Below are 55,984 nucleotides of genomic sequence, written 5' to 3'. Positions count from 1 at the left end.
TCAGCGACGACTTCTCGTTCTCCATCCTCTTCTCGACCGGCGCCGGCGGTGCGACCGACTTCCACGGCGGCCGGGCCGAGATGGCGGGCTACCTCGCCCAGCGCCAGGTGGGCGTCCGCACCCACCACCTGCTCACGGCGGGCACCGTCGGCCGGGACGAGCTGTTCCTCGGCGAGGTGCGGCGCTCCGGGGTGCCGGAGGCGACGTTCGTGGCCGGCGCGCGGCTGGACGAGACCGGCCGGCTGCGGCGGCTGATGATCGGGCGCTCGCCCGAGGTGCTGTTCACCTGAGATGCCCGAGGAGGCGCGATGTACAACCTGGTCCTGCTGGCCGCCCGGCCGCCCGAGTGGACGCACGAGCGGTTCATCACCTGGTGGCGCGGCGAGCACGCCGAACTCGCCCTGGCCCTGCCCGGCCTGCGGTCCTGGCGGCACACCGACATCGACACGGCCCTCGAACCGCGCTCCGAGGGCTGGGACGGGGTCTCCGTCCTGTGCTTCGACACCGCCGAGGACCTGCGCGGGGCACTGGACAGCCCCGAGTGGGCGGCCGCGGTCGCCCAGGTCGGCGACATGAGGGGCCGGAGGATCGCCGTCATGGGCGGCGAGCTGGAGATGTACCCGGGCTGAGCGCGCCCGCCGGAGCCGGACAGCCACCACCACCTTTCGCGCGACGAGGCGAGGAAGCAGCGGATGCGACAGACAGTGCGGGAGTTCCAGCGACGCGCGGAGAAGGCCGACTTCACAGCCGTCGTCGACGACACGGGCCGGCACGGCGCGCGCCGCCTGCTGGCGCACGCGGCCGAACTGGCCGGCGCCATGGCACCGGACGGCTCGCCCGGCGGGACCGTCCTGCTCCAGGCGGACAACTCCTGGCGCACCGTCGCCGCCACCCTCGCCGTGGGAATGACCGGTGGCGTCCTGGCCCTGGTCAACCGGCACACGACCCGGGCCGAGTTCGCGGCGGCCCTGGAGGACATCCGCCCCGACACCGTCGTCGCCGAGCCGTCCGCGGCCGGGGGATGGCAGGCGCGGGAGGGAATGCGGGGTGCGCGGACGGCCGGGGTGCTCGACGGCTGGCAGGCGCTCGTCGGCCAGGGCCCGCGCGAGGTCTCCCGCTGGTCCGGCGGCGCGCTCATCGGCCTCACGTCCGGCTCGACCGGCCGGCCCAAAGGAGTGGTCCAGTCCGAGACTGCCCTGCGCTACGCGTGCGCCCGCACCGCGGAGATCAACGGGCTGCGCGACGGCGACGCGGTGGCCGCCGTCGTGCCCCTCTCCTCGACCGCCGCCTACTGCTTCGGCGTGGCCATGGCGCTGATGCTCGGCGGCCCACTGGTCCTGAGCGGCCGCTGGGACCGCGAGGAGGCACTGGCGCGGATGTCCGCGAACGACGTCCGATGGACCATGTGCGTGCCGACCATGGCCCTGCAGATGGGCTCGGCGGCCGCCGGATCACGGGTCCTCGAAGGCGTCCGCTCCATCACGGTCGGCGGTGGTCCCATGGACCGCGGCGCCCTCGCCCGTGCCGAACGCTCGCTCGGGACCCGGATCCTGCGCGTCTTCGGCATGTCCGAATGCCTCGGGCACACCTCCCCACGGCCCGACGACCCGGAGGAGATCCGGCTGGGCCGCGACGGACGCCCGTTCCCCGGGACCGAGTTGCGCGCGGTAGCCGCCGACGGCACCGTCCTCGGCCCGGGCACGACCGGCCGGGCCGAGGTCCGCGGTCCTTCCCTGTTCGTGGGGTACGCCCGCGACGGCCGGGTCGAACCGCCGGACCTCACCCCGGACGGCTTCTTCCCCACCGGGGACCTGCTGGTCACCGGCGACGACGGGACGGTCACCGTCATGGGCCGGGAGAAGGACGTCATCATCCGGGGCGGCCGCAACCTCGACATCACCGAGATCGAACGCGCCGTCGCCGCCCACCCGGGTGTCGCCCGAGCGTGTGTGGTGCCGGTGCCGGACCCGCTGCTCGGCGAGCGGGCGGCCGTGCTCGTGGTCCCGGAGGACGGCCACGACGGCATCGGTCTCGACGACATCACCGCACACCTCGACCGCACCGGCCTGTCCAAGGCCAAGTGGCCCGAGTTCGCCTTCACCGTGGCCGAGTTGCCCCAGACCACGGTGGGCAAGCTCGACCGCCCCGGAGCCCGCAGGCTCGCACACGAACTGCACACCCGGCCCGCCCCGGAGCCGGTCCCGCAACCGCACCGGGAACCTCACCAGCAAGGAGACGCATGACCTCCCCCACGACCCGCACCCCTCGCTTCGACCGCGGCCGGTGGGCGGAGGCCGGCGCCGAGACCGTACGGCCCGGCGTCCACCGCATCCCGCTGCCGCTGCCGGACGACGGACTGCGCGCGGTCAACGTGTACGCGCTGGAAGGCCTGGCGGAGGGGCTGGTCCTGGTCGACGGGGGCTGGTCGATCCCCGAGTCTCTCCAGGCACTTGAGGACGCGCTCGCGGACCTGGGCCACGACCTCGGCGAGATCAGCCACATCCTGGTCACCCACATCCACCGCGACCACTACACGCAGGCCGTCGCCCTGCGCAGGCTGCTCGGCTCCCGGGTCTACCTGGGCTCGGGCGAGCGCCGGGGCCTGGAACTGCTCGGATCGCTCCGTACGACGCAGCCGGCCGGTTCGCTGGAGACGCTGGCCCGGGCCGGTGCGGGCGAACTCGCCGAACGGGTGGCCGCGATGGACCACGGCGACTTCGACCCGGACGTCTGGGAGGCCCCGGACCGCTGGCTGGAGGCGGAGGAACTCCGTTTCGGCGACACGAGGCTGCAGGTCGTCCCGACCCCGGGCCACACCCGGGGGCACGTCGTCTACCTCGACCCCGCCCGGGGCCTGCTGTTCTCCGGGGACCACGTCCTGCCGCACATCACCCCGTCCATCGGCTTCGAACTCGGCCCGTCTCGGCTGCCGTTGGGGGACTACCTCGACTCGCTGCGCAGGATGACGGCGCTCGCGGACGCCCGGCTGCTGCCGGCGCACGGCCCGGTGGGCGACAGTGTGCACGCCCGGGTCGGCGAGTTGCTGGCCCATCACGACGACCGGCTCGCCCAGACCCGGGCCGTCCTCGGCGACCGCACGCTCGACGCCCACGCAGTGGCCGGAGAGCTGGGGTGGACCCGGCGCAAGATCGCCTTCGCCGAGCTGAACGCCTTCAACCAGATGCTCGCGGTCAACGAGACCGCGGCCCACCTCGACGTGCTGGCGGCCCGCGGTCACGTCCGCCGCACACGGTCGGCCGACGGCGTCGACCACTACACCGCGCACCCTCGCATCGACGCCGGAGAACAGGCCGGGTGAAGTCAACCGCGGTTCGGCGGCGCCGCAGAGGGACGCGGGGAACCGCGCGACCAGCCACTACGGCACCGCGGACGCCGGACGACCCGACGGGGCACTGCCGGCGGAGCGCTCAGCGCGCCGTCCAGCCTCCGTCGACGTACAGCTCCGAGCCGGTCATGAAGCTCGCGTCGTCGGAGGCCAGGAACGCCACGGCCGCCGCGACCTCCTCGGGGGTGCCGAGCCGGCCGAGCGGGGTGCCCTCGAGCATCGCGGCCAACCGCGGTGTGCCCCGCCACAGTTCACGGGACCGGGGCGTCTCGATGAAGCCGGGGTGCAGGGAGTTGACCCGGACGCCGCGCCGCGCCCAGTGCAGCGCGGCGTTCTTCGTCATGAGCCGTACGGCGCCCTTGGCCGCGTGGTACGAGAACTGGGAGCCGAAGCCGCCGACCGTACCGAAGATCGACGCGACGTTGACGACCGAGCCGCCGCCGGACCGTTCGATGGCCGCGCCGGCGTGCTTCATGCCGAGCCAGACACCGGTCTGGGTGACCGCGACCACCTGGTCCCAGGACTCCCGGGTCTCCGTCTCGACGGTGCGCATCGCGGCGATGCCGGCGTTGTTCACCAGTACGGACAGGGAGCCGAGCCGGCCGGTCACCCGGTCCACGACGGCCTCCCAGGCCGACTCGTCGGTCACGTCCAGGGCAAGCCCGACGGAGCCGCCGCCGGCCTCCCCGGCGAGCTTCTCGCAGCGCTCCGCGTCGACGTCCGTCACCACCACGGTGGCACCTTCGGCCGCGAACCGCCGTACGACGGCGTCGCCGATGCCTCCGGTCGCGCCGGTCACCAGGGCCACCCGGCCGGCCAGCCTCGTCTCCATCACGCCCGTCCTTCCTCAGTCCCTGACACCGCGCCAGGCCAGCGCGCCGCCGTCGATCACGCAGGCGGCGCCCGTGATGAACGCCGCGTTCCCCGAGGCGAGGAAGCAGGCGAGCCGGGCCACCTCCTCCGGCCGCCCCAGCCGGTCCACCAACTGCGGGGCCAGCAGCGCCCGTTCCGTGGCCGCGCGATCCTCGGCCGCGGCGAAGTGGTCCTGCGTCAGCCGGGTGTCGATGACGCCGGGGCAGAGGCAGTTGCAGCGCACCGGGGCCAGGTCGACCGCGGTGACCTTGGTCAGGTGGATGACACCGGCCTTGGTGACGCCGTAGGCGGGGCAGTCGGGGAAGCCGACCAGGCCGGAGACCGAGGCGGTGTTGACGATGGCCGGGCCACGTGTGGAGCGGCGCAGATGGGGTGCCGCGAACTTGGTCGTCAGCCAGACGGCCTTGAGATTGACCTCGTAGACGACGTCCCAGACCTCCTCGGGGAGCGAGGCGACACCGTGGTCCTGGCCGGCCGTGAACGCGGTGTCGATCACTCCGGCGTTGTTGACCAGCACGTCGAGGCCGCCGAAGCGCTCGGCACACCGCGTCACCATGGCCTCGATGTCGTCACGCGCCCGCAGGTCGCACCCGATCGCCTCGGCCTTCGCCCCCTCGGCCCGCACCATCGCGGCGGTCTCGCCGGCGGCCGCCTCGTCGAGGTCGGCGACGGCCACGGCCGACGCGCCCTGCCGGGCCAGCTCCACCGCGACGGCCCGGCCGATGCCCCCGCCGGCGCCGGTGACGAGAGCGATCCTCTCCACGAGGGAACCATCCATCGTCCGCTCCCTTCCGCCCGCGACAGCTCCTGAACTGAACCAACTTCAGTTCATGCCGGGAGTCTAGGTTCCCGCGGGGGAGAGCGACAAGGGGTGGACCGCCGTCGAGGCGCCTCAGGGCCGGTAGACCATCCCGGGCTCGGGCTTGGCGGGGGCGAGCAGTTGCGACACCGTGACGACGGTGTAGCCACGCTCCTCGAGTGCGCTGAGAATGCCGGGGACGGCGGGCACGGTCCCCTTGTGCAGGTCGTGCAGCAGGATGATGCCGTCGCGGTGGGTCTGGTCGAGCACCCGCTTGGTGATCAGGGCCGAGTCGGTCGTCTCGTAGTCCTTGGCCGTGACGCTCCACAGCACCTGCGCCAGACCCAGCTCCCGGCAGATCTTCTCCACCTTGCGGTTGGTGCGGCCCTCCGGCGGACGCATCAGGACGGGCCGGGTTCCAGTGATCTTCTCGATGGCGTCCTGGGTCCGGGTCAGCTCCGCACGGGCGCCGGCCTCGTCGAGGTCCGTCAGTCTCGGGTGGGTCCAGGTGTGGTTGCCGATCTCGTGCCCCTCCTCCGCGATCCGCCGCAGGATGTCGGGGTACTTCGAGATGTGGCCCCTGCCCTGCACGAAGAACGTGGCGTGCAGGTGCCGCTGCTTGAGGATGTCCAGCAGCTTGGGGGTCGTCGCGCTGGGACCGCCGTCGAAGCTGAGGGCCACACACTTCGCCTTGCGGCAGTCGACGCCTCCGGTCACCGATCCCGATGCCTTGGCCCGGGCGGCGCGCGGCGAGGTGTGGTCGTAGGTCGTCACCGTCAGGGCCAGGGTCACGGCGACGGCCACGACGGCGGCCGCCGCCGTCGCGACGGCGATGAGTATGCGGGACCGTCTGGTACGTGCGTTGAAAAGCATACGAGTCCTTTCTTCGGTGGAGGCGCGGGGTTACCGCGTGTGGGTGAGGGCGGGCCGCGCGGAGAGGTCCCGCGGGCGCATGTCGAGCGTCAGGCGGTGTCTCAGACGGCGTCCGAGCCGACGCTCCACCAGCCTGTGGACCAGCAGGGAGAGCCCCAGCATGCAGACGACGGACAGCGCCGTCGCAGGCAGCGGCCCCAGCCACGGGAACGCCCGGACCAGGCCCTTGGCCAGGGGGATCCCGAGGCTCTGGTGGACGAGGTAGAAGGGGTAGGTGAGCGCCCCCGCGGTGACCGGCCAGCGCCATCGCAGTCCGGTGAGCGGGCCGATTCCGGCGAGGGCCAGCAGCCCGAGGCAGCCGGTGAGCACGGCCGCGCAGACGGCCCAGGAGGGCCGGCTCTCGCCGGGAGGTACGGCGGCGTGGTCGGCCACCCTGAGTTCGAGCACGGTGAGTTGGTAGCACCAGGCGAAACCGAGCAGCAGCCAGAGCAGAAGACTCTGTCCGAATCTGTGCATGAGGTAGAGCACGATCCCGGCGACGAACAGGCCGGTGTACCGGGTCAGGACGAACTCGTCGAGCAGGGGTGAGTGGAGTTCACGGGCGAGGACACCGGCCAGGAGCCAGGCTCCGCAGAAGGCCACCACCCGCCGGTAGGAGAGGCCGAAGACGAGGAGCACGGCCATCAGCAGGTAGAAGCGTGCCTCCACCCAGAGGGTCCAGCTGACCCCGTCGACCGGATCGAGTCCCAGTGGCCCGGGGGCCATGGTCAGGTTCCCCAGGACCGTTCGCGGGTCGATGCGCGTGGCGGCGGGCCACCGGCCCAGCCGTGAGACCAGGACGAGCAGGACGACCAGGAGCACCGCGCACCAGTAGGCCGGGAAGAGCCGTGAGACGCGGGAGACGGTGAACTGCGCCGGGGTCCGTCCCCAGCAGCTCATGCAGATCACGAAGCCGCTGATGAGGAAGAAGAACTCGACGCCGAGCCAGCCGTAGGCGCTGATCCCGTGCAGGAGCGGGGCGGAGTCCCGTAGCTCGGTTCTGCCCCAGAAGTGCGGCGTGGGCGTGCCCAGGAAGTGGTACGCGGCGACCATCAGCGCTGCCACCAGGCGAAGCCCGTCGATCGCGACGAGGCGTGACGGCCCGCTGTGGGTTTCGGGGGAGGGCATGTCGGAACCGGTCCGGGTCAGCAGACGGCGGGCAGCGAGCGGCCGGCGCATATGGCGGCGCGGCTGGGGCGCGCTTTCTTCGGCGACCTGGTGCGGGCGGGCATGGCGAAGCGACCTCCGTACAGGAAAGGAAAGAGGGGAAGGGGAGCAGAGGGGAAGAGGGGGGAGGGGAGACCGGGTGGGGCGGCGGTGCGGCGGCGACGTCAGACGCGGCGGCGCAGGAGCAGCACCGTGACGACCGTGAGCAGGACGGCCAGGCCGCCGAGGACCGCGGTGTCGGTCCACTGGAAGGTCCAGTAGTCACCGGCCGGGTTGGCCTCGTAGAAGCGGGCCACGTATCCGTGTGCCGTCATGCACTCCTTGAGCCGGGCACCCGACGGGTAGGCGCAGTTGAACACGGAGTCGTGGCGGCCGGAGGCCGTGATCAGGCCGTAGTCGCCGGTCGACCACTTCTCGCCCATCGGAGCCTTGGGGGTGCTGCCGGCGCTGACGTAGGTGTGCGGCGGCACGAGGAGCCGGGTCCAGTGGGTCCACTCCAGCAGGAGTGCCGTCGTCCCCGTCACCAGCAGGGTCAGGCCCATGGCTGCCAGGACCCGGCGGGCCAGCAGGCCCAGCAGTGTGCCGGCTGCCAGGCCGAACAGGGCGGCCGCGACGACCCGGGGGCCCGAGCCGCTCAGTGCCGTGGTGTCGTACCAGAACAGGCCGTAGCTGCGGTCGGCGGCCGGCCGCCACCACCAGGCGAACACTCCGGCGAGCAGGCCGGAGAGGGCGGTGGTGGTCACCGCGGCCAGCGCGAACCGGGAGGCGAACCACTGACCGCGGCTCGGGCCCTGGGCGAGGACCAGGCGATGGGTGCCCAGTTCCCGGTCGCGGCCCAGCAGCGGGGCGCCCCAGAAGACGCCGATGACGACGGGCAGGACGATGTTCAGCGCGCCGAGGTACTTCAGCGGCTCCACGTCCAGCAGCAGTGGCAGGCCGGTGTCGGACCGTGTGCAGTACAGCGGCCCGGTGGCGCAGTGGTCGAACAGCCCGCTGTGCAGGGCGTCCAGCATGTCCGAGCGGTAGTACGCGGCGATCGCCGCGGTGAGGAGCAGGGCGGCCGCGCCGATGCCGGCGGCGACGCGCTGCTGGCGCCAGGCGAGCCAGAGGGAGCCTTTCACGCCGCCGCCTCCGTCCGCACGCCGACGGCGGGCCGGCCTGGCTCGTCCCCGGTCTGGAGGTAGCCGATCAGGATGTCCTCCAGCCGGGGCCGTGCGGCGTGCCAGTCGCCGCGCAGTGGTCCGTGTCGCCGCACCAGGGCGGTCACCTGCCGGCCGGCGGTACGGCGGTGTACGACGGTGTGCTGTGCGGCCAGGGCGTCGGCCCGGTCGGCGGGGCCGGTCAGTACGGCGTGGCTCTCGCGCAGCGTGTCGGTGTCCTCGCTCAGCTCGGCGCGGCCGTCGCGCAGCACCAGCACCCAGTCGCAGGTCTCCTCCAGTTCCGGCAGGACGTGCGAGGAGAGCACGATGCTCGTGCCGCGCTCGGCGGCATCGGCCATCAGCTCCGCCATGATCTCGCCGCGTGCCACGGGATCGAGGTCGGCCAACGGCTCGTCGAGCAGCAGGAGTTCGGGACGCTTGCCGAGAGCCAGGGCGAGCGCGACGCGGGTGCGCCGGCCGGGCGAGAGTTCACCGACGCGGGCGTGGAGCGGGATGCCGCCCTCGCGGACGATCCGCTCGGCGGCCGTCCGGTCCCACGAGAAGTTCAGCTTCTCGCCCATCAGCAGAGTGTCCGCCACGGTGAAACGGGGGTAGAGCGGCTTGTCCTGGGTGAGCAGGGCGACCCGGGTGCGGGCCTCGGTGGTGCCGGGCGCGGCGCCCAGCACCCGCAGGTCCCCGGAGCCGGCTCGCAGCAGGCCGCCGGCCAGGTGCAGCAGGGTGCTCTTGCCGGCGCCGTTGCGTCCGACGAGGGCCGCTATGCGACCGCCGGGTACGGTGAACTCGCAGTCCCGCAGGGCCCAGCCGCCCCGCCTTCGGTACCGGAATCCGAGTCCCGTGGCGCGCAGCGCGGCCGGCGCGTCAGGCCCGGTCATGCGTCCTCCTTCCTGCGTTCCCGGTCGCCCGGGGGTGGCTGTCGTGTTCGTTGTCGTGGGCGTCCAGGGCCGCCGTGACCATGGCGAGGACATCGGCCCGTTCCAGGCCTTCGGCCCGGGCGCGTGCCACCCAGCCGGTGACCTCCCGGCGCAGCGGCGAGTCGTCCTCCGCGCCGGGCCGGGCGAGTGAGCGCGTCACGAAGGTTCCGAGGCCGCGGCGCAGTTCTACCAGGCCGGTCTGCTCCAGGTCGCGGTAGGCCCGGAGCACGGTGTTGGGGTTGATGGCGGTCGCCGCCACCACCTCCTTGGCCGTGGGCAGCTTGTCCCCGACCTTGAGGAAGCCCATCCGGAGCGCTCGTTCGGTCTGCTCGACGATCTGCACATAGGCCGGTACGCCGCTGCCGCGGTCGATCCGGTAGTCGATCACGTCGTCTTCCTCGGTTCCACCATGCTTGTGCTAATGAATTAATGGAAGCATGGTGGATGTCCGGTCGCGCTGTCAAACGTCTGTGAGCCCGTGAGCGGGGACGGGGTGCCGCTGGGGCCCTGCCGGCCGGGTGGGGCGCGAGGGGAATCAGGCGGTGCCGGGCTCCTCGTACGGGATGCGGTTCAGGTGCAGCACCTCGCCCAGGGTGCCCCATTCGTCGCCGCCGAGCTTGGTCAGGGGGCGCAGCAACTCGCTGCTGGGGCGGCCGCCGGCGAGGTAGTCCTCGTCGACCGCGGCATGGAGCACCCGGCCGAAGACGAGGGTGCAGTTGCCCATCCGCAGGGTGGTGTGGGAACGGCACTCCAGAGCCACGTGCGCGGCTGCCACCCTGGGCGGGCGCACGCTCCGGCTGGCCTCGCGCTCGATGCCTGCGGTGTCGAACTCGCTCACCGAGCGCGGGAAGTCGACGGCCGTGGCGTTGATCAGTTGCAGGAGCGGTTCGGACGAGAAGTTGACGACGAACTCCCCGGTCTCCTCGACGTTCCGCAGCGAGTCCTTCCGGCCGATCGAGGTGAACTGGACGATCGGGGGATCGGTGCTGGCGATGCTGAAGAAGGAGTGCGGGGCCAGGTTGTCGGTCCTTCCGTCGGGTGTGACGGTGGAGACCCAGGCGATCGGCCGGGGAATCACGACCGATGTCAGAAACCTGTAGAAGTCCGTGCTGCTCATCGCCTCAGGGTCGTATTCCACACGCATGGACCGAGTATCGGACCGGCATACCTGAGCCTTCCGCAGCCCGCCGGGTGTGTCGTGCGTGCCGGCTCACCGTGCGTCTGCCGGGCTGGCTCAAGCCGCTCGCCTGCCCGCGGGCGTCGGCGTCCGCGCGCTGGACGGGATCACCTACTTCCACCACGACGGACCGACCACCGGCGTCGTGGTGCTGTCCACCTGGATCGCGCTCTGCGTGGCGGGTCTGTTCCTGCTGGACCGGATCGCCGCATCGGCCGGGATCGTGCACGCCGCGAGATCGTGAGGCCGCCGTGTCACACCTTCTGGCCCTGCCCTGTCTAAGGGGTGTCGAACAACCAACAGAGGGTCTGATGCGCGAAATTGTGATCGTCGGTGGCGGCTACGCAGGCTTCTACGCCGCATGGGGCCTGGAGAAGAGGCTCAGTGCGGCGGAGGCGCGGGTGACGGTGGTCGACCCCCGCCCCTACATGACGTACCAACCGTTTCTTCCAGAGGTGACGGCCGGATCGGTCGAGGCCCGGCACGCCGCCGTGTCGCTCCGGCGGCACCTGCGGCGCGCCCGGCTGATCGCGGGAACCGTGACCTCGATCCGCCACGCGGACCGGACGGTCACGGTACGGCCCGTCAACGGAGCGGACTACGAACTGCGTTACGACACCCTCGTCGTGACCGCCGGTGCCGTGACCCGCACCTTCCCCGTCCCGGGGCTCGCCCAGCACGCGATCGGTCTGAAGCACGTCGAAGAGGCGGTGGCCATCCGCGACCGGCTGATGACCGCGTTCGACCAGGCGGCCTCCCTGCCTCCCGGCCCCGAGCGGCGACGGCTGCTGACCGTCACGTTCGTGGGTGGCGGGTTCTCCGGAGTCGAGGGCTTCGGGGAACTGCTGTCGCTCGCGACGGCGATGCTCAAGTCGTACCCGGAGCTGAGCGCCGACGAACTCTCCTTCCACCTGGTCGAGGCCCGGGGCCGCATCCTGCCCGAGGTGGGGGACAAGCCGGGCGCCTGGGTGGTGCGCTCTCTGGAGCGCCGTGGCGCACACGTCCACCTCGACACACAGGTCCGCTCCCTCGCCGACGGCCGGGTGGTGCTCTCCGACGGGGAGGAGTTCGATTCCGCGCTGGTCGTGTGGACCGCCGGCAACGCCTCCAACCCGGTCGTGCACAACCACTCGGATCTCCCGATCGACGAACGGGGCCTGCTCGTGGTCCGCCCCGACCTGCGCGTGGGCACCGGCGGCGAACTCGTCCCGGACGCCTGGGCGGCCGGTGACGACGCGGCCGTACCCGACCTGGCCTCCACGGTGCCGGGGGCTCACACGGTGCCGAACGCCCAGCACGCCGTACGGCAGGGCAGACGCCTCGCGAAGAACATCGTCGCCGACCTGCGCGGGCGACGCATCAGGAACTACCGCCACAGCAGTCTGGGAGTGGTGGCCACCCTCGGGCTGGGACGGGGCGTCTTCCAGTACAAGCGGATCGTCATCAAGGGACTTCCCGCCTGGCTGATGCACCGCGGCTACCACGTCCTGGCCGTGCCCTCGTGGGAACGCAAGATCCGCGTCCTCACCGTCTGGCTCACGGCCGCGGTCTTCGGCCGGGACCTCGTCTCCCTCGCCTCCGTCCAGCATCCACGGGACGCCTTCGTCACGAGCGGCGATCCGCAGCGCCCCGGCGACCCCGGCGAGAGCCCGACGAGTCACCGCACGGCCGCCTGACGCGGAGCACGCCATGAACACGAGCAAGGAGGCCGCGCGCGGCCTGACCGACATCGAGACCTTCCTGTACCGGCACGCTCATCTGGAGGCGGCGCGGCGGCGCGTCGCCCACTTCACCACGCGGGTGCCCGGACTGACCCGGGAGCAAAAGGCGGACATCGAGGGCTGGTACCTCAGGGAACAGACCTACGTCGCACGCATGGTGACGGAACACATCGCGGCGAACGTCAGCGAGGCGCAGCAGCGGCACCGCGACCGCTTCACGCGCTGGCTGCGAGGAACGCTCACCGCGATGATCCTGGTCAGCGTGGCCATGACCCTGTGCTTCGCCGTGCTCCTGAAGTCGCTGGGCTGAAGTCGCTGAGCCGAGCCGCCGGAAACGCCGCCTCCGGCCCGCGGTGCCCCTGCCGGTGGGCCGGCCCGGTCGGCATCACCAGATCATGCGATGCGCCCCGTGCGTGCACCGGGCCACTCCGGCTGTTCGGACCCGCCCTGACGCGGTGCCCGCGGGCCGCGCGATCAGCTGCCCGTGCCGGTACCGGCCGAATCACTCGATCATGCGATGCGTGCAGGCATCGCCGTGACCCAGTCTGGCCTTGTTCGCGAAGAATGCACTCATCACCTGAGCAGAGTCCTGATGTGAGCCGAGGGGCGGACCGCGAGACCGCGATGCCCCCGCCTGACCGCCGTCGCTCCGGCAACAGCCCACGGCACTCCCATGGGCCGGTTCCGCCGGCGCGGCGGGGCCGCTCCGGATCTCTGGTTCAGCTGCGATTGGACCACAGGATCATGTACCTCAAGCCGTCCCCTACCACGAGTGACCTCGACGAGGCCGTCTCCGACTTCGTGCAGTACCGGGCGCGCCTCTTCGGGATCGCCTACCGCGTGCTCGGCAGCGTGGCCGAGGCCGAGGACGTGGTCCAGGAGGTGTGGCTGCGCTGGCAGAAGACCGACCGCTCCGTGGTGGTGAGCCCCGGGGCCTTCCTCTCCAGTGCGACGACCCGTCTGGCCATCAACGTGGCGCAGTCGGCGCGGGTGCGCCGGGAGACCTACATCGGGCCGTGGCTGCCGGAGCCCGTCGACACCAGTTGTGACCCGGAGGTGGGCGCACAGCGGGCGGAGGCTCTGGAGTTGGCCCTGTTGCTCGTGCTGGAGAAGCTGAGCCCCACCGAGCGGGCCGCGTACGTCCTGCGCGAGGCGTTCGACTACTCCTACCCGGAGATTGCCGAGATCCTCCAGCTCAGCGTCGTCAACGTCCGACAGATCGTGAGCCGTTCGCGCAAGCGCCTGGCGGGCGAGCCGCGCGGGAGTGTGGACGCGCTGGAGCATCGACGCCTTCTGGACGCCTTCGTCTCGGCGGCGCGCACCGGTGATGTGGCCTCGCTGGAAGCCGTCCTCGCCCCTGACGTCGTCAGCCTGTCCGACGGCAACGGTATCCGGGGGGCCGCCCGGATACCCGTGGTGGGCCGTGCGCGTGTGGCCAACCTGGCCACGGCCACGCCGCGGTTCTGGCAGGGGACGGACCCGCGACCGGTCCAGGCCAACGGCCGTACGGGCGTGATGATCTACCGCGACGGTTCCCCCACCACGATCCTGACGATCGCTGCTTCTAGGGACGGCATCCATAGGGTGATGTGGTTGTTCAACCCCAGCAAGATCGCCGCGTTCCTGGACTCCGGCGCCCGGGCAACTGCGCCCGGCCTCGCGCCGGTTGACGGGTGAGCCGCACCCCCGGTCTCCTCAGCCGGACTCGACCGTCGCGGTGCGGTACATCTCGGCCGCGGTGACGGGTGACGGAGACGGGGACGCCGAGCTCGGCGGCGACCGCCGTGATCGCGCTCCCGCCGACCGCGAGGTCGGCCTGGCCGGCGTCGGTGAAGTACGGCGCGATGAACGTCTCGTAGTGTGCTCGGGCCTCTTGCGCGGTCTGTCCGCCCAGGAAGGTGCGGATGTGCCGCAGCGCGGTGCCGGGGTCGTCGCGGATCACCCACAGGGCACGGCGGTGCGCCCGTACGACGACCTGGACCGCGGGGTCGTCGGGCGGGACGTGGGTGGGGTCCACGGCCATGCCCACGGTGGGGATCCGGAAGCGGGTCGCCGACCCAGGCGAGGAGCTGCCAGCCGTGCTCGGCGGCCACCGCCTCCGGCGCCATGGTGCTCCCCACGCAGGCGGCGTCGATGCTGCCCTCGCGCAGCCCGCGCAGGTCCAGGCCGTAGTCGCCGGGCGCACGGACGGCGGTGCTCCGTGCGCGCCGGACGGCGGGTGCGTCAGTACATCGTCATTCCGCCGTTGACCACGGCGGTGGTGCCGGTCATGAAGGAGTTGTCCTCACCGGTGTAGAAGGCGATCGCCTGGGCGACGTCGGCCGGACGCGCCAGGCGGCCCAGCGGGGTGGCGGCCACCTGCCGCCGCTTGACCGCGTCGTCGGTCACGCCGGCCATCCGGGTGTCCTCCACCGCACCGGGCGCGACCACGTTGACCGTGATGTGGTGCGGACCCAGTTCCTGGGCGAGATAGCGGGCCAGCGCTTCCAGCGCGGCCTTGGCCGTCCCGAGCGCGACCATGCCCGCCCGGGGGCGGCGGCTGAGGCCGGTACCGAGGAAGACGATGCGTCCCCAGTCCTGTTCGGTCATGTGCGGCAGGACCGCCTTGGTGACCGCGAACGCCGCGTGCATCTCGGCGTCGAGCTTGCCGCCCAGCTCCTCCCACGTCATGTCCTGGAACGACCTGACCGCGTACGGGACGAGCGCGTTGTGGACGAGTACGTCGACGCCGCCCCACGCCGCCCGGACCTGCTCGACCATGTCCCCGACCGCCGCCGCCTCCCGCACGTCGGCCTGCACGGCCATGGCCTGTCCGCCGGCGCCCTCGATGCCGGCCACGATCTCCTTGGCCGCTTGGGCACTGCTGAGGTAGTTGACCACCACGCGCATCCCCCGTGCGGCCAGGAGCCGTGCGGTGGTCGCCCCGATTCCGCTGCTGGCGCCCGTCACCAACGCCACCCTGCCGGGTGTCCCGGTCATGAGCCCGCCTCCTTCACGTCGTCTCGTCGTCTCGTCGTCGCGGGCCGTGGGAAGGGCCGCGCGGGGTCACCGGTCGTCGATGGCTCTCGAACCCCGCGCCGGCAGCGGCATCGCACCGTCCTGGTCCGCGGTGGCGAGCCCGATGAGCAGCAGGGCGATGTCGTCCGTCCTGGGGGCGGTCCATCGTGCGTGGTCGATCAGGGCCGTGGCGAGCCCCTCCATCGGCTGGAACCGGGCCCGGGCGAGCTGGGTGGCGAGTCCGGACATGGCGTCGTCCAGGTCGACCCCGGGCGTCTCGACGAGTCCGTCGGTGTACAGGGCGAGGACGGTGCCGGGTGTCAGCGGGATCTCGGTGACGGGATAGTCCGTGTCGGGGTCGATGCCGAGCAGCAGCCCGGGCGGCAGGGAAAGTACCTCGGCGTGTCCGTCCGGGCGGCGCAGGACCGGCGGGGGGTGCCCGGCGGTGGCCAGGACGGCACGGTTGCGCGCGAGGTCGAGATGCGCGTAGAGACAGCTGACGAAGCGGCCCGCGTCCAGGTCGACCAGCTGACGGTTCGCCTGCGTGAGAGCCTGCGCCGGCGTGGTTCCGGTGGCGGCGTGGGAGCGGAGGGACGGGCGGATCCGGCCCATGAGCGCGGCGGCGGTGACGTTGTGGCCCTGGACGTCGCCGATGAACGCGGCCGCGGTGGTGTCGTCCACCCGGACCAGGTCGTAGAAGTCGCCGCCGATGTCCATGCCACGGGCGGCGGGCAGGTAGCGGGCGGCCGCGTCCAGGCCCGGGACGTCGGGCAGCGAGTCGGGGAGCAGGGCGGCTTGCAGGGTCTGCGCGAGCTCCTTGCTGGCGTCGTACAGGCGGGCGCGTTCCAGTGCCTGTGCGACGAGTCCCGCGAGTGCGGTGAAGACGACCCGTTCCTGCTCGGAGAAGGTGTGCGGGCGGTCGAAGGCGAACACGCACGAGCCCACCGGGCGCCCGGAGGTGATCAGCGGCAGAAAGACCCAGGCGTGCAGGTTCTCCTGCCGGACGGCGGGCGGGTAGGCGCGGGACAGTTCCTCGAACGTGGCGAAGAAGGCGGGCCGGCCGGTGGCGAGGACCCGCACCGGGGGCGCCAGGCAGGTCAGCGGTGCTCCGTCGAACAGTTCCAGGAGCCCGGGGTCGTATCCACGACGGCCGATGACACGCATTCTGCCGTCCTCCGCCGCGAGCAGGGCCACGGTACGGGCGCCGAAGGCCGGCAGCATCTCCTCGGTGATCAGATCGACCACGTCGCGCACGCCCACGGCCTCCGAGAGGGCGGCGGCCAGGTGGAGCACCTGGTAGACCTCGCCCAGGGGGATCGACTCGCCCAGGAACCTCCCCGCCCGTGCGGGCCCGGCCGGTGCGGCCGGACCCGGGCCGGCCGGCGAGATGCGCAGGCTCACCCCGGATGCGTCCGGGTAGAGCTGGAAGGCGAGCCAGTGGTCCGGCGGGCGCAGGGCGGTGAAATAGGCGGGCCTGCGGCTGACCAGCGCGCCGCGGAAGCATTCCTTGAGCGGCGAGTCCGCGCACCAGGGCAAGGAGCGCCAGGGGCGGGTGCCGGTCAGGTCGCGGACGCTGCCGCCCAGCAAGGTCGCGGCGGTGGCGCTGACGTAGGTGAACGTGCCCTCGAGGTCGAGCGAGCAGTTGCCCTCCGGCAGCCGTTCGACGAGGTCCGCCGCGGCCGGCGCCCCGGCCGGATCCCGGCTGCGGGCCGGAGGCCGCGGCAGGGTGCGCGGTGCCGGTCCCGGACGTACGGCGTCGCCGGTGCCGACGGCGTCGTGCAGGAACCGTCCCAGGCGGCGACAGGCGGCGGCAACCCGGTCGGGTCCCGGACCGGCGGCCCCGGCGATGTCGGTCCCGGGCCACAGGAGCAGCAGCGTGCCCCAGGCCGTGGTGCCGGTGACGATCGGTGCCGCCGCTGCCGCGCAGTGGTAGGGAAGTGCGATCGCCGTACGCGGATAGCGCCGGGCGAACTCCTCCGGATCGCTCAGCCAGACCAGCCGTCGCCGGCGCAGCGCCTCCGCAACCGCCACGGGGCTCGACAGCGCCACTCGGGACCAGGGCGTCAGATACTCCGCCGGCAGCCCCGCGGTCACCTCCAGCCGCAGTGTCTGCCCGTCGGGCGCCAGCAGGAAGACCGCACCCGCGAGCACCCCCGTGTCGCGCACGGCGGACTCCAGCAGCCGGTCCAGCTCCGCCCGGCGCGCCGGCCCGGTGGCAGCCGGGGACGGACGAGGCCCGTAGCGCGGTACCGCGCCGTCTTCCCGCATGGCGCACATAACAGCACCGTACGTCCGCACCGGCCGGCCCCGCGCGGGAGAGCCGCCGGCCCCCCTTTCGCCGCAGTGGCTCCTGTCACAGATCAAAGTGCCGCCCTGTCAATGGTCTGAAAAGCGACAAGTGGGGGCGCAATCGCGCTCAAGTCCGAGACCGGAACCGACAACGGCGACGAAGCCCGGCGTACCGAAGGTGCCTGCCTCGCCGTCACCTATCCGAGGACGACGATTCGATGATCAGCACAGACACAGCGGTACCCCGTACACAGCCGAGCATCCGTGAGCCCTCGGAGTCGGCGATCGCGATGCTCGACGAGCAGGGGACGGTGGTCGGATGGACGCGGGCCGCCGAGCGGCTGGTCGGGTACTCCGCCGCCGACATGGTGGGCCGGTCGGCCTCGGCCGTTCTGCCGTACCCCGAAGAAGCGCCGACGACCGCCGAGTTCGTCGGCCGGTGCCTCGCCCGGCGCGGCTGGTCGGGCACGACGACGGTACGGCACAGGGACGGGCACGGGCTCGACGTGAGCCTGCGGGTCTCGATGCTGTCGGGGCACGGCGAAACGGTCCGGTGGCTCGTCTCCGTGACCGACATCGGGGAGGCCTCCGGGGAGACGACGAACGAACTGGTGCGGGAGTCGCTGCTCGCCCGCGTCCCCATGGGCATCGTCGTGCGGGACCCGCACCTGCGGTGCACCTGGGTGAACGACACGATGGAGAGCCACGACGGCATCCCCCGCGACCGCCGGCTCGGACGGCGGTTCAGCGACGTGCGGCCGGGGGCCGAGGCCGAAGCACTCGAAGAGGCGATGCGGGAGGTGATGCGGGGCGGGCCCGCGCAGGTCCACGACCACCGGACGTGGCTGCCGTCGAGCCCGCACCGGGAGCACACGTACGCGGCTTCGGTCTTCTGCCTCCAGGACGCCGACGGCCAGGTGCTGGGGGTGTGCGTCATCAGCGTCGACCTCAGCGGGAGCCGGCGGGCGCGCGATCGCCTGGCCATCCTCAGCGAGGGCAGTACCCGCCTCGGCAGCAGTCTGGACGTGATGCGCACCAGCCAGGAACTGGCCGACCTGGCCGTGCCGCTGCTCGCCGACTACGTCGCCGTGGACCTCGAACAGTCGGTCCCGTTCGGCGAAGGGCCCCCGGTCCACATCGGCGCCTCGGGCCGGCGCCTCCCGGTCTTCCGGCGCGCCGGTCTGGCGTCGATCCGCCAGGGGGTCCCGGAGTCCCCGTGGGCGCACGGCGAGGTGGTCCCCTGGCCGCCCGCCTCACCCTTCACCGAGGTCCTGCGCACCGGGACGTCCCACCTGGAGCCGGTCCTGGACACCGCTGCGGGCACCTGGATCGACCAGGACCCGGCGCGGGCGCGGACGATCCACGAGAACGGCACCCACTCCCTGATGCTCATCCCCATCCGTGCACGGCGCGTCCTGCTGGGCATGGTGCTGTTCATCCGCACCTCGGCCCCGGGGCCGTTCCAGGAGGTCGACGTGCTCCTCGCCGAGGAACTCGTCAGCCGCGCCGCGCTGGCCCTGGACAACGCGCGCCAGTACGCCCGCGAGCACACCGCCGCCCTCGCCCTCCAGCGGAACCTGCTCCCGCACCGTCTGAAAGGGGGCGCGGCGGTCGACACGGCGTCGCGTTACCTCCCCGCCGACATGGATCACGGCGTCGGGGGCGACTGGTTCGACGTGATCCCGCTGTCCGGCGCGCGCGTGGCCCTCGTCGTCGGCGATGTGGTCGGACACGGGATCAACGCCGCCGCGACCATGGGCCGGCTCCGCACCGCCGTACGCACCCTCGCCGACATGGAGTTGCCCCCCGACGAACTGCTCACCCACCTCGACGACACGGTCCGGCGGCTGGCCGAGGACGACGCCGACGCTCCGGAGCAGTACTCCCCGGCCGTGGGCGCCACCTGCCTGTACGCGGTGTACGACCCGGTCACCCGCAGGTGCACCATGGCGCGGGCCGGGCACCCGCCGCCCGCGGTCATCGACCCGCAGGGGCGGGTCGCTTTCCCCGACCTGCCCACCGGAACCCCGCTGGGCATGGGCCTGGGCGTCCCCTACGAGGCGGCGGAGCTGGAACTGCCCGAGGGAAGTCTCCTCGGCCTGTACACCGACGGCCTCGTCGAGACCCGCGAACACGACATCGACGTGGGAATGCGCCGCCTCGGCAGCGCCCTGGCACAACCCGGCCGCTCCCTGGAAGAACTCTGCAGCAGCGCGATGGAGACCTTCCCGGGGCAGGCACCCCCCGACGACCGCACGCTGCTCCTCGTCCGCACCCGTACGCTCGACCCCGCCCAGGTGGCCTCCTGGACGCTGCCCAGCGACCAGACCGCCGCCCGCAGCGCCCGGCACCTGGCCGCCCGTCAGCTGACCGAATGGGGCCTGGGGGACGTCGCGGACGCCACGAAGCTGATCGTCAGCGAACTGGTCACCAACGCCGTCCGCCACGGCACCGGTCAGATCACTTTGCGCCTGATCCGGCACCAGGTCCTGACCTGCGAAGTGTTCGACTCCAGCGCCTGCGCCCCACGTCTGCGCAGCGCATGCACCCATGACGAGAACGGCCGCGGCCTCTTCCTGGTCGCCCAGCTGTCCCGCAGATGGGGTTTCCGCACCGTGCCGGGCGGCAAAGTGGTCTGGGCCGAGGAGGACCTGGCCCCCGCATCGTCAGACCCACGGGAGCCCGGGGTGCCACCTGTAGTCGCGGAGCGGCCCGTCCTCGTCTCCGCGACGGCGGGCTCCGGTGACGTCGCGGGACGCCGGCCGTTGCCGTGGTAGTGCGTACGCCGCGTCGCGCGCTCCTGGTTTGTGAGGGCCGCCGACAGGATGCAGGGTGGATCGTGGAGCAGCAGTGCCGGACCATCCGTTCCGGGCCGGCCTACGGAGGTGCAGCAATGTCGGCACAGGACTCGGCGACCGAGAGCGCCGCACAGGACAGCGAGTACGGTCCCAGGATGCTGGCGGACGTCAGGCCGCCCTTCGTTCCCGAGGGTGCTTCGGGCATGACCGTCCTCGTCGAGTGGCCGCCGGGCGACCCCGGGACACCTCCGCACCGTCACTCGGGGCCGTGTTTCGGCTACGTCCTCGAAGGCGCGGTCCGGTGGGAGCTCGAAGGCGAGCCGGAACGTGTGATCAAGGCAGGTGACACGTTCTGGGAGCCGGGCGGTGAGGTGATCCACTACCAGAACGGCAACGCCTCCTCGGAGGAGCCGGCCAAATACATCGTGTTCATGATGTGCGCGCCGGGCCAGCCGATGCTCACCCTGGTCGACGACGAGGAACTGGAGAAGCGGGCCCACCTGCGCGCCCCGCGCCCCGCGGAGTGATCCGCCGGCTCACGACGAGGGTCGCGGCCGGCGAGGCGGGGGACCGGCGTTGAGGGCACCTGTGGCCTGCGGCATGCTTGCCCCATGCGCGGCACAGACCCCACGGGCCACCTGGACCCCGGGCGTGGGAACCAGGCCGGGACCGGGCTGCGCCTGCGGGGCCGGGACCGTGAGATCGCGGCCGTCCGCGAGGCTCTGGTGGCGGTGCGCGGCGGACGGGGCGCCTGCGTCGTCGTGGAAGGCGCGCCCGGCGTCGGCAAGAGCCGGCTCCTCGCGGAGCTGGACGAGCGGGCCCGGCGCTGCGGGTTCGACGTGGTCCCCGTAAGGGCCGACGAGTTCGATCAGTATGCGGCAGGAGCCGCCCTCCAGTCGGCCCTGCAGGCCCACGACGGTTCTCCCCGGGCCGCCGCGGGCCTGGACGACCAGCGCCTGCGGCTGCTGGACGGCATCGCGGACGCGCTGGAGGACCGGGCCCAGCGTGCCCCGGTACTGGTGCTCGTCGACGACGCGCAATGGTCGGATCCGGCCACGCTCTTCGCGCTGCGCACGCTCCCCGGACGACTGGCTGCCTCGCGGATCCTGTGGGTGCTGGCGGTACGGTCGGAGACCGAGCGCCCGACCGTGGCCAGGGTGCGGGAGGACCTCGAGCGCCTCGGCGCCCGATGGCTGACCCTCGGCCCGCTGCCCCAGCGGGAACTGGAACACATCGCGGCCGACGTGCTCGGGACGGAACCGTCCCCCGGTCTGGCCAGGATGCTGCGAGGCGTCGCGGGCAATCCGTTCCTCGCGATCGAACTGGTGCGCTCTTTCCCCGGCCCGGACGCCGCCGAAGCAGAGGCGGGTGCGGCGGACCGCCTGTACCGCGACATCCCCGTCGCCTTCCGTCAGAGAGTCGCCGCACGTCTGCACCAGCTGCCGGAGGACGCCGTACGCCTCGTCCAGATCGGCTCCGTCCTCGGCCGCGAATTCGACTTCGGCACCGCCGCCCGCATGCTCGGCAGGCAGGTCGGCAGCCTGCTCTTCGGCGCGGAGGCCGCCCTGAACAGCGGCCTGCTCTCGGCGGACGGCCCGCGACTCGCCTTCCGCCACGACCTCCTGCGCCAGGCCGTCCACGAGAGCCTGCCGCCTGCCGTGCGGACCGCGCTGCACCGGGAGGCCGCCGAGAGCCTGCGCGCCGACGGGGCACGGTCGGCGGAGGTGGCCTGGCATGTCGTCATGGCGGGCGGCCCGGTGGACGACGACGCCGTGACCAGGCTGCACACCGCCGTACGGGAACTGTCGTCGACGGCCCCCGACGCCGCCGCGGACCTGGCCCGGCGGATCGCCGGCCTGCTGCCCCCGCGCGACCGGCGCCGCGTCGGTCTGCTCACCGACGCCGCCGAGTACCTCGGCCGGACCCGCCGGGTCCACGAGGCGCTCGAACTGGTCGACGCGACCCTGTCGGACGGTCTGGAGCCGCCGCAGGAGGCGAACCTGCGCCTGGTGGCCGCCGAGATACACCAGGCCGCGGGCGACGACGCCGCCGCCATGACCCACCTCCAGCAGGCCCTGGACCTTCCCGCGCTGCCGCAGGACCTGCGGGTCCTGCTGCTGAAGACCCGGGCGACGGGCCATGTGCACCTCGGGAACATCACGGCTGCCGAGCAGACGGACACCGGCCTGGTCGCGGCCGCCTACCAGAGCCACGATCCGGCCGTCGTGGTCAGCGTCATGGTGTTCCAGTCGCAGACGTCCTTCTACCGCGGGCGCCTCGGCCGAGCGCTGGAGCTCGCCGAGGCCGCCACCGCACGCGCCTGTGCCGAGCCCGCCGTGCCCTACCTGAGGCCCCCGCGCATTCCGGCGCTGTGGCTGGCCACGGTACTGACCAGCACCGACCGGCTCGCTGACACCGAGCGGGTGCTGCGTGAGGGCCAGCACGAAGCGGAGGCGCTGGGCCTCGGCTGGTCACTTCCGCACTGGCACGCCCGCCGTGCCTGCGCCCTGCTCGAACAGGGCGCGCTGGACGACGCGGCCGTGGAGGCCGAGGCCAGTCTGGCGGTGGCGGGCGAACTCGAGATCACCCAGCCGGATCCGCAGGCCCGCGCCGTGCTGGCGCTGGTGGAGATCAGGCGCGGCGACCTCGCCAGGGCGGGGGAGCATCTCCGTGAGGCCGAAGCCGTCCCCGGCACGAACGCCCGGCGGTACGCCTTGTGGGTGTCGCTCGCGCGCGCCTGTCTGGCGGACGCGGAGGGCAGGGACCAGGCAGCGGCAGCGGCGCTCGCCGGGACCGTCGAGGACAGCGAGCCGACGCGGCTGCTCACCCTCCCGCCGTCACACTGGCCCGCCATCGCGCGTATCGCGCTGCGCGGCGGGGCGCCGTCGGTCGCGCAGGCCGTGTCCGGCGCACTGAGTACCCTGACCGCCCGGGACGACGGCCAGTTGATCAGCGCGGCCGTCCGTGCCCACGTGGACGGGCTGCTCCACGGCGACCCGCGTGCACTCACCTCCGCCGTCGCCGGCTACCGGAGCACCGGCAGGCGACTGGCTCTGGCCGCGGCCTGCGAGGACCTCGGCGAGCTCATGGCCGCCTCGGCCGATACGGCGCAGGCGATCCGCTGTCTGGAAGAAGCGGGCCGGCTGGCGTCGGCCTCGGGAGCCGTGGGCGATCACGAGCGGCTCGTGCGGCGTCTGCGGCAACTGGGCGTGCGCGCGGGCGCCCCGCGGCTGGGCAAGGACATCTCTCCGGGGTGGGGGAGTCTGACCGGATCCGAGCGGAAACTGATCCCGCTCGTCGTGGAAGGACTCACCAACCGGGCGATCGCCGACCGGCTCCACGTGTCCGTGCACACCGTCAACACCCACATGAGACACATCTTCACCAAGCTCGGGATCAACACCCGCGTCGAACTGACCCGGCTGGCGGTCGAACGGGGCGGTGTCGCCGACGGCACCGGGTGAGCGGCGCCCCGGCTCTGGATGCGCTGCCGACGGTGCCGAAGTCTCTGCCCCTGGTCTACAACATCGTCGGCCGTGCCCTGCAGGGCCACGCGGACGTGGACGACGTGGTCCAGGAGCGATGCCGAAGGTGGCCAACGGCACCTCCGGGCTGCGCGGTCCGGCGGCGTTCCGATCCTGGCCGGTGGCGGTCGCCGTACGCGAGGTGCGCGACAGCGCGAGTCGGCGGGGTTCCGAGAAGACCCCGATCGGCATGCCGCGCCCGGAACTGCCGGACTCCTGCCGGACTTCGTCGGCCACCTGGAGGTCTCCCCGGTGGTGCCGATGCACGGCACCGCCGTGGCCGAGGCCGGCGCGGCCGTCCAGGAGACCGTGGTGGCCGCGGGCTTCCTCCCGCAGATCGGCGTGCCGCCGGTGGGCGCCCGGGCGGCGGCCGTCGGCACGGCCATCGGCTTCGACAAGAACGAAAGAACGACAAGAACGACAAGAACGACGCGGACGCGGTGAAGGCCGCGGGTGGCCGCCGCGCACCGGGTCGTGCGGGAACTCGGCCCCATGGGGTACGTCGCCTACCGCGCCCACCTCGACCTGATGGACGACGCGGCCGGGCTGTGCTGTCCTTCGACGACGGCGCGTCCCACCGGTTCCCGGCGAAGCCAAAGGACGCGGTGGACCCGGGCGGCGTGCTCTCGCCGGGCCGTTACGGCGTCTGGCCCGGCGGCGCCGATCACCTCAGGTGACGCGGTCGAGCCCGAGCCTGGCCGACAGGTCCTCGGCGCTGGTGCCGTACGTCTGAAGCATCCTCACCTCGCCGCCGGCGAGGTCGAAGATCCCGTGGTCGGTGTAGACCCGGCTCACGCAGCCCCGGCCGGTGAGCGGGTAGGTGCAGGCCGGCACCAGTTTGGGGGAGCCGTTCTTGGCGAACAGCGTCATCATCACGTAGACGTCCTTGGCGCCGATGGCCAGGTCCATCGCACCCCCGACGGCGGGGATGTCGCCGGGGCGGCCGGTGTGCCAGTTGGCCAGGTCCCCGTTGAACGCGACCTGGTAGGCGCCGAGCACGCAGACATCCAGGTGGCCGCCGCGCATCATCGCGAAGGAGTCGGCGTGGTGGAAGTACGACGCGCCCGGCAACTCGGTCACCGGCACCTTGCCCGCGTTGGTCAGGTCCGGGTCGATCTCGTCGCCGGTGGCGGCCCGGCCCATGTTGAGCATGCCGTTCTCGGTGTGCAGGACGACGCCGGAGTCCGCCGGCAGATGGTCTGCGACCTTCGTCGGGTGTCCGATGCCCAGATTGACGTAGGAGCCGGCCGGGATGTCGCGGGCGACGACGGCGGCGAGTTCGTCGGGGGAGAGTGCCATCAGCGGGCTCCTCGGGTCAGGTACTGACGCTGCCGGACCGGCACGATCCGGTCGACGTAGATGCCCGGTGTCACGACGGCCTCGGGGTCCAGGGCGCCGACCGGCACCACCTCGGCGACCTGGACGACCGTGAGGGTGGCGGCGGTGGCCATGACGGGCCCGAAGTTGCGGGCCGTCCTGCGGTAGACGAGGTTGCCCATGCCATCGGCGCGGTGCGCCCCGACGAGGGCGACGTCGCCTCTGATCGGGTACTCAAGGACGTACTCGCGCCCGTCGATGGTGCGGACCTCCTTGCCCTCGGCGAGCGGAGTGCCCACCGCCGTCGGGCAGAAGAACGCGCCGATGCCCGCACCGGCCGCGCGCAGCCGTTCGGCCAGGTTGCCCTGGGGGACCACTTCGAGTTCGACCTCGCCTGCCCGGTAGAGCTCGTCGAAGACATAGGAGTCGCTCTGCCGTGGGAAGGAGCAGATCACCTTCCGCACCCGCCCGGCCTTGAGCAGCGCGGCCAGGCCGACCTCACCGTTGCCGGCGTTGTTGCTGACGATCGTCAGGTCCCGCGCGCCCTGCCGGATGAGCCCGTCGAGGAGGTCGAAGGGCATACCGGCCATCCCGAAGCCGCCCACCAGTACGGTACTGCCGTCCTTGATTCCGGCCACCGCGTCGTCGACGCTCTCGAGCACCTCGGCCCGGCTCAACGGGTCACCTCCACGTTCTCCAGCACCACTGCCAGCGCCTGTCCCACCCCGATGCAGATCGCCGCCACGCCGTACCGCTCGCCGCGCTCGGCCAGCACCTTCGCGAGCGTGCCGAGGAGGCGCGCCCCGGAGGCGCCGAGTGGGTGCCCGATCGCGATGGCGCCCCCCTTGACGTTCACGATGTCCGGGTCGATGCCCCAGGCGTCCACACAGGCGAGGGACTGCACGGCGAACGCCTCGTTGAGCTCCACCGCGCCGACCTGGTCCCACTTCACGCCCGCCCGGGCCAGGGCCCGATCGGCCGCCTCGACCGGCGCGAAACCGAAGGCCTGCGGCTCCAGCGCGTGCGCACCGCGACCGGCGATCCTGGCCAGCGGAGCCCGCCCGATGGCGTCCGCAGCCGACTCGGAGCCCAACAGCACAGCCGAGGCACCGTCGTTGAGCGGCGAGGAGTTGCCCGCGGTGATCGTGCCGTCCTTGCGGAACCACGGCTTCAGCGCGGCCAGTTTCTCCGGCGAGGAGTCCGTACGGATGCCCTCGTCGCGGGCGAGGTCGATGCCCTCGACGGGGACGACGAGATCGTCGTAGAACCCTTCGTCCCAGGCCGCGGCGGACAGTCGGTGGGAGCGGAGCGCGAAGTCGTCCTGACGCTCGCGCGAAATGCCGAACCGCTCCCGCAACTGCTCGTTGCACTCGCCGAGCGAGACCGTCCACTCCGCCGGCATCCGGGAGTTCACCAGCCGCCAGCCCAGCGTGGTGGAGACCGCGGTGACGTTGCCGGCCGGGAAGGCGCGGTCGGGCTTGGGGAGCACCCAGGGCGCCCGGGTCATCGACTCCACCCCGCCGACGAGTACGACGTCGGCGTCCCCCACCTCGATGGTGCGCGAGCCGATGATCGCGGCGTCGAGCGAGGACCCGCACAGCCGGTTGACCGTCGTGGCGGGCACCGAGACCGGGACCCCGGCCAGCAGGGCGGCCATCCGGCCGACGTTCCGGTTGTCCTCGCCGGCCTGGTTGGCGTTGCCCCACACGATCTCGCCGATCGCGGCGGGGTCGAGGCCGGGGGCCTTGGCGAGTACGCCGTTGATCGCGGTCGCCGCGAGGTCGTCGGGACGGACGTCCGCGAGAGCGCCGTTGAAGCGCCCGAACGGCGTGCGGGCTGCGGCATAGACGAAAGCTGTCATGGCGACCACGCTAGGCACGAACCTTGATACAGTGAAGGACCGATATCCCACCCAATTGAGATGTTGAGAGTCTTAGTGGTGAATCTGCGCCACCTCACCTACTTCGTCGCCGTCGCCGAGGAGCGCCACTTCGGCCGCGCCGCCGACCGGCTGCACATGGCCCAGCCGCCGCTCTCCCAGGCGATCCGCCAGCTGGAGGCCGAACTCGGCGTCGAGCTGCTGCACCGCACCACGCGCCGCGTCGACCTGACCGAAGCGGGCCGCGCCTACCTCGCCCGGTCCCGCGCGATCCTCGCCGACGTCGACGAGGCCGCCCACGAGGCCCGCAGGGTGGCGGCCGGAGCCGTCGGTCACCTCGCGATCGGCTGCGTCGGCTCGGCGACGTACAGCCTGCTCCCGGCACTGTCCCGCCACCTCGCGACCGAATTGCCGGGCGTGGACTTCGCCTTCCGCGGCGAGATGCTCGCGCCCGACCAGGTCGAGGCCCTGCGGGCGGGTGAGATCGACATCGCGCTGCTGCGGCCGCCGGTCACGGACCTCTCGCTCACGGTCACCCCGCTGCGGCGCGACCGGCTGGTGGTCGCGCTGCCCGCCGACCACCCGCTGGCCCGACGGAAGCAGATCCGCGCGGCCGACCTGGGGCGCACCGAACTCATCGTCCACTCCGCGGACCGGCGCTCGGTGATGTACGGCGTGGTGCTCGGGCTGCTCCGGGACGCCGGCCTCGACCCGCACGTCCGGCACGAGGTCGGCGAGACCTCCACACTGGTCACCCTGGTGGCCGGCGGCCTCGGCGTCGCGGTCGTGCCCGAACCGGTGACCGCACTGGCCCTGGCGGGTGTGACCTACCGACCGCTGGTCCGCCCGGCCGCCACCGTCGAACTCGCCGTCGCACACCGGACCGACCGGACGGAGCCGCACCTGGGCCGGACGATCGACGTCATCCACCGGATGCTCCGGCCCTGACCGACCGTCCTTGTCCCCTCCGCCGGCACCTGAGCATCCAAGCCATGGGTTCAGCGAACAGACGGGCATTGATCGAACAATGGCCTGTGATGCACACCGCAGTCCGGAACCCCCACGCCGGGCCGGACGCCGTCCCCCGGCGCAGCATCGAGCACTCTTCATCGCCTTCTACGTCCGACGAGCCGGGCCTACCCTGAGAGTCATGCAGCCCGCACCCGCAGCACCCCGCCCGGCGCAAGCCTTCTCGACGGCACATGTGCCGTCGGCGGAACGGCTGCGGGCCTGGGAGGAGCACAACGCCAGCGCCCTGATCGCCCTGGAGTGCCGTACGCCGGGCGGCGAGGACTTCCGGGCGCGCGAGGACAACCTCGGCCTCGGGCGGGTCCGTCTGGCCAGGGTCCGTACGACGGCCCACGTGGTGGAGCGCCCCGCCGATCTCATCGAACGTCGGCCCACGGGATCCCTCGCGATCTACGTCTCCCTGCGCGGAGAAGCGCAGTTCCGGCAGGCGGGCCGGTCGCAGATCATCCGGCCCGGCGACGTTCTGGTCTGTGACGCGGACGGGAGCTTCGTCCGCGGGTTCGGCCACGGGCTGGACGAGCTGGCGGTGCGTGTGGACCGCCGTGCGCTGCCGGACGGCGTGCGGGCCGGGGAACCGCTCATCGTCCGCCGCGGCGAGAAAAACCCGTACGCTCGCGCGATCGCCCGCCTTGTCGGACGCGCCGTCGGCGTGGAGACCCCCACCCGGCCCGACGAGCAGACGGTCATCGATCTCGCGTCCGCGCTCGTGGGCGACGGCATCACCCGGCCACCGGTCGTACACCGTGCGCTGGCCTGCGCCCACGCCGAGGACCGGCTGCACGATCCGCGCCTGTCGGCCTCCGAGGTCGCCGAAGCCGTCGGGATCAGCGTGCGTCAGCTCACCCGCGTCTTCGCGGACGCCGGCACGAGCTTCCCGCGCTACGTCCTCGGACGGCGCCTCGAACTCGCCTACGGTCTGCTGACCGGCCCCGGCGCCGGTTCGGCCCGTACCGCGACCGTGGCGACCGCCTGCGGTTTCAGCTCGGTCGCCCACTTCTCGCAGACCTTCCACGCCCGCTTCGGCATCACGGCGGGCGCGTTGCGCCGTACGGCCGCGAAGCGCGGCTGAAGAACCGCGGCATACGGATTTCGGCCGTCCGCCGCCCCAACCCGCCGTGTACCACCGGGATGGGGCGCACGCTGCCTTCAGAACCGCGCGACAAGAAGGTGAGCGGCCCCATGCCCGACTTCAACGACGGTCAGCAAGAGACCGCACTGCCGGCATCGGCACAGGTGGAGACCGATGTCCTGATCGTCGGCTCCGGCCCGGCCGGCGCCTCGGCGGCCCTGTTCCTGTCGACCCTGGGCGTCGACAACATCGTGATCACCAAGTACCGGTGGACCGCGAACACCCCTCGGGCGCACATCACCAACCAGCGGGCGATGGAGATCTTCCGCGACATGGGGATCGAGGACCAGGTACTGGCCGACGCCACCGAGCACGGCCTCGTCGGCGACACGGTCTTCTGCACCGCCATCGCGGGCGAGGAGATCGGCCGTATCCACACCTGGGGCACCCGCCCCGACCGCGAGGCGGACTACCGGCTGGCCTCGCCCTGTCTCACCGTCGACATCCCGCAGACGTACCTCGAACCGATCCTCGTCAAGAACGCCACCGTCCGCGGCACCCAGACCCGCTTCTCCACCGAGTACCTCTCGCACACCCAGGACGACACCGCCGTCACGGTCCGGGTCCGCGACCGGCTCACCGGCCAGGAGTACGACATCCGGGCGAAGTACCTCATCGGCGCCGACGGCGCCCGCTCCCGGGTCGCCGAGGACATCGGCCTGCCCTACGAAGGTGCGATGGACATCGCCGGATCGATGAACATCACCTTCAAGGCCGACATCGCCTCCTACGTCGGCCATCGCCCGTCGGTCCTGTACTGGGTGATCCAGCCGGGCGCCAACGTCGGTGGCATCGGCGCCGGCCTGGTCCGGATGGTGCGCCCCTGGAACGAGTGGCTCATCGTCTGGGGCTACGACATCGCGGGCGAGCCCCCCGTGGTCGACGAAGCCGAGGCGATCCGCATCGTGCGCCAGCTGCTGGGCATCCCCGACCTCGACGTCGAGATCACGGGCACCAGCCTCTGGGGCAACAACGAGATGTACGCCACCCACCTCCACAAGGGCCGCGTCTTCTGTGCCGGCGACGCGATCCACCGGCACCCGCCGAGCAACGGCCTGGGCTCCAACACCAGCGTCCAGGACTCCTACAACCTGGCCTGGAAACTCGCCGCGGTCCTGCGTGGGCAGGCCGGTCCTTCGCTGCTGGAGACGTACTCGCAGGAGCGGGCACCCGTCGCGAAGCGGATCGTCACCCGCGCCAACAAGTCCAGCCGCGAGTTCGGCGACATCTTCCAGGCCCTCGGCGTCCTCGGCGCCAAGGACGAGGACGAGATGCGGGCCCTGATCGAGGAGCGGAAGGCCAACACACCCGCAGGAGCAGCCAAGCGGGCCGCCCTCGTGACGGCGATGGAGACCAAGAACTACGAGTTCAACGCGCACGGCGTCGAACTCGGCCAGTTCTACGAGTCCGCGGCTGTCGTCTCCGACGGCACCCGCCCCGCCCCGAGCGAGGACGAGGACCTCTACTACACCATGTCGACCAGCCCCGGCGCGCACCTTCCGCACGCCTGGGTCGGTGACAACATCACCAAGCACGCCATGATGGACCTGGCGCCGTACACCCGCTGGACCCTCATCACCGGGATCGCCGGCGAGGACTGGGCCGACGCGGCCGAGAAGGTCGCGCAGGACCTCGGCATCCCGCTCGGTACCGTGGTGATCGGCCCCGGCCGCGAGGTGACGGACCTCTACTACGACTGGGCCAAGCTGCGCGAGGTCGAGGAGTCCGGCGCGATCCTCGTACGCCCCGACAAGCACGTCGGCTGGCGCTCGGCGAGCCTCGCCGACGACCCCGAGGCGGCCCTGCGCGACGCCCTCACCCGGATCCTCGGAAAGGCGTGACCGTGCGGTTCCTCCACGAGACGCTCCCGCAGCGCGTCGTCTTCGCCCCCGGTGACGCACCGGCCGCGGTCGCCGCCGAAGTGGCGGCGCTGAAGGCGTCGAAGGTGATGCTCATCGCCGCTCCCGCCGAGGCGGCCCACGCCGACCGCGTCGGCGCGGACCTGCCGGTCGCGGTGCGCCACGACGAGGTCGTCATGCACGTACCGGTCGACGTGGCCGAGCGTGCCCGCAAGGCCGCCGCCGAGGGGGCCGTGGACGCGCTGGTGTGCGTCGGCGGCGGCTCGACGACCGGCCTGGCCAAGGCGGTGGCGCTGACCACCGGCGTGCCGATCGTGGCCGTCCCCACCACGTACGCCGGCTCGGAGGCGACGAACGTCTGGGGACTGACCGAGGGCGACGTGAAGACCACCGGCGTCGACCCCCGCGTCCTGCCGCGCTCGATCGTCTACGACGCCTCGCTGCTGCTCAGCCTGCCGGTCGGGCTGTCCGTGGCCAGCGGCCTCAACGCGCTGGCCCACTGCGTCGACTCCATGTGGGGCCCGCGCGCCGACCCGGTCGACCGGGCGCTGGCGGGGGAGGGCATCCGGGGCCTGGCCCAGGGGCTGCCCGCCGTGGTCACCGACCCGACCGGGCTCGAAGGACGCGAACAGACCCTGTACGGCGCCTACTTGGCCGCTGTCGCCTTCGCCTCCGCCGGCTCGGGCCTGCACCACAAGATCTGCCATGTGCTGGGCGGCATGTTCAACCTCCCGCACGCCCAGACCCACGCCGTGGTACTGCCGCACGTGCTGGCCTTCAACGCCCCGGCCGTGCCGGAGACCGAGCGGCGCATCGCGGAGGCCTTCGGCGCCCCGACGGCGGTGGGGGGCCTCGCCGCACTGCGTGAGACGCTCCACGCCCCGCGGGCGCTGCGCGACCACGGCATGCCCGAGGCCGGCATCGCCCGGGCCGTGGCCCCCGTCCTCGCCGCCGTCCCCGCCGGCAACCCCACCCCCGTCACCGAGGAGAACCTCACCGCGCTGCTGCGTGCGGCCTGGGAAGGAAGTGACCCCTCATGACCCACCACGTGTCCTCGGAGCAGACGGCCCGCGAGGAGGACCTGATCGCACGAGTGCAGCGCTCCTTCGACTCCTGCGAGAACGCCCGGCTGAGGGAGCTGATGCAGGGGATCGTCAAGCACCTCCACGCTTTTCTGCGCGACGTCCGTCTCACCGAGGAGGAGTGGAGCCAGGGCATCGAGTTCCTGACCGCCGTCGGCCACCTCACCGACGAAAAGCGCCAGGAGTTCATCCTGCTCTCGGACACCCTCGGCGCCTCGATGCAGACCATCGCGATCAACAACGAGGCCTACGGCGACGCCACCGAGGCCACCGTCTTCGGCCCCTTCTTCGTCGAGGGGTCCCAGCGGATCGAGCCGGGTGGGGACATGTCCTTCGGGGCGGCCGGGGAGCCGTGCTGGGTCGAGGGAACCGTCCGCGACGCCGACGGCGCCCCGATCGCCGGGGCGAAGATCGAGGTGTGGGAGGCGGACGAGGACGGCTTCTACGACGTCCAGTACGGCGACGACCGGACCGCCGCCCGCGCCCACCTGTTCACGGAGGCCGACGGCAGCTACCGCTTCTGGGGCGTCACGCCGACGCCGTACCCGATCCCCTACGACGGTCCCGTGGGCAGGATGCTGGCGGCGACCGGCCGCTCGCCCATGCGGGCCTCGCACCTGCACTTCATGGTCGAGGCGCCCGAGTGCCGGACGCTGGTGACGCACATCTTCGTCAGGGGCGACGAGCTGCTCGACTCCGACACCGTCTTCGGCGTCAAGGACTCCCTGGTCAAGGACTTCGAGCAGCGCCCGGCCGGCACGCCGACGCCCGACGGGCGGGACGTGGACGGCACCTGGACGCAGGTCCGTTTCGACATCGTCCTCGCCCCCGCCGACGGCCGAGGGTGATCCGTGTCCGCGGCAGGGTCCGGCCTGCCGCGGACGGCCGTGGCCGGGCCCTTGGCGAGCACCTGGACGCTGCGGGCCCGCCCGGCCGTCCACTCTGCCGTGAACACGGAGTTGGACGAGCCTCGCCTGGAGCAGCTGGAGAGGGCCATCGCCGTCCTGCGGACCTTCGACGCGGAGCACCCACGGCTCACGGCCGGCGAGGTCGCGCAGCTCACCGAGAGCACCCGGGCCTCCGCGCGCCGCATCCTGCTGATGTTCAAGTCCCTCGGACACATGCGGTCGGACGGCCGGCACTTCTCGCTCCCCCCCGCATCCTCGAACCGGGCTGGAACCACTTCGCCTCCCTCGGCGTCGACGAGATGGCGAAACCCCTGATGCGCGACCTGGCCGATCAGGTCGACGAATCCTGTTCCCTGGACACGCTCGACCTGCCGGACATCGTCTACGTCGCCCGGGTCCGCACCAGGCGGGTGATGACCATAGGCGGCCGCATCGGATCCCGCCTGCCCGCCCACGCCACCGCGTCGGGCCCGGTGCTGCTCGGCAGGCTCCGCGACGACGAGCTCGACGAGTACCTCACGGCACCGCTCCAGACGTACACCCAGCACACCACAGGGCTGTCAGGCCGTACCCGCGGAGCTTCTCGCGGGAGGGTGCGGCCTTGCGCAGTATCTTGCGTTCCTCCTCCGCGAGAAGCCTCGTCGCGGTAGAAGTCGGCGCCGAGCAGGTCGTCGGACAGCGCAGGGGGAGTGGTGGTCATGTCGTTCTCCTGGAGGAAGTCGGTTTCCGTCAATGGGGCATCAGCAGCATGACCAGCGTTCCCATGGCCGTCGCTCCGTCCCAGAAGCGGCGGCAGACACTGCTGAGGCTGGTCGAGTCGGCCACCGTGCCGGTGGTGGTGCGCAGTGCGGGCATGCCGCGGGTCAGCGAGTGCAGAGCACATGTGAGCAGGTACAGCGCCAGCACGCCTGTCACGATGCTGTCGGCCGTCGATCCGCCCATGGAGTGGCCGACCTGCATGGCCTGGTGGGCCGGCGGGACGCCGTCGGTCATGGTCCGGTGCGCATGACCGGTCGCGCGGTACGACATCCAGGTCATCGCCGCCATGCCCACCGCGTAGGGCAGTCGCCTCACGGTTGCCGGCAGCCGTCCCTCCTGGCCGCTCCTGACGGCTGTCAGCGGGAACCACAGTGCGGCGGCGGCGAAGAAGACCGACTGCGGCAGCGCGGGCAGGGCGCCGCCCCAGCTCCACGGCATCACCGCCATGGCCAGGGCCATGGCGGCGTGCAGCAGGTGGTCGACGCGGTTGCGCCAACCACCGGTCCGGGGCCGGACGCTCAGCCGGAGCGCCCGGACAGCGGCCGCCGCGAACAGGGTGGTCAGCATGCAGTGGACGACTTCAGTGGCACTCATGCCGAGGTGCACCCTCCCACGGAGCGGTCGGCATCCGTGTCGAACAGCGGCGTGTGGACGGGCGGGTGGTCAGCCGGTGGGGCGCGGGGCGCGCAGGTGGGCCCGTTCGGCCAGTTCCTGGTCGCCGACGAGTTCGAGCATCGGCTTGCCTGGCGCGCACATCATGGTCACGACGAACCTGGTCCGCGCATCCGCCAGCGCGTTGCCGTCCTGGTAGTGGATCACATCACCACCCGGCTCCCAGAACGTCCCGCCGGCTTCGACGACGCGCTCGGGCTCGCCCTCGAGCTCGAAGCGGACCGCTCCCTCGACGACGTACCCGAAGGAGGGGCCCGAGTGGCGGTGCGGCGGGGTTCCCGGGTCGCCGGGCTCCCACTCGACCTGAATGGTCATCGCCGACGCACCCTCGGGAATGGCGAGCGGTGCGGCATCCTGGAGCACCGTCACCGCCGTCTTCCAGCCTTCCGATTTCTCCGGCATCGTCTTGCACCTCCGTAGATCTGCTGCGTCCTGAGCCAGACATACCGGGCGACCGGAACATCTCCGGACAGACATGCCGTTGGCCGGCCGCGTGTTCCCACGTCCTGGTTCCGCGCACGTCTCGCAGTGATGACCGGACGCACCGTGGGTCCGTGACACGCGCAGCCGTGCCGCGATGTCACACCATCGGCGTGAGCGCCGTACCGGGCTCCGGCGCGAGGGCGACGCCCAGCAGTTCCCCGAGTCGCGTCCTGGTGTCCTCTGCGCTGCGATGCAGAACAGTGGCCATGCCCAGGGCCTCGGCGGGCGGCAGGTTCTCCGCGTTGTCGTCGACGAAGACGCAGTCCTCGCCGGGCACTTCGAGCATCGTGAGGAGCAGCCGATACGCCGCCGGCTCCGGTTTGCGCACGCCGTGCCGCCCGGAGACGAGCGCCGCGTCGAAGGCCGCGTCGATGTCGAAGCCCTGGTACATGTTCCACGGCGCCAGGCCCATGCTGTTGGACAGCAGACCAGTCTTCAGGCCGCAGGAGCGGGCCCGGGCCGGCACCGACACCATGGAATCGTCGAGACGGGAGTCCGCGAAGATCCGGCCCAGCAGGTCGGTGCTGTCGATGCCCAGCGTCCGGCCCAGGTGCCGGTTCCAGTCGGACTGAGTGGCCCGGCCACGTTCGAGGTCGTGGGTGAGCGCGACCATCGCCGGGTTCCGGTACCAGCCGTGCGCCACCGCCCCCTCGGAAAGGCCCTCGCGGGCCTCGAAGCGACGTACCGCGTCATCGAGTGACGTGGTGAGCACACCGCCGAAGTCCACGATGAGACATGTTCTCGGCACAGTCTTCCGAACCTCTCTCCCACACCGTCCGCCGACAGCCGGGCAGCACGGTCACACACGGTGGTTGTCGGTGATCTCCCGGTACTCCTGCGGAGTCGGCTTGGGGACCTGCGAGCCCTCGCCGTAGAGGGCGCGGCTGAACCCGGCCCGCAGGCGCCGGGTGAGACGGGCGCCGGCACCCCCGCCGTTCGCACCGGGCGCGATCGGCGTGTACTGCTCGTGCTGGGTCAGGAGGTGCAGCTCCGCCCGGCCGAGAGGCTCGTCGACCTCGACGAACTCGCCGTGCGGCAGGCGCTTGACGACGCCCGTCTCGCGACCGTGCAGCACCTTGTCGCGATCTGTGCGCTGCAGACCGAGCGCCCACCGCTTGGCCACCGCGTAGGCCGCGACCGGCACGACGAACAGGCCGATGCGGACCGCCCACGTCACTGATTCGACCGAGAGGTGGAACCGGGTGGCGATGATGTCGTTCGCCGCGCCGACGAGCGACACCAGGTAGAAGCCGATCCAGGCGACACCGAGGGCCGTGCGCACGGGGCGGTTGCGCGGTCTGTCGAGCAGGTGCTGCTCACGATCGTCCCCGGTCACCCAGGACTCCACGAACGGATACGCGCCCATGGCCAGGAAGAAACCGACGCCCACCACCAGCGGAATCAGGTTGTCCAGGGCCAGGGTGTGGCCCCAGAGGGCGATCTCCCAGCCGGGCATGACGCGCAGCAGTCCGTCCGCCACGCCCATGTACCAGTCGGGCTGCGATCCGGCCGAGACCTGGTCGACGCGGTAAGGGCCGTACAGCCAGATCGGATTGATCTGCACGAGTGCCGCGATCGCGAGGACGACACCGGCGACCAGGAAGAAGACGCCCGCGGACTTCACCGCCCGCACCTTCAGCGGCGGGCCCACCAGGTTCCTGTTGTGCCGTCCCGGGCCCGGATACTGCGTGTGCCTGTGGTGGAGCAGCAGGATCAGGTGGGCCACGAGCAGGCCCACCATGACGGCCGGGATGACCAGGACATGGATCGCGTTGAAGCGCGCCACCAGTTCGCCGCCCGGGAACTCGCCTCCGAAGAGAAACATCGAAAGGTAGGTTCCGACGACCGGTATGGAAAGGATCGTCCCGTTCACGACGGCGAGCCCGGTGCCGGACAGCAGGTCGTCCGGCAGGTCGTATCCCGTCAGCCCTCCGAACATCCCGAGGACCAGCAGCAGGAAGCCGAACAGCCACTGGAATTCACGGGGTTTGCGGAAGGCGCCGGTGAAGAACACGCGCAGCATGTGGACGAGCGCGGCCCCGATGAACACCAGGGCCGCCCAGTGGTGCGCCTGCCGGATCAACAGGCCGCCACGGACGTCGAAGGAGACGTGCATGGTGGAGTCGAACGCCTCCGACACCGTCCGCCCCCGCAACGGCAGGTAACTGCCGTCGTACTGCACCTCTTTCATCGACGGATGGAAGTACAGGCTCAGGTAGATCCCGGTCACGACGATGACGAGGAAGCTGTAGAGACAGATCTCTCCCAACAAGAAGGACCAGTGGTCGGGGGAGGCCCTGCGCGCTCTGGCCCGCAACAGGCCGTACGGGCCGAGGCGTCCGTCCGCCCAGCGGGCAATGCGCTCCCCACCGCCTCCTTCGGCCGCTTCTTCCTTCTGGCTCTGATCATCCATGCCCCGGCAACCATTCCTCACCCGGCCCGCAAAGGGACGCCGTTGACGACATGAGCCCGCCCTGCAGCCGGACAGGGAACGGATACGGCAGGTCGGTCGCTGATCGTGGGCAGAACCGAGTCAGCGGGGCGCCTGATCTGCGCTCCCTGGGCGAGCAGGCTCATGACTGCTTCCACCCGTATGACCGTGCAGGAGGCGTGGATGTGACATGCGTGGCCCCGAGGTGGTGCTCGGCGCCGTCGCGCCGCCTCATCAGACGGCGCTCGCCTTCCGTCGTCCCACCCCAGATGCCGTCCACCTGCTCGACCCGCATGGCCCAGCCGAGACACTGCTCCATGACCGGGCACCGACGGCAGACGGCCTTGGCCTCGGCGACCTGAACGTGCGTCAGGCCGCCGTCGCCTATGGGGAAGAACAGATCGGGGTCGAGGCGCACGCAAGCTCCCTGTTCACGCCAGTGCGTGGCGTGGTCGCGTTGTGCAGTAGCCATGGCAGAGAAGACCTCCAGGGGTTGTCATCTGAGACGGGGCACCTGGCCGGCGTGTGACAAGGCGGTGCGCACCCGCTCAGACCACGATCTTGCGGGGGTTGAAGTTGCCGCCCGGGTCGGCGGCGCCGAATAGCCCCGACATGATCGCGACACCCTGGGGCGAGATGTCCTCCTCCAGCCAGGGCGCGTGCTCCAGGCCCACCCCGTGGTGGTGCGAGATCGTGCCGCCGGCGTCGACGAACGCCTGCTGGATCGCGCGCTTGACGGTGTCGTACTCGCCGAGCGGGTCGTCACCGAAGACGAAGGCGAAGGTGAAGTAGAGGCAGGCTCCGGAGTGGTAGGAGTGCGACAGGTGCGACATGGTCCAGCCGGCGCGGCCGATCCTCTCGTAGGCGAGATCGGCCGCCTCGTGGACCGCAGCGTGGATGCCGCGGAGCTTCGACCACGGGCCCGCGGTCTCACTCACGTCGCCTGCGGCGCCGCGGTCGAGCAGGAAGTCGCGGATGTACGGGGTGTCGAACTTCTTCTGGTCGTAGAGCGCACCGGGTCCCGTGCCGACGCCGATGCCGTGATGCCTGCGCACGATCCGGTCGACGACCGACTTCTGCCGCCTCACGTGTGCCTTGTCGCCCTCGAAGCCGATGAAGGAGAGGCACATCTCGTCGAGGTTCCAGCCACGCCTCCTCAGGTACGCCATGAGGCCGGCCTGTGCCGCCTTGCGGATGCCCTTCGACTCCTTGCTCGTCGCCAGGGAGAAGGCCGTCTCGTGCGCGTCCGAGACACGGGTGACCGAGGGCGAGACGTCGCTCTCCGCGATCTCCTGCATCGCCGCGAGACCGTGGTCGAGGCTCTCGAAGAAGTAGGCGTGGATCGCGCGCTTCGCGGGAAGGCGGTGCACCTGCACCGTGACCTCGGTGATGACGCCGAGCCGCCCCTCGGAGCCCACCACCATCTCCCGGACGCTCGGCCCGGTCGACGCGCTCGGCACGGCACGGACCACCAGGACCCCGCCGGCCCGCACGACACGCAGCCCCTTGACGATGTCCGCTATGTCGCCGTACTTGTCCGACTGCATGCCGGAGGAGCGGGTGGCGACCCACCCGCCCAGGGTCGAGTGGGTGAACGAGTCGGGGAAGTGCCCCATCGTCCAGCCTTCCCGGTTGAGTTGCGCCTCCAGATCAGGCCCCAGTACCCCGGCCTGGACCCGTGCCAGGCCGGAGTCGGGGTCGATCTCCAGCACCCGGCCCAGGCGGCCGAGGTCGAGGGAGACGACCACCCGGGTTTCGTCCGCGTGCGGCTCCAGGCTGCCCGCGATGTTGCTGCCGCCCCCGAAGGGAATGATCACGGCGTCCGCTTCGACGGCCGCGTCGACGACGCTCCGCACCTCCGCCTCGTCGGCCGGGTAGACGATCACATCGGGACTGCGCGCGATTTCGCCGGCCCGGATGCGGACCAGGTCACGCAGGCTCTTGCCGTAGGTGTGGACCACCCGGGACAGGTCGTCCACGAGGACGTTCCCGGCTCCGACGATGCCGGTCAGCAGCGCGACGAACCCCTCCGGCGCCGTCGAGGCCGGCACCTGCAGCCGCGCGACGTCGGGCCGTTCCGGGTCGCGCTCGCCCGCGCGCAGGTCGAGGCCGATGGCCCTCTGCACGAACGGCGCGAAACCAGGTTTGTCCTCGTGTCGGAAGCCGACACCTTCCACGCCCCAGCCCCACCACTTCATGTGTCTCACATCAGCGGTGGGCGTCGCGTCGGTGCGGCGGGCGGATTCGGTCACGAGCGGTCTCCTTCGGGGATACGGCGTGAGGTCGTCCGCACGCCGAGGATGCGGTCGGAGTTCTCCTCGGTGAGGGTGAGGATCGCCGAGCGGACACGTTCGGTGAACTCGCTCCTCGACTCCCCGGGAAAGGCAGTGAGCGGTTCGCCGAAGACGACGCCGACCGGCAGCCGGCCGGGCTTCGGCCAGTTCGATCCGCGAGGATGCGCCGCGTGCGCGCCGATGACGGCGACAGGGAGCACCGGCACCCTGGCCGACGAGGCGAGCGCCGCCGCCCCGGGCTTGAACGCTCCGAGTGAGCCGTCGCGTGATCGGGTCCCCTCGGGAAAGATCAGGAGCGGCACTCCCCGGTTCAGCAGGGCCTTGGCGCTCACTCCGCGTGCGTTCGTTCCGGTGCGGTCGACCGGGAAGGCGTTGAAGAAGAGGGCCGTGAGGCCGCGCCGCCGCCACACGTCGAAGAAGTAGTCCGCGGCGGCTCCCACCGCGAGGTAGCGCGCCAGCCGGCGCGGCAGCGCGCCCATGATGAGCGGCGTGTCGAGGTGGGAGGTGTGATTGGCGACGACGACATACGCGTCCTCGACGTCCGCCAACCGCTCGCGCCCGAGTACCGTGACGCTGGTCAGGCTCCAGACGAGGGGCTTGAGCAGCCCCCGCTGTGCGATGAAACGCGCCGCAGCGTGTGAGCGCGAGGTGAAACGGCCGCGTGTCGCCGCAGGCATCCGCTTCCTTTCCGTGCGGGTTCGCCCGCACTGATTCCTTCAGTGAGTGAGACTGTCGTTGCGGCCGGACGAGATCCGTCGCGAGATCCACCGCACCGCGCGGCGTGGAAGACGGCGTGTGCACCAGATCAGCAGCCGGTACCGGAAGCTCGGTACGGAGATCACCCGCCCGCGGCGCACGTCGCGCAGCGCCGTCTCGACGACTCGCCGGGCGTCCAGCCAGAGGAAGTCCGGAATGCGCGACGACCCGATTCCGGCCCGCGTGTGGAATTCGGTGCGGACCCAGCCCGGACAGAGTGCCGTCACGGTGACGCCCGTTCCGTGGAGCTCGTTCGCCAGCCCTTCGGAGAGCGAGGTCACGAAGGCCTTGACGGCCGAATAGCTGCCCATCGTGACGAAGCCGGCCGTGCTCGACACATTGACGACCGCACCGTGCCCGCGCACGCGCATGGCCCGGCCGGCGGCGCCGGCGAGCACCAGTACCGCACGCCCCATGACCTCGATCGCCCGGTCGTGCGGCGTGCTGTCGGCCGAGGTCATCGGTGCGCGCACGCCGAAACCGGCGTTGTTCACGAGCATGTCCACCGGACGGGCGGAATCCTCCAGCCGGGCTGCGACACGCGCGACGTCGGCACGCTCGGCCAGGTCGGCGGGCAGCACCTCGACGGCACGGCCCCGGAACTCGGGCTCGGCGGCCATCCGGCCGAGCCGCTCCCTGTCGCGCGCCACCAGGACCAGGTCCCATCCGCGGTCCGCGAGGGCGCGCGCGAACGCCGCCCCGATCCCGGACGTGGCACCGGTGACGAGCGCGACCCGCGGACGGCTCAGCACGGGCTCACATGCCCTCTGCCGGGCATCCGGGATGCCCGCCCGCCCGGCCGCCGACCGGCTCCGACAGCCGAACCAGGTGACTTGTCTCGTGCAACGGCAGATGGCTGAGTCCACGCGCCTGACACACCTTTCGTTTCCGGGGTCATCGCTTAGACCGGGCACGCCTCCGCCTTGTGACACGAGGGTCCGCACATGACGAAGACGAGTGGTGTCACACATGTGCCGGTTACGCGGTCTCATGTGTCGGTCCCCGACGGCTTTTCGCAGGCTTCGGGACCGCTGCAGAGTTCCCCCGCTCCCGCCCAGAAAGCCCGTGCATGACCCCGAACAACGAGACGACGACCGTGCCGCCCGAGACAGCGGGCTTCGACGTGCGTGAGTTCGCCCGTACGGCACATGGCAGCCGTCGCGGAACGCTCGCCCTCGGGCCGCTCGCCGAAGACCCGCTCGACGCCGACTCCGTCCGGCTCGTACGCGCGCTGCGCGACATGGAACGTACGACGCTGCGGCGCGTGCGCGACCTGCTCGTCACGGCGACACACAAGGACGCCCGGGTCACCGCGTTCCTCACCACGTGGATGTTCGAGAGGTTCTGGACGGCCGACGCCCTCGACGCCGTCCTGGACGCCTCTCCCGCCGCCCGCGACCTGCCGACGAGCGCCGGTCCGGCACGGCGGGTCCCCGCGGAGCGCCGTGAACGCCGTGGCCCGGTGCGCCGCTCCCTCATCGCCAACGTCACCGGTACGCAGATCGTCGCCGTACACGTGACGACGGGCCTCGTGGACGAGTGGATCACGCAGGCGGCCTACCGGCGTCTGGCCGGCGTGTCCCCCGCCATGGCGTCGATCGTCAACCCCGTGCTGGAGACCAAGCACCGTCACGTCCGCTTCCTCGCCGAGGAGGCGGAGCGCCGGCTCCGTGGCTCGGCCCGCGCACAGCGCCTGACCTGCCGCGCCCTCCGGCACGCCGCCTGGCCGCTCGGCTCGGTCGACCGCTCCGGGCACGAGCGCACCTTCTTCGAACGTCATGTCTTCGGCGACCAGCGCGGACGGGCCGAGGCCCGCCGTGTCCGGGGGATGGTCGCCGCGCTGCCCGGCATCCGCCCCGGTGTCGCATCCACCGTGGAATCGAGGCTCCTTCCGTGACACCGCACCACGCGAACACCGGACTCGGCGACGCGCACGTCCTGCTGACCGGCGCCACCGGCTTCGTCGGGCAGGCCGTGCTCGAGCGGCTGCTCAGCGACCACCCCGGCACCCGTGTCTCGCTCCTCGTGCGCCGCAAGGGCAGCCAGAGCGGGCAGGACCGGCTCCGGCAGCTGCTGCGCAAACCCGTCTTCCGGCGCTGGCGGGACACCGTGGGCGCCGAAGAGGCCGAGCGCATCGTCCGGGCGCGGATCGCCGTGCTCGACGGCAGCATGAGCAGCATCCCCGATCTGCCCTCCGACCTCGACGTCGTCATCCACGCGGCGTCGACCGTCTCGTTCGACCCGCCCATCCACGAGGCGTTCGACACGAACGTCAACGGCGCCGTGGGCCTCTACGAAGCCCTGCTCGCCTCCGGATCCGACCCGCACGTCGTCCATGTGTCGACCTGTTACGTCGGAGGGCTGCGCCGTGGTGTGGTGCCCGAGGCCAGGCTCGAACACGACGTCCTCTGGCACACCGAGTGGACCTTGGCCACCCGGACCCACGAACAGACCGAACTCACCTCGCGGGAACCGGCGATGCTGGAGCGGTTCATGTCCCGCGCCCGCGGCGACCACGGGAAGGAAGGCCCGATCGCGGCGGCCCGCGCGAGCGAGAACGCGCGGCGCGCATGGGTGCGTTCCCAGCTCGTCGCCGCCGGCCGGCGGCGCGCGCAGAGCCTCGGGTGGACCGACGTCTACACCCTGACGAAGGCACTCGCCGAACGCGCCGCGGAAGACCTCTGGGGCGAGGCCGGCCACCGGCTCTCGGTGGTCCGGCCCGCGATCATCGAGAGCGCGCTCCGGCACCCGTTCCCCGGCTGGATCGACGGCTTCAAGGTCGCCGATCCGCTGATCTTCGCCTACGGCCGCGGCCAGCTGCCCGACTTCCCCGGGCTCCCCGACTCGATCCTCGATGTCATCCCCGTCGACTTCGTCGTCAACGCCATCCTGGCCGTGGCGGCCAACCCGGCCCCCGTCGACGAGCCGGAGTACTTCCACATCGCCTCGGGCGCGTCGAATCCGCTGCCCTTCCACCGCATGTACGAGAACGTACGCGACTACTACACGCGGCACCCGATGCCGAAGGACGACGGATTCGTCGAAGTGCCGGCGTGGAAGTTCGCGGGCGAGCGCAGGTTCAACCGGAACCTTCGGCTGGCGAAGGCGAAGGCCGACCTGTGGGACGCCGCTCTACGGCTGATGCCGAACGACGAGCGCAAGCGCGCTCTCGCGAACGGGAACGCCAGGTTGCGCGCCGGCATCGCCACCCTCGGCAACTTCACCGACCTCTACCGCGCGTACGCGCAGACCGAGATCGTCTTCGACGACCGCAACGCCCGCGCGCTGAACAGCGCCCTTCCGGACGAGGTGCGCGAGGACCGCGGCTTCGATGTGGAGCGGATCGACTGGGAGGAGTACCTGCAGAAGGTGCACCTGCCCGCCCTCGGCGAGCTGACGGCGGCCCACCGCCGCCGGAAGACAGCGGCCGCCCGGCCGGAGAAGGCCCGTCCGAAACGCGCACTGCCGCGGCGTACCGACGTGGTCGCCGTCTTCGACCTCGAACGGACCGTCGTCGACTCCAACATCGTCGAGCAGTACCTCTGGGTGCGGACCGCGGGCTTCCGCAAGGCGGCCTGGCCGAAGGAGGTGGCGGACCTGCTCGTCTCGCTGCCCGGCTACCTCCGCGCCGAGCGACGTGACCGCGGCGAGTTCATCCGCGCCTTCCTGCGCCGCTACCGCGGCATGCCGGTCGCCCGCCTGGAGGAGGTGGTGCAGCGCGGCTACGCCGACACGATGCTGCGGCACACCAGCGCGGACGCTCTGGCGCGCATCCGTGAGCACCGCGCGGCAGGCCACCGCACCGTCCTGGTCACCGGCTCGGTCGCCCTTCTCGCCGCTCCGCTCGCCGACCTGTTCGACGAGGTCGTCGGGAGCTCCATGCACGTGCGGGACGGGGTGCTCACCGGCTACCTGGCGAAGCCGCCGCTGGTGGACGAGGCGCGGGCCACGTGGCTTCGGCGGTACGCCGAGGAGGGCGGCTACGACCTCGCCGCCTCCTACGGCTACGGCGACAGCCACGCCGACCTGCCGTGGCTGTCGCTGCTGGGCAAGCCCTCGGCGATCAACCCCGACGCCGAACTGGCGCGCGCGTCGCACAAGAGGAACTGGGACATCCACCGCTGGAAGAGCGGCGGTTCGGGGGTGCGCCGCGAGGTCGTCACGGCCCGGGCGGCGCATCCGGCGCGCACCGACGGGAAGAGCGGCTGATGGCCTTCGACATAGACAAGTACACGAAGAACTCCACCGGCGTGCAGTGGGCCGATCTCGACTTCGACGAGTTCGAGCGCAACCCGCTGCCCGAGGAGACGTTGCGCACCCTGCGCTACATGTGCGACATCGAGTACCACACCGTGTGTTACCTGCGTGATCTCCTGACCACCCCGTCTCACGACGAGCCCGCGGTGGGCGCCTTCATGACGATGTGGAACCGCGAGGAGTTCTGGCACGGCGAAGCGCTCGCCGCCGTGCTGGAGCGCCACGGCCTCGGAGTCGACTTCGACGAGCTCAAGGCGACCCGTCTGAAGCTCGGCTGGCGGGACCGCCTGGGGACGGTGAAGCAGACGGTGATCGGCCGGCTGGTCGGAAACGACTTCGTCGCCGTGCACATGGCATGGGGGGCGGCGAACGAGTGGTCGGCGACCGCCGCCTACCACCGGCTCGCCGCGCTGGAGAGCCACCCCGTGCTGGTACCGCTGCTCAAGCGGATCGCACAGCAGGAGACGAAGCACGTCGCGTTCTACGCGTCGCAGGCGCGCGACCGGCTCGCCGCGAGCAGGAAGGCCCGCGTGGTCGCCCGCCTGGCGCTGGAGAAGGCCTGGGGCCCGGTCGGCTCGGGCGTCATGCCCGAGGCCGAGGTCACGCACGTCATGACGCACCTCTTCGCGGGCTCCGAGGGCCGCAAACTCATCCGCGACATCGACTCGCACATCGCGAAGCTGCCGGGCCTGGACGGGCTGCACATAGTCGAGGACGCCATGGACAGCCGCGGCATCGCTGCCTGAGACCGTCGTCGGAGTCCTGGGCGGCCGGGACGCCGTCGCGTTCGACACAGACGCGGGGACGGCGCCGACGCGGTACGGCGGTGGCTGTGGACTCCGGCGGTCCCGAACGCCCGCCGGGGGCCGGTCAACGACCGGCCGGGCCCAGGGGAACCGCCTGGTCGCCGACGAAGGTGACCGTCTCGGCGAGCGGTGCGCGGCCTGTACGGCTGTAGGGCACGGTGGTGTCTTCGAACCCGATCGACATCCCGCAGAAGAGGATGAGGCCGTCGGGAGGCGACAGGACCTCCGCGACGGTCCTGCGGTAGACCGACCACGCCATCTGCGGGCAGCTGTGCAGGCCTTCGGCGCGGAGCAGCAGCATCACGGTCTGCAGATACATGCCCACGTCGGACCACTGGGGCCGGCCCAGACCGCGGTCGATGTAGCAGAACAGGGCGGCGGGGGCGCCGAAACAGTCCCAGTTCGCGGAAGCGGCCCTCTGGCGCGCCTCCCAGTCCTCGCGTTCGATGCCGAGTGCGCTGTAGCGCTCCGCGCCGAAGGCGGACCGGCGCTCGCGGTAGGGGGACTTGAGTGTCTGCGGGTACATCTCGTATTCCCGCTCGTCCCAGGGATCGTGTGCGGTCACACGCCCGCCGGCGAGCTTCTTGAGTTCGTCCAGCGGCCGGCCGGTCAGCACGTAGACGTGCCAGGGCTGGAGGTTCGACCCGGAGGGCGCCCAGGCCGCCGCGGCGAGCACCCGCTCCAGTACCTCCCTCGGGACGGGGCGGTCGATGAATCCACGTGCGGCTCGTCGGCTCGTCACTGCCTCGTAGACATCCAAGATCATCAGCCTCTCTCGCCCGATATTCCCTTTATCATGCGAAAGATCTTCTTGTGTAACAAGATGCACAAATTCAGGAAGTCGTGACGGAACCCGAGGCCGGCGCGGGGTCATCGAGGGTGGCGCGGCGGGGCCGGTCGATCGGATGCCGGTGAGTCGATGGCCGGAAGGTGGTCTTCGGCCCACAGGAAGAGAACGGCCAGGGGGATGAGGAAGGCGTTGCCGTGCGGAGAGAGCGCGTATCGGGTGCGCGGCGACATCCCGGGCCGGACGTCCTGGGTGACCAGGTCGATCGCGGTGAGCTCCTGGAGCCGCCGGCTGAGCATGCGGTTGCTGATGCCCGGGACGCGCTCGCGGATCTGCGCGGCGTCGGCCGGGCCTTTGGCCAGAGCCATGAGGATCAGGCCGTTCCAGCCCTTGCTGAGCAGGGCGAAGGCCCGGGTGATGGCCGGCGAGGCGTCGGCCGACTGCGGATTCTCGGTCCGGGGTGCCGGCCGGGGGTTCGGTGGGGTGGGCATGGTCTGTGTCCGTTCCGGTACGGCGCGAGCCGTCGCTGCCGGCCGCGCCCGCGGTGCGCTGCCGACGGGGGCAGCGCCTTGTTCGCCCTCACCGCCAGGCCGGCGTTCCTGTCGGCCGAGGCCTGGTGGTGCGCATGAAGGGCGCTGGATCAGTCGTCGCCGTCATGGCGGCGTGCGTGGGCGTGTGCGTGCCGCCGAACCGCCACAGCGGTGCCGGACCCCGGCAGGGCCGGGAGCAACTCCCCGGAGGCAGGCGCACCGCTCTTCGTGCCGCGGCCTTCCCTGATGACCCAGTGGCCGAACATGACCGCCGTGATCCCGCAGACGCTCCACAGGGCGAGGACCGCGAGGTGGCCGGCGTCGGCGGCGCCGTCGAAGTAGGTGGTGTCGCGCAGCAGGCTGGCCCCGGCGCCCGGGGGCAGCCACTGGCCGACGTGGTCCACGCCCTCGGGGAGCATTTCCGGGGCGGAGGTGGCGCCGGAGAAGGCGTTTCCGACGAAGACCATGAGCGCGGCGCTGAGCCCGAGGCCCACCGGCCCGAGGAGCCGGATCACGCCGGCGGCGGTGGCGCTGACGGAAAGCAGATCGAGCGACAGGATCGCCCACGTGGCCACGGGATGATGGGGCAGTGCCCCGAGGAAACCCTGGGCCACGAGATAGACGCCGAAGGCCGCGACGGCGCAGGCGACGAGAAGGGTCAGCACGCGGTGGCGCGGGCGGGCCAGACCCCGAGCCATCGTGACGAACGCCCCGATCAGGATGCCGCAGATCGTGAGCGGGAAGACCGATGAGCTGAACACCACGCCCCGGGGATCCGCCGCGGCGACGGGCACCACGTCGACCCCCTTCACGAGGACCTTGGCCGGGGAACCGGCGTGCACGGCTGCCTGTCCGGCGGCCGCCTGCTTGTGGGCCTTCGCCGGGGAACGCGCACCGTCGGCCTTCTCCTCGGCCTTCTGTTCGGCAGCCTTCTGCCGGGCGGCCATCTGCTGGGTGGCCTTGTCCGCCAGTTGCTGGCCGACATCGGTCAGCAACTGTGCCACGGAGGGGCTCGCCGCGGTGGCTTTCAGTACGGTGATGCCGGCGCCGGAGACGGCGAACGCGCCGTAGATCTCCCGGTTCCTGATCGCCGATCGCGCGGCCTGCTGGTCGGGATAGAGGCGGAAGTCGAAGGCGCCGGGCTTCTGCCGGGTCAGTCCTTCCACCGCGCGCTGGCTGGCCGACCCCGTGCCCACGATCCCGACCGGGACGTCGCGGGGCGAGATCCGCCCCGCCGGCCAGGCGAACGCCATCACGGCCAGAGCGATCGCTATGGGCAGCGCCACGGCGGCAATGAGCACCTCGCGCCATGCCCGATGTCCTGACAAGGGGTTCCTCACGGTCTGCTGCCCTCTCGTAAAAAAGAATGATCGTTTTTCTTGAGTCCCCAGTCTGGCCTGCCGTGTTCGTAAACGTCAACACGAATGTTCGTTTTCTTTGGTAAACTGAGCTCATGCCCAAGGTCACCCAGCAGCACATGGACGCCCGCCGCAGGCAGATCCTGGACGCGGCGCGCCGTTGTTTCCTCCGGGACGGGTTCCACTCCACGTCCATGCAGGACCTGTTCGCGGAGGCGGGGCTGTCCGCGGGTGCGGTGTACCGCCACTTCACCAGCAAGGACGAGATGATCCTCGCGATCGCCGAGGAGAACATGAGCGATGTCCTCGACATCACGCTCGCCGTCGCCAAGCACCGGCAGGGTCAGTCCATGGGGGCGGTCATGGCGGAACTGCTCGACGTGATCAGGGTCAAGTCGGCCGAGGAGGACGTGGCCGGCCTCGCGGTCCTGGTCTGGGGAGAGGCCATGCGCAACCCTTCGCTGGCGCGCAAGCTCGACCACCTCATGGGCCGCATACGCGCCAATCTCGTCACCCTGGTCCGTGACCACCAGGAACGGGGCGGTCTGCCCACGAGCGCGTCGGCCGAGGGGATCGCCTCCACGATGCTCTCCGTGCTCCCCGGCTACATCCTGCAAGTGGCTCTGCTCGATCAGGCCGTGGTGGCCGAGGTGCCGGACGCGGTGCGGGCCCTGTGGCCGGGGCCGGCCGGCGAGCGCTGAGCGGTCTTCGCATCATGGACAGCCGCCCCCGACGGTGTCGTCGGGGGCGGCGCTTCTTCTCTTTGACGTGTCCCGACCCGCGGCCGCGATCGGCTGCGTACGGATCAGCTGGTGCGGGACGCCGTGGTGATGAGCTTGACCACGGCGCCGGGGTGGGAGACCAGGGAGAGGTGCGAGGAGTCGATCTCCTTGATGGTGGTGTGCGCGACCTTCGCCGCCACCTCCTGCGCGGCCGCCGGAATGATCTTGTCCTGGCGTCCGATCAGCGCCCACGAGGGGATCGTCTTCCACGCCGGCTCCCCCGACGGCTCGGTGACCGCGGAAGCTGCCAGCGGGCGCTGGGCCGCCACGATCTGGTTCTGCTGTGCGGCGGAGAGGGCCTGCGCGAACGAGGAGCGCACGACCCGCGGCTTCAGGTAGAGGTCCGCGTCCCCCTCCGATGCGCCCGGGAAGGGGACGAGGTCGAACACCGTCGTCGGATCCCGCATGATCACTGCTGAACCGGGCTCGGAAGCGGCGATCTCCCCCGCGGACTGTCCCTTCGCGGGGATGAACGCGTCGATGTACACGAGCGCCTTGACCTCGGTGTTGCCGAGGGCGGCGTTCGTGATGACCATGCCGCCGTACGAGTGGCCGACCAGGACGATCGGGCCCTTGACCGTCTTGAGGTAACCGGCCAGGTAAGCGGAGTCGCTGCGCACACCGCGCAGCGGGTTCGGCGGGGCCACGACGCGGTATCCCTGGCTCCGCAGCCGGGTGATGACACCGTGCCAGCTCGATCCGTCGGCCCAGGCGCCGTGAACGAGCACCACAGTCGGCTTGCTCGCGGTGCCGGACCGGTCGGGCGAGGCGGCCGGGGACGGCGAGCCCGACGCATTCGCCGGACCGACCGTGGTGAACAGGAGAGCGGCTCCGACGCTCACCGTGGCCAGGACGGCGAGCGGGGTGCGGATACGTCGGTACACAGAACGGTGGTTCACAAAAGCCCTTTCGAGGCGTGAGCTGGATTTCGGCCGTTTCCGGAGAACCGGAACGGCAGGCGGGCGCGGGCCCGGCGTTATTCGGCGAGTTTTCCGTCGGTCGAGACCTCTGCCATCAGAGAGGAAATCTCGTCGGGGATGCCAGGGATGCTCTCCCGGGTGATTCCGGTCGTGGGCGACCACACGAGGTTGACCTGCTGAGCGGGGTCCAGGTGGGGGTAGTCGCTGCGGTTGTGGCAGCCACGGGTCTCGCGGCGCTCAAGTGCCGCTTCGAGAGTGGCCCGGGCCGCCAGCGCCGCGGACTTGAGGTCGAAGGCGTGCGCGAGATCCTGGAAACCGGCGATGTCCGGGTGCACACCGACGTCCTCCATGCGCTTCTCGATCGCCGCGAGCTCAGCGAGCCCGGCGCGCAGGCCCTCTTCGTCGCGTACGACTCCGGCGTGCTCGGTCATGGTGTTGCGGATGGCTCGCTGCAGGGCGCGGACGTTCTCCGGTCCGTCGGCCACCAGCAGTTCGTCGATCTCCGCGCGGGCCTGTGCGACAGCCGACGCCGACCGCGGCTGGGCGGTCAGCGACCGCGAGTAGGCGGCGGCCGCCTGGCCCGTGATACGGCCGAAGACCAGCAGTTCGATGAGGCTGTTCCCGCCGAGGCGGTTGGCGCCGTGCAGGCCGCTCGACGCCTCACCGATGGAGTAGAGGCCGCGCACGTCGGTGCTGTGGTCCTCCGGGCGTACCCACACCCCGCCCATCGAGTAGTGCGCGGTGGGCGCGATCTCGATCGGATCGCGGGTGATGTCGAGCATCTGCAGGTCCAGCAGGGTCTGGTAGACGCGGGGGAGACGCGTCATGATCGTCTGCCGCGGCAGGTGGGAGACGTCGAGCCACACTCCGCCCTTGGCCGTGCCCCGCCCCTCCTTGATCTCCGTGTACGAGGCCAGGGCCACGCGGTCGCGGGTCGACAGCTCCATGCGCGCGGGGTCGTAGCGGTTCATGAACCGTTCGCCGAGCGCGTTGCGCAGGATGCCGCCCTCACCGCGCGCGGCCTCGCTGACGAGGGTGCCGGCCGCGTTCTCGGGCTCGATGATCCCGGAGGGATGGAACTGCACCAGCTCTGGGTCGCGCAGCCGGGCGCCGGCCTCCACGGCCAGCCGGAACGAGTCGCCCGTGTTCTCGTCGCGCCGGGAGGACGTCCGCCGCCAGATGCGGGTGTGACCACCTGCGGCGAGGATGACGGCGTCGGCGTGGATCAGGTACCGCGTTCCCTGGGTGAGATCGAAGCCGTAGGCGCCGAAGACGGCGCCGTCGTGGACCAGCAGCCGGGTGATGTAGACACCGTCGAGCACCGGAATGTTCAGCTGGCCCGCGCGCCGGATGAGCGTGCGCTGGATCTCCAGGCCGGTGTAGTCGCCGGCGAACGCGGTCCGCCGGAAGGTGTGAGCGCCGAAGAAGCGCTGGGAGATCCGTCCGTCCTTCTCACGGGCGAAGGCCATGCCGTAGCGCTCCAGGTCGCCGATGCCCCGGGCGGCGCCCTGGGTGACGATCTCCACGGTGCGGGGATCGGCGAGCAGGTAGCTCTCCTTGAGCGTGTCGGCCGCGTGCTGCTGCCAGCTGTCCTCGGGATCCATGGTGCCGAGGGCTGCGTTGATGCCTCCGGCGGCAAGCGCCGTGTGCGCGTCCTCCTTGGGGCGCTTGCCGACCGCGAGGACGTCGACGCCGGCCTCGGCCAGTTCGATCGCCGCGCGCAGCCCGGCACCTCCGGTTCCGATGACGAGCACCGTGGCGGAAATGCGTTGTTCCGTGATTGTCACGACCTACTCCGATCGCCGTGGGATTGTCACTCACCAGGACCGGGCCGTCCGGGAATCTGTGACAGCTTTCCTGTGCGCTCGGATCAGGCGCCGGCCGTCACAATCTCCTCGGCTCCACGGTCATACCTCCGGTGATGGCGTCCTCGGCGACGGAATGAGGGTGTGAGACGGAATGAGGGTGTAAGTGCGAATGACCGTTCGATCCGAGGGTCGGGCGTCCCGGCCGGGCTCCGCTTCCGGCGGCACGGAACGCCTCGGCCTCCGGGCACGCCACGAGCGGCTGGTGTTCGCCAGGCTGCGCACGTCGCAGGACCGGTTCGCGGACGCGATCACGGCCTTCGCGGGCACGATGGGCTTCGTCTACGTGCATGCCGTCTGGTTCGCGGTGTGGATCGCCCTCAACCTCAGGCTGTTCGGCGCCGCAGCGGTCTTCGACCCCTACCCCTTCGGGCTGCTCACCATGATCGTGAGCCTTGAGGCCATCTTCCTGTCCACCTTCGTCATGGTGAGCCAGAACCGGCAGGCCGCACGGGAGAACGTCCGGGCCGATCTGGATTTCGAGACCAATCTGCGTGCCGAGATCTGGGCCGTGCACACAGGCAAGGCGCTCGGCCTGAATCCACAGGAGATCGAGCTGCACGTCCAGGAGATCATCAGGCAGAGCAGGAGCGCCCTGGAATCGGGCTCCGACGTTCCGCCCGTGGCCCCGGATTCGCTGTGAACGCTGCCTTCCGACGGCCGGCATCGGTGGGGCTCCCGTTTCCGACGGCTGTCGTGTGCCGGCGCGAGGCACCCGACAGCCGTCGAAACGGCGTACGGCCGTGCAAGCAGCCGATCCCGTCGGCTATGAGGCCAGCCTGATGCTCGTCGGTGTTCCCCGCAGGGCCATCTTCGTGTAGGGGCAGAGCGAATCGGCCTTCTCCACGAGCGGGGCGGCGACGGCGAGGTCGATGTCCGGCCACTTGACCTCGAGGTCGACATGCAGCAGGTAGCCGCCGTCTTCCGGGTCCCGTCCGAAAGCCACGGTCGCTTCCACGGAGATCGCTGCGGGGTCGTGGGCGGCCTGCCGCGCGACCAGACTCAGTGCACCGTGGAAACAGGCGGCGATACCGGCGGCGAACAACTGCTCCGGATTCGTCCCCCGGCCGTCTCCGCCCAGTTCCGCGGGCATGCGCAGGTCGAGATCCAGGACGCCGTCGCCCGAGCGAGCCCTTCCCGAGGCCCGCCCGTGACTCGCCGTCCCCCCGCTCACCGTCACGGTGGTGGTGTAGATCGGCGCGAAGGCCTCTCCGTCGAAGTCCTTGTCGGTGGACAGACCGGGGCTCACGCTCGCCGACCCTTCTGCAGGGGCAGAACCCGAGGGACTGGTGATGTCGAATGCCATAGGTGGGGCACCTTCGCGTGTGGAGGGTTTCCAGATGCGGACAGTCAGTTGACCGACAGAGCCCCGCCGCTGTGACATCCGCGGTCGCGGCGGGTGCGGGCGGACCGCTCCGCGGCTGACGGAGGCTGTCGCGCACTCGGACATGCGTCCGAGCCAAACCCTTGGCGTCCGCATATAGTGACTTATGCCACGTTCCAGACACGCTTCCGGCGGAAGGGCATGTCATGAAGTTCGCGGTCATCGGCGGTACGGGACTGATCGGGTCGCAGGTCGTGAAGGACCTGAACGCCGCCGGGCACGAGGCGGTGCCGCACTCGCAGTCCACAGGAGTAGACATCATCACCGGTCAGGGGCTGGAAGAGGCGGTCAGGGGAGTCGACGTCGTCATCAACCTGACGAACTCCCCGACCTTTGACGACGCCTCCCTCGCGTTCTTCCAGACCTCGATGGACAACCTCCTGACGGCGGCCGACAAGGGCGGCGTCGGCCACTTCGTCATCCTGTCGATCGTCGGCACGGACCAGGTGCCCGAGCTGGACTACTACCGCGCCAAGGCGCTCCAGGAGAAGATCCTCGCGGACGGGCCGATCCCCTATTCGATCGTCCGGGCCACGCAGTTCATGGACTTCATGGATGCGGTGCTGTCCTGGACCGCCGACGCGGACAGCGTCCGGCTTCCCGCCACGCCCATTCAGCCCATCGCCTCCAAGGACGTGGCGCAGGCGGTGGCGGAGGTCGCCGCGGGCCCCCCGCTGAACGGGATCCGCAACGTCGCCGGCCCCGAGATCTTCCCCCTGGACGAACTGGGCCGGATCACCCTGTCCCACAAGGGCGACCCGCGTACCGTCGTCACCGACCCCACCGCCGGAATGTTCGCCGTGGTCAAGGGCGACGTCCTCACCGACAAGAACGCCCACCTCGCACCCACCCGCTACACCGACTGGCTTTCCTGACGCAGGCGCGGTGCGGGCGTCCCGTGGCACCGAGCGTCCGCCAGGGGCTGCCGTGCACACGGCGGCACCGCCATGGCGAGATCCATGGCGGTGCGCAGGCGGGAGCTCAGTCGGTGGGGCGCGGGGCGCGCAGGTGGGCCCGCTTCTCGAGTTCCTCGTCCTCGACCAGGGTGAGCATCGGCTGGTTCGGCGCGCACATCATGAACACGATGTACTTGGCCGGCTCCTCCGAGGAGGCGTTGCCGTTCTGATAGTGGATCACGTCACCGCCCGGCTCCCAGAACGTCTCGCCGGCCTTGATCACGTGCTCCGGCTCGCCCTCGAGCTCCCACCGGAGCGCCCCCTCGATGACGTAGCCGAAACACGGCCCGGAGTGGCGGTGCGGAGGAGTCCCGGGGTCACCCGGAGCCCACTCGACGAGGACGGTCATTCCCGAAGCGCCCTCGGGAACGAAGGGCGGCTTGACGTCCGCCAGCATCTTCGGTCCGAAACCGTCCTCTGAGTGCATTTCGTGCATGGTGCTACCTCCGAATACCGGCCCGGAACGGCCGAGTTCGCGTCGGCGGTTCCAGGCTCACAACGAGTTGATTCACAGCGAAGACAGAAGGCGGCCGGGCCGGCGCTCACCCGCCACCGTTCGGCCGACCACGGCTTGAGCCCAGTCGGCCGGCGCCCGGACGTCGTTCTGCGTGCCGAAGGCGTCGATGGCGGGACCGGGGATTCTCCGTACCCGGCTGCGTCCCGGCCGGCCTCCGGCCCCCGGCTTCCGGTTCAGCCGAACATGCCGACCTGGTAGCCGCCGGCCGGCTGCTGGGTGATGATGTTGATGCGGTTGTAGGCGTTGATGATGGCAATCAGGCTGGTCAGCGCGGCGAGTTGGTCCTCGTCGAAGTGCTTGGCGGCGTTCGCCCAGGCCTCACCGGAGACACCGCCGGCCGCGTCCGCCACGCGGGTGCCCTGCTCGGTCAGCTCCAGCGCGGCGCGCTCGGCCTCGGTGAAGACCGTCGCCTCCCGCCAGGCGGCGACGAGGTTGAGCCGCACCGAGGTCTCCCCGGCGTGGGTTGCCTCCTTGGTGTGCATGTCGGTGCAGAAACCGCAGCCGTTGATCTGGCTGGCGCGGATCTCCACCAGGTGCTGGACGGTGGCCGGCAGCGTCGAGTCCGACAGCGCCTTGCTGGCCGAGACGAGGTGCTTGAGCACCTTGCCCGCGACGGGATTGCCGTAGTAGTTGAGACGCGCGTCCATGGATCCTCCTTGCGGAATTGCTGGTACGCACTACTGACCGCGCAGCCCGCCGAGGTGTGACACCGAGGCCTGGTGTGACCCGGGTCGCAGTTGTCATGTCGTCACAGCGCCCGGTCCGGGGGTTGCGTGCTGTGCGCCGAAGGCGGTCACAGAAACCGCACGCGTGCGGTCCCAGGTGTCGTGGCCGGCTGACTTCCCCGCGGCGGCAGCCGGTCCCTCCCCGCCCGCGCTGTGCCAGAAAGGCCGCCATGGCTGTGCCAGAAAGGCCGCCATGAGTGATCCGTCCCGGCCCACCGAGTTCTCCGAGACGAGCGAACTGGACACCAGATACCCGACAGGGACACCGAGGAGACCGCCGAATGGCAGGCATCCCTCGACGCCGTCGTACGGAACGCAGGTCCGGATCGAGAGCAGCTATTTCCCCGTCGACGCCGAGTCGATCGTCATCGCCGCCCTGGACCGGTTGGCGCGGCAGGGCGCGATCGCCTCGGAGACCGTTGCCGAGGCTCGTGATCGCTACGGCCGTCCGGGGCGTCCTGCCGGTGCGTGAGCGGTGACCGAGAGCGCGGCCGCACGCGCGCAGCGGGTGCGGCCTGGTGCCTGTGCTCACGGGAGGCGGGCCCGCCGGTCTTTTGTGTCAAACGCTACCGTATTGGGTGAGCGGACAGCTGATAGCGTGGAGCCGTGACAGCCGACACTCCTCACCCCTCGGCGGCCTCGCGTGCGACCGACCGTCCCGGGGACGCCTCGCCCTTCGCTCTCGGCCTGCTGTTGCGGCGGGCGCATGGGCGGGTGGCCGGGGTGATGACGGAGGCGCTGCGTCCGCTGGGTATCGAGTTGCGGCATTTCGCGGTGCTGCTGGTGCTGGTCGACCGGGGGCCCACGGTGCAGCGGGACCTGGGT

General features: G+C 71.3%; 56 protein-coding genes and 1 pseudogene (1 of these 57 cut by a window edge). 27 read left to right on the top strand and 30 right to left on the bottom strand.

Annotated features, from left to right (window positions below):
- From JF597_RS06730 to JF597_RS06715, 4 genes are all read left to right on the top strand, one after another.
- On the top strand, window positions 1-290 hold the 3' portion of the coding sequence (locus tag JF597_RS06730; RefSeq protein ID WP_293990583.1) for a hypothetical protein. The gene continues 94 nt to the left of window position 1, outside the view; the window shows 290 of its 384 coding nt (coding positions 95-384); its start codon lies beyond the left edge, outside the window; the stop codon is at window positions 288-290.
- 18 nt (window positions 291-308) lie between these two features.
- On the top strand, window positions 309-629 hold the full coding sequence (locus tag JF597_RS06725) for an EthD family reductase (RefSeq protein WP_293990581.1): 321 nt from the start codon (window positions 309-311) through the stop codon (window positions 627-629).
- A 63-nt stretch (window positions 630-692) separates the two neighbouring features.
- Window positions 693-2,243, top strand: coding sequence for a class I adenylate-forming enzyme family protein (locus JF597_RS06720; protein ID WP_293990579.1), 1,551 nt, complete (start codon window positions 693-695; stop codon window positions 2,241-2,243).
- Window positions 2,240-3,319, top strand: coding sequence for an MBL fold metallo-hydrolase (locus JF597_RS06715; RefSeq protein ID WP_293990577.1), 1,080 nt, complete (start codon window positions 2,240-2,242; stop codon window positions 3,317-3,319). The genes JF597_RS06720 and JF597_RS06715 overlap by 4 nt, the downstream gene beginning before the upstream one ends.
- Before the next feature lie 109 nt (window positions 3,320-3,428).
- Here the strand turns inward: JF597_RS06715 and JF597_RS06710 are convergent, their stop codons facing one another.
- From JF597_RS06710 to JF597_RS06675, 8 genes are all read right to left on the bottom strand, one after another.
- Window positions 3,429-4,178, bottom strand: a complete 750-nt coding sequence (locus JF597_RS06710) for a glucose 1-dehydrogenase (protein ID WP_293990575.1) — start codon at window positions 4,176-4,178, stop codon at window positions 3,429-3,431.
- A gap of 15 nt (window positions 4,179-4,193) precedes the next feature.
- Window positions 4,194-4,997, bottom strand: coding sequence for an SDR family oxidoreductase (locus tag JF597_RS06705; RefSeq protein WP_293990573.1), 804 nt, complete (start codon window positions 4,995-4,997; stop codon window positions 4,194-4,196).
- A 114-nt stretch (window positions 4,998-5,111) separates the two neighbouring features.
- The gene (locus JF597_RS06700) at window positions 5,112-5,891 is read right to left on the bottom strand and encodes a polysaccharide deacetylase family protein (RefSeq protein ID WP_293990571.1); all 780 of its coding nucleotides are present in this window, start codon (window positions 5,889-5,891) and stop codon (window positions 5,112-5,114) included.
- Window positions 5,892-5,921: 30 nt separating this feature from the next.
- Window positions 5,922-7,058 (bottom strand): acyltransferase, encoded by a 1,137-nt coding sequence (locus tag JF597_RS06695; protein WP_293990569.1) that lies wholly within the window; start codon window positions 7,056-7,058, stop codon window positions 5,922-5,924.
- A gap of 203 nt (window positions 7,059-7,261) precedes the next feature.
- Window positions 7,262-8,218 carry a transporter gene (locus tag JF597_RS06690; RefSeq protein WP_293990567.1) on the bottom strand — a complete coding sequence of 319 codons (957 nt, stop codon included), beginning with the start codon at window positions 8,216-8,218 and terminating at the stop codon, window positions 7,262-7,264.
- Entirely contained in the window at window positions 8,215-9,129 is a 915-nt protein-coding gene (locus JF597_RS06685; protein ID WP_293990565.1) for an ATP-binding cassette domain-containing protein, read from the bottom strand. The genes JF597_RS06690 and JF597_RS06685 overlap by 4 nt, the downstream gene beginning before the upstream one ends.
- On the bottom strand, window positions 9,116-9,556 hold the full coding sequence (locus JF597_RS06680) for a GntR family transcriptional regulator (protein ID WP_293990563.1): 441 nt from the start codon (window positions 9,554-9,556) through the stop codon (window positions 9,116-9,118). The genes JF597_RS06685 and JF597_RS06680 overlap by 14 nt, the downstream gene beginning before the upstream one ends.
- Window positions 9,557-9,703: 147 nt before the next feature.
- On the bottom strand, window positions 9,704-10,312 hold the full coding sequence (locus JF597_RS06675) for a flavin reductase family protein (RefSeq protein ID WP_293990561.1): 609 nt from the start codon (window positions 10,310-10,312) through the stop codon (window positions 9,704-9,706).
- A 58-nt stretch (window positions 10,313-10,370) separates the two neighbouring features.
- Between JF597_RS06675 and JF597_RS06670 the strand changes: the two genes are divergently transcribed.
- From JF597_RS06670 to JF597_RS06655, 4 genes are all read left to right on the top strand, one after another.
- Window positions 10,371-10,589, top strand: coding sequence for a hypothetical protein (locus JF597_RS06670; RefSeq protein ID WP_293990559.1), 219 nt, complete (start codon window positions 10,371-10,373; stop codon window positions 10,587-10,589).
- Between the two features lie 67 nt (window positions 10,590-10,656).
- Window positions 10,657-12,021, top strand: a complete 1,365-nt coding sequence (locus tag JF597_RS06665) for an FAD-dependent oxidoreductase (RefSeq protein ID WP_293990557.1) — start codon at window positions 10,657-10,659, stop codon at window positions 12,019-12,021.
- 13 nt (window positions 12,022-12,034) lie between these two features.
- Window positions 12,035-12,376, top strand: a complete 342-nt coding sequence (locus JF597_RS06660; RefSeq protein ID WP_293990555.1) for a hypothetical protein — start codon at window positions 12,035-12,037, stop codon at window positions 12,374-12,376.
- A gap of 434 nt (window positions 12,377-12,810) precedes the next feature.
- The gene (locus JF597_RS06655; protein WP_293990553.1) at window positions 12,811-13,743 is read left to right on the top strand and encodes an RNA polymerase sigma-70 factor; all 933 of its coding nucleotides are present in this window, start codon (window positions 12,811-12,813) and stop codon (window positions 13,741-13,743) included.
- Here JF597_RS06655 and JF597_RS06650 read toward each other — a convergent pair.
- The 3 genes from JF597_RS06650 to JF597_RS06640 form a co-directional block, all read right to left on the bottom strand.
- Window positions 13,664-14,089, bottom strand: a complete 426-nt coding sequence (locus JF597_RS06650) for a hypothetical protein (RefSeq protein ID WP_293990551.1) — start codon at window positions 14,087-14,089, stop codon at window positions 13,664-13,666. The two genes, JF597_RS06655 and JF597_RS06650, sit on opposite strands and share 80 nt — an antisense overlap.
- A 200-nt stretch (window positions 14,090-14,289) precedes the next feature.
- Window positions 14,290-15,045: an SDR family oxidoreductase gene (locus JF597_RS06645; protein ID WP_293990550.1), complete on the bottom strand. Its 756-nt coding sequence runs from the start codon at window positions 15,043-15,045 to the stop codon at window positions 14,290-14,292.
- 66 nt (window positions 15,046-15,111) lie between these two features.
- A complete protein-coding gene (locus JF597_RS06640; protein WP_293990548.1) occupies window positions 15,112-17,331 on the bottom strand; it encodes a SpoIIE family protein phosphatase in 2,220 nt (739 codons plus the stop codon).
- Between the two features lie 239 nt (window positions 17,332-17,570).
- Between JF597_RS06640 and JF597_RS06635 the strand changes: the two genes are divergently transcribed.
- The 4 genes from JF597_RS06635 (at window position 17,571) to JF597_RS06620 (ending at window position 24,118) form a co-directional block, all read left to right on the top strand.
- On the top strand, window positions 17,571-20,129 hold the full coding sequence (locus JF597_RS06635) for a SpoIIE family protein phosphatase (RefSeq protein ID WP_293990546.1): 2,559 nt from the start codon (window positions 17,571-17,573) through the stop codon (window positions 20,127-20,129).
- A gap of 176 nt (window positions 20,130-20,305) precedes the next feature.
- Window positions 20,306-20,677 carry a cupin domain-containing protein gene (locus tag JF597_RS06630; RefSeq protein WP_293990765.1) on the top strand — a complete coding sequence of 124 codons (372 nt, stop codon included), beginning with the start codon at window positions 20,306-20,308 and terminating at the stop codon, window positions 20,675-20,677.
- Window positions 20,678-20,761: 84 nt separating this feature from the next.
- Window positions 20,762-23,614, top strand: coding sequence for a LuxR family transcriptional regulator (locus JF597_RS06625; protein ID WP_293990544.1), 2,853 nt, complete (start codon window positions 20,762-20,764; stop codon window positions 23,612-23,614).
- A gap of 321 nt (window positions 23,615-23,935) precedes the next feature.
- On the top strand, window positions 23,936-24,118 hold the full coding sequence (locus JF597_RS06620) for a hypothetical protein (protein ID WP_293990542.1): 183 nt from the start codon (window positions 23,936-23,938) through the stop codon (window positions 24,116-24,118).
- 225 nt (window positions 24,119-24,343) lie between these two features.
- Here the strand turns inward: JF597_RS06620 and JF597_RS06615 are convergent, their stop codons facing one another.
- Genes JF597_RS06615 through JF597_RS06605 form a run of 3 tightly spaced genes read right to left on the bottom strand, consistent with a single transcriptional unit; the run spans window position 24,344 to window position 26,852 of the window.
- Window positions 24,344-24,973: a CoA-transferase gene (locus JF597_RS06615; RefSeq protein ID WP_293990541.1), complete on the bottom strand. Its 630-nt coding sequence runs from the start codon at window positions 24,971-24,973 to the stop codon at window positions 24,344-24,346.
- Window positions 24,973-25,668 carry a 3-oxoacid CoA-transferase subunit A gene (locus JF597_RS06610; protein ID WP_293990539.1) on the bottom strand — a complete coding sequence of 232 codons (696 nt, stop codon included), beginning with the start codon at window positions 25,666-25,668 and terminating at the stop codon, window positions 24,973-24,975. The genes JF597_RS06615 and JF597_RS06610 overlap by 1 nt, the downstream gene beginning before the upstream one ends.
- Entirely contained in the window at window positions 25,665-26,852 is a 1,188-nt protein-coding gene (locus JF597_RS06605) for a thiolase family protein (protein ID WP_293990537.1), read from the bottom strand. Before JF597_RS06605 ends, JF597_RS06610 begins: the two co-directional genes overlap by 4 nt.
- A 78-nt stretch (window positions 26,853-26,930) precedes the next feature.
- Here JF597_RS06605 and JF597_RS06600 point away from each other — a divergent pair, with 78 nt between their 5' ends.
- The 7 genes from JF597_RS06600 (at window position 26,931) to JF597_RS06570 (ending at window position 33,527) form a co-directional block, all read left to right on the top strand.
- Window positions 26,931-27,818 carry a LysR substrate-binding domain-containing protein gene (locus tag JF597_RS06600; RefSeq protein WP_293990535.1) on the top strand — a complete coding sequence of 296 codons (888 nt, stop codon included), beginning with the start codon at window positions 26,931-26,933 and terminating at the stop codon, window positions 27,816-27,818.
- A gap of 202 nt (window positions 27,819-28,020) precedes the next feature.
- The gene (locus JF597_RS06595) at window positions 28,021-28,968 is read left to right on the top strand and encodes a helix-turn-helix domain-containing protein (protein ID WP_293990533.1); all 948 of its coding nucleotides are present in this window, start codon (window positions 28,021-28,023) and stop codon (window positions 28,966-28,968) included.
- A 110-nt stretch (window positions 28,969-29,078) separates the two neighbouring features.
- A complete protein-coding gene (locus JF597_RS06590; RefSeq protein ID WP_293990531.1) occupies window positions 29,079-30,869 on the top strand; it encodes an FAD-dependent monooxygenase in 1,791 nt (596 codons plus the stop codon).
- A 2-nt stretch (window positions 30,870-30,871) separates the two neighbouring features.
- A complete protein-coding gene (locus JF597_RS06585; protein WP_293990529.1) occupies window positions 30,872-31,927 on the top strand; it encodes a maleylacetate reductase in 1,056 nt (351 codons plus the stop codon).
- Complete coding sequence (locus tag JF597_RS06580; RefSeq protein WP_293990527.1) at window positions 31,924-32,817, top strand: dioxygenase; 894 nt, start codon at window positions 31,924-31,926, stop codon at window positions 32,815-32,817. Before JF597_RS06585 ends, JF597_RS06580 begins: the two co-directional genes overlap by 4 nt.
- Window positions 32,818-32,820: 3 nt before the next feature.
- A complete protein-coding gene (locus tag JF597_RS06575) occupies window positions 32,821-33,192 on the top strand; it encodes a helix-turn-helix domain-containing protein (RefSeq protein ID WP_293990525.1) in 372 nt (123 codons plus the stop codon).
- Window positions 33,177-33,527, top strand: coding sequence for an IclR family transcriptional regulator C-terminal domain-containing protein (locus JF597_RS06570; protein WP_293990523.1), 351 nt, complete (start codon window positions 33,177-33,179; stop codon window positions 33,525-33,527). The genes JF597_RS06575 and JF597_RS06570 overlap by 16 nt, the downstream gene beginning before the upstream one ends.
- A gap of 79 nt (window positions 33,528-33,606) precedes the next feature.
- Here JF597_RS06570 and JF597_RS06565 read toward each other — a convergent pair whose 3' ends face one another.
- From JF597_RS06565 to JF597_RS06530, 8 genes are all read right to left on the bottom strand, one after another.
- Window positions 33,607-34,230 (bottom strand): DUF5134 domain-containing protein, encoded by a 624-nt coding sequence (locus tag JF597_RS06565; RefSeq protein ID WP_293990521.1) that lies wholly within the window; start codon window positions 34,228-34,230, stop codon window positions 33,607-33,609.
- 69 nt (window positions 34,231-34,299) lie between these two features.
- A complete protein-coding gene (locus JF597_RS06560; RefSeq protein WP_293990519.1) occupies window positions 34,300-34,710 on the bottom strand; it encodes a cupin domain-containing protein in 411 nt (136 codons plus the stop codon).
- A gap of 178 nt (window positions 34,711-34,888) precedes the next feature.
- Window positions 34,889-35,518, bottom strand: a complete 630-nt coding sequence (locus tag JF597_RS06555) for an HAD family phosphatase (RefSeq protein ID WP_293990517.1) — start codon at window positions 35,516-35,518, stop codon at window positions 34,889-34,891.
- Window positions 35,519-35,590: 72 nt separating this feature from the next.
- The gene (locus JF597_RS06550) at window positions 35,591-37,204 is read right to left on the bottom strand and encodes a cytochrome b N-terminal domain-containing protein (RefSeq protein WP_293990515.1); all 1,614 of its coding nucleotides are present in this window, start codon (window positions 37,202-37,204) and stop codon (window positions 35,591-35,593) included.
- A gap of 160 nt (window positions 37,205-37,364) precedes the next feature.
- Entirely contained in the window at window positions 37,365-37,694 is a 330-nt protein-coding gene (locus JF597_RS06545; RefSeq protein WP_293990512.1) for a WhiB family transcriptional regulator, read from the bottom strand.
- A 76-nt stretch (window positions 37,695-37,770) separates the two neighbouring features.
- A complete protein-coding gene (locus JF597_RS06540) occupies window positions 37,771-39,474 on the bottom strand; it encodes an FAD-binding oxidoreductase (RefSeq protein ID WP_293990510.1) in 1,704 nt (567 codons plus the stop codon).
- Window positions 39,471-40,193, bottom strand: coding sequence for a lysophospholipid acyltransferase family protein (locus JF597_RS06535; RefSeq protein WP_293990508.1), 723 nt, complete (start codon window positions 40,191-40,193; stop codon window positions 39,471-39,473). Before JF597_RS06535 ends, JF597_RS06540 begins: the two co-directional genes overlap by 4 nt.
- Window positions 40,194-40,232: 39 nt before the next feature.
- Complete coding sequence (locus JF597_RS06530; RefSeq protein ID WP_293990506.1) at window positions 40,233-41,024, bottom strand: SDR family oxidoreductase; 792 nt, start codon at window positions 41,022-41,024, stop codon at window positions 40,233-40,235.
- 317 nt (window positions 41,025-41,341) lie between these two features.
- Here JF597_RS06530 and JF597_RS06525 point away from each other — a divergent pair, with 317 nt between their 5' ends.
- Genes JF597_RS06525 through JF597_RS06515 form a run of 3 tightly spaced genes read left to right on the top strand, consistent with a single transcriptional unit; the run spans window position 41,342 to window position 45,275 of the window.
- Window positions 41,342-42,169, top strand: a complete 828-nt coding sequence (locus tag JF597_RS06525) for a hypothetical protein (protein ID WP_293990504.1) — start codon at window positions 41,342-41,344, stop codon at window positions 42,167-42,169.
- Window positions 42,166-44,481, top strand: a complete 2,316-nt coding sequence (locus JF597_RS06520) for an HAD-IB family hydrolase (RefSeq protein WP_293990502.1) — start codon at window positions 42,166-42,168, stop codon at window positions 44,479-44,481. Before JF597_RS06525 ends, JF597_RS06520 begins: the two co-directional genes overlap by 4 nt.
- Window positions 44,481-45,275, top strand: a complete 795-nt coding sequence (locus tag JF597_RS06515; RefSeq protein WP_293990500.1) for a ferritin-like domain-containing protein — start codon at window positions 44,481-44,483, stop codon at window positions 45,273-45,275. Before JF597_RS06520 ends, JF597_RS06515 begins: the two co-directional genes overlap by 1 nt.
- Window positions 45,276-45,399: 124 nt before the next feature.
- Here the strand turns inward: JF597_RS06515 and JF597_RS06510 are convergent, their stop codons facing one another.
- The 3 genes from JF597_RS06510 to JF597_RS06500 form a co-directional block, all read right to left on the bottom strand.
- Entirely contained in the window at window positions 45,400-46,095 is a 696-nt protein-coding gene (locus JF597_RS06510; RefSeq protein ID WP_293990763.1) for a nitroreductase, read from the bottom strand.
- Window positions 46,096-46,205: 110 nt separating this feature from the next.
- Window positions 46,206-46,613: a helix-turn-helix domain-containing protein gene (locus JF597_RS06505; RefSeq protein ID WP_293990498.1), complete on the bottom strand. Its 408-nt coding sequence runs from the start codon at window positions 46,611-46,613 to the stop codon at window positions 46,206-46,208.
- 149 nt (window positions 46,614-46,762) lie between these two features.
- Window positions 46,763-47,938 carry an ABC transporter permease gene (locus JF597_RS06500; RefSeq protein ID WP_293990496.1) on the bottom strand — a complete coding sequence of 392 codons (1,176 nt, stop codon included), beginning with the start codon at window positions 47,936-47,938 and terminating at the stop codon, window positions 46,763-46,765.
- Window positions 47,939-48,105: 167 nt separating this feature from the next.
- Here JF597_RS06500 and JF597_RS06495 point away from each other — a divergent pair, with 167 nt between their 5' ends.
- A complete protein-coding gene (locus JF597_RS06495; protein WP_293990494.1) occupies window positions 48,106-48,711 on the top strand; it encodes a TetR/AcrR family transcriptional regulator in 606 nt (201 codons plus the stop codon).
- Between the two features lie 104 nt (window positions 48,712-48,815).
- On the opposite strand, the gene JF597_RS06490 is transcribed toward JF597_RS06495, so the two are convergent.
- Together JF597_RS06490 and JF597_RS06485 are read right to left on the bottom strand one after the other, a co-directional pair.
- Window positions 48,816-49,676, bottom strand: a complete 861-nt coding sequence (locus JF597_RS06490) for an alpha/beta hydrolase (RefSeq protein ID WP_293990492.1) — start codon at window positions 49,674-49,676, stop codon at window positions 48,816-48,818.
- A gap of 92 nt (window positions 49,677-49,768) precedes the next feature.
- A complete protein-coding gene (locus JF597_RS06485) occupies window positions 49,769-51,499 on the bottom strand; it encodes an FAD-binding protein (RefSeq protein WP_293990490.1) in 1,731 nt (576 codons plus the stop codon).
- Window positions 51,500-51,689: 190 nt separating this feature from the next.
- Between JF597_RS06485 and JF597_RS06480 the strand changes: the two genes are divergently transcribed.
- A complete protein-coding gene (locus JF597_RS06480) occupies window positions 51,690-52,220 on the top strand; it encodes a DUF1003 domain-containing protein (protein WP_293990488.1) in 531 nt (176 codons plus the stop codon).
- A gap of 123 nt (window positions 52,221-52,343) precedes the next feature.
- Here the strand turns inward: JF597_RS06480 and JF597_RS06475 are convergent, their stop codons facing one another.
- Window positions 52,344-52,883 carry an Ohr family peroxiredoxin gene (locus JF597_RS06475; protein ID WP_293990486.1) on the bottom strand — a complete coding sequence of 180 codons (540 nt, stop codon included), beginning with the start codon at window positions 52,881-52,883 and terminating at the stop codon, window positions 52,344-52,346.
- Window positions 52,884-53,107: 224 nt separating this feature from the next.
- On the opposite strand from JF597_RS06475, the gene JF597_RS06470 reads away from it, so the two are divergent.
- Window positions 53,108-53,836, top strand: a complete 729-nt coding sequence (locus JF597_RS06470) for an SDR family oxidoreductase (RefSeq protein WP_293990483.1) — start codon at window positions 53,108-53,110, stop codon at window positions 53,834-53,836.
- 106 nt (window positions 53,837-53,942) lie between these two features.
- On the opposite strand, the gene JF597_RS06465 is transcribed toward JF597_RS06470, so the two are convergent.
- Both JF597_RS06465 and JF597_RS06460 read right to left on the bottom strand, forming a co-directional pair.
- Window positions 53,943-54,344 (bottom strand): cupin domain-containing protein, encoded by a 402-nt coding sequence (locus JF597_RS06465; RefSeq protein ID WP_293990481.1) that lies wholly within the window; start codon window positions 54,342-54,344, stop codon window positions 53,943-53,945.
- Between the two features lie 263 nt (window positions 54,345-54,607).
- The gene (locus tag JF597_RS06460) at window positions 54,608-55,081 is read right to left on the bottom strand and encodes a carboxymuconolactone decarboxylase family protein (protein WP_293990479.1); all 474 of its coding nucleotides are present in this window, start codon (window positions 55,079-55,081) and stop codon (window positions 54,608-54,610) included.
- Between the two features lie 271 nt (window positions 55,082-55,352).
- Between JF597_RS06460 and JF597_RS06455 the strand changes: the two genes are divergently transcribed.
- On the top strand, window positions 55,353-55,631 hold the full coding sequence (locus JF597_RS06455; RefSeq protein ID WP_293990777.1) for a hypothetical protein: 279 nt from the start codon (window positions 55,353-55,355) through the stop codon (window positions 55,629-55,631).
- 134 nt (window positions 55,632-55,765) lie between these two features.
- Window positions 55,766-55,984: pseudogene (locus tag JF597_RS06450) on the top strand (MarR family transcriptional regulator); the annotation flags it as partial.

The organism is Streptomyces sp., from assembly GCF_019510245.1.
In the GTDB taxonomy this organism is placed as follows: Bacteria; Actinomycetota; Actinomycetes; order Streptomycetales; family Streptomycetaceae; genus Streptomyces.
This window is presented reverse-complemented; position numbering and strand designations above follow the sequence as displayed.

Coding starts and splice junctions, on each gene's coding strand:
- JF597_RS06525 (WP_293990504.1), top strand. CDS start 41,342: ATGACCCCGAACAACGAGACGACGACCGTGCCGCCCGAGACAGCGGGC.
- JF597_RS06595 (WP_293990533.1), top strand. CDS start 28,021: ATGCAGCCCGCACCCGCAGCACCCCGCCCGGCGCAAGCCTTCTCGACG.
- JF597_RS06695 (WP_293990569.1), bottom strand. CDS start 7,058: ATGCCCTCCCCCGAAACCCACAGCGGGCCGTCACGCCTCGTCGCGATC.
- JF597_RS06590 (WP_293990531.1), top strand. CDS start 29,079: ATGCCCGACTTCAACGACGGTCAGCAAGAGACCGCACTGCCGGCATCG.
- JF597_RS06480 (WP_293990488.1), top strand. CDS start 51,690: ATGACCGTTCGATCCGAGGGTCGGGCGTCCCGGCCGGGCTCCGCTTCC.
- JF597_RS06560 (WP_293990519.1), bottom strand. CDS start 34,710: ATGCCGGAGAAATCGGAAGGCTGGAAGACGGCGGTGACGGTGCTCCAG.
- JF597_RS06660 (WP_293990555.1), top strand. CDS start 12,035: ATGAACACGAGCAAGGAGGCCGCGCGCGGCCTGACCGACATCGAGACC.
- JF597_RS06720 (WP_293990579.1), top strand. CDS start 693: ATGCGACAGACAGTGCGGGAGTTCCAGCGACGCGCGGAGAAGGCCGAC.
- JF597_RS06460 (WP_293990479.1), bottom strand. CDS start 55,081: ATGGACGCGCGTCTCAACTACTACGGCAATCCCGTCGCGGGCAAGGTG.
- JF597_RS06580 (WP_293990527.1), top strand. CDS start 31,924: ATGACCCACCACGTGTCCTCGGAGCAGACGGCCCGCGAGGAGGACCTG.
- JF597_RS06565 (WP_293990521.1), bottom strand. CDS start 34,230: ATGAGTGCCACTGAAGTCGTCCACTGCATGCTGACCACCCTGTTCGCG.
- JF597_RS06700 (WP_293990571.1), bottom strand. CDS start 5,891: ATGCTTTTCAACGCACGTACCAGACGGTCCCGCATACTCATCGCCGTC.
- JF597_RS06475 (WP_293990486.1), bottom strand. CDS start 52,883: ATGGCATTCGACATCACCAGTCCCTCGGGTTCTGCCCCTGCAGAAGGG.
- JF597_RS06725 (WP_293990581.1), top strand. CDS start 309: ATGTACAACCTGGTCCTGCTGGCCGCCCGGCCGCCCGAGTGGACGCAC.
- JF597_RS06715 (WP_293990577.1), top strand. CDS start 2,240: ATGACCTCCCCCACGACCCGCACCCCTCGCTTCGACCGCGGCCGGTGG.
- JF597_RS06615 (WP_293990541.1), bottom strand. CDS start 24,973: ATGGCACTCTCCCCCGACGAACTCGCCGCCGTCGTCGCCCGCGACATC.
- JF597_RS06665 (WP_293990557.1), top strand. CDS start 10,657: ATGCGCGAAATTGTGATCGTCGGTGGCGGCTACGCAGGCTTCTACGCC.
- JF597_RS06620 (WP_293990542.1), top strand. CDS start 23,936: ATGCACGGCACCGCCGTGGCCGAGGCCGGCGCGGCCGTCCAGGAGACC.
- JF597_RS06645 (WP_293990550.1), bottom strand. CDS start 15,045: ATGACCGGGACACCCGGCAGGGTGGCGTTGGTGACGGGCGCCAGCAGC.
- JF597_RS06650 (WP_293990551.1), bottom strand. CDS start 14,089: ATGGCCGTGGACCCCACCCACGTCCCGCCCGACGACCCCGCGGTCCAG.
- JF597_RS06605 (WP_293990537.1), bottom strand. CDS start 26,852: ATGACAGCTTTCGTCTATGCCGCAGCCCGCACGCCGTTCGGGCGCTTC.
- JF597_RS06710 (WP_293990575.1), bottom strand. CDS start 4,178: ATGGAGACGAGGCTGGCCGGCCGGGTGGCCCTGGTGACCGGCGCGACC.
- JF597_RS06505 (WP_293990498.1), bottom strand. CDS start 46,613: ATGCCCACCCCACCGAACCCCCGGCCGGCACCCCGGACCGAGAATCCG.
- JF597_RS06625 (WP_293990544.1), top strand. CDS start 20,762: ATGCGCGGCACAGACCCCACGGGCCACCTGGACCCCGGGCGTGGGAAC.
- JF597_RS06705 (WP_293990573.1), bottom strand. CDS start 4,997: ATGGATGGTTCCCTCGTGGAGAGGATCGCTCTCGTCACCGGCGCCGGC.
- JF597_RS06570 (WP_293990523.1), top strand. CDS start 33,177: ATGGCGAAACCCCTGATGCGCGACCTGGCCGATCAGGTCGACGAATCC.
- JF597_RS06470 (WP_293990483.1), top strand. CDS start 53,108: ATGAAGTTCGCGGTCATCGGCGGTACGGGACTGATCGGGTCGCAGGTC.
- JF597_RS06545 (WP_293990512.1), bottom strand. CDS start 37,694: ATGGCTACTGCACAACGCGACCACGCCACGCACTGGCGTGAACAGGGA.
- JF597_RS06655 (WP_293990553.1), top strand. CDS start 12,811: ATGTACCTCAAGCCGTCCCCTACCACGAGTGACCTCGACGAGGCCGTC.
- JF597_RS06465 (WP_293990481.1), bottom strand. CDS start 54,344: ATGCACTCAGAGGACGGTTTCGGACCGAAGATGCTGGCGGACGTCAAG.
- JF597_RS06495 (WP_293990494.1), top strand. CDS start 48,106: ATGCCCAAGGTCACCCAGCAGCACATGGACGCCCGCCGCAGGCAGATC.
- JF597_RS06685 (WP_293990565.1), bottom strand. CDS start 9,129: ATGACCGGGCCTGACGCGCCGGCCGCGCTGCGCGCCACGGGACTCGGA.
- JF597_RS06515 (WP_293990500.1), top strand. CDS start 44,481: ATGGCCTTCGACATAGACAAGTACACGAAGAACTCCACCGGCGTGCAG.
- JF597_RS06535 (WP_293990508.1), bottom strand. CDS start 40,193: ATGCCTGCGGCGACACGCGGCCGTTTCACCTCGCGCTCACACGCTGCG.
- JF597_RS06635 (WP_293990546.1), top strand. CDS start 17,571: ATGATCAGCACAGACACAGCGGTACCCCGTACACAGCCGAGCATCCGT.
- JF597_RS06550 (WP_293990515.1), bottom strand. CDS start 37,204: ATGGATGATCAGAGCCAGAAGGAAGAAGCGGCCGAAGGAGGCGGTGGG.
- JF597_RS06455 (WP_293990777.1), top strand. CDS start 55,353: ATGAGTGATCCGTCCCGGCCCACCGAGTTCTCCGAGACGAGCGAACTG.
- JF597_RS06675 (WP_293990561.1), bottom strand. CDS start 10,312: ATGCGTGTGGAATACGACCCTGAGGCGATGAGCAGCACGGACTTCTAC.
- JF597_RS06640 (WP_293990548.1), bottom strand. CDS start 17,331: ATGCGGGAAGACGGCGCGGTACCGCGCTACGGGCCTCGTCCGTCCCCG.
- JF597_RS06630 (WP_293990765.1), top strand. CDS start 20,306: ATGCTGGCGGACGTCAGGCCGCCCTTCGTTCCCGAGGGTGCTTCGGGC.